Origin of the sequence: Mangrovibacter phragmitis (assembly GCF_040429585.1) — a bacterium.
GTDB classification, from domain to species: Bacteria; Pseudomonadota; Gammaproteobacteria; order Enterobacterales; family Enterobacteriaceae; genus Mangrovibacter; species Mangrovibacter phragmitis.
Map to the genome: position 1 here is coordinate 980418 of NZ_CP134782.1, position 54391 is coordinate 1034808.

Here is a 54391-nt window from a genome sequence, read left to right on the forward strand (position 1 = left end):
TTACGATAATGATTAACGAAACTGAATACCCTGAAGGTAACTTTGAAGGAGCGGAAGTGAATACATCCTCTGGAGCAGTGAATGTTATTATTCAATGATTGAGTTTTTTTAATTAAAGCCGCATTTGCGGCTTTTATGATATATTATTGTATTCTCTATCTGTTAAAAAATCTCCGTTTGTTCATTGTGTTATTCTGGAAACAGCAACTTCGTGACCAAAAAAGTAATTACATGCACAATAAGGCATCTATGCACCGGTGTGGTTACAGAACGTCTGGTCAAGTTACTAAGTTACATCATTACCGAGTTTCTGCCTTAGCATAACGGGTATTCTGTTTGGTGTTTGGTGTTTGGTGTTTGGTGTTTGGTGTTTGGTGTTTGGTGTTTGGTGTTTGGTGTTTGGTGTTTGGTGTTTGGTGTTTGGTGTTTGGTGTTTGGTATTTTCACGTTACCCGGAGGTGTTTCGGGTTAATTTCTGATTAAGATCAATAAGTTGAAGTGGAGGACCGACGATTTTAGGTTGAGATAATACATAATTTTGCTTGTCTTTTTATAACTCCCCAGTCTTTTGTTTCGTGGCGTTTTCACCACTACTTTGGATGCTTCTTATGCCCCCAACCTAAAGTTTACACCTTGAAACATTGCAAAATCTGCAAGATAAGTTTACTGTATGTTTATACAGTTATTCGTTGTGAGAGGGAAGAATGGAAAACGAGTTACTTATTGATCTGATGAAGATACTTCCAGAAGGGGTTATATCGGAACTTGGACAGGGAGTTTTGCCGAGGGATAAGACAAGGGGTAAACACCTTTTGCAGGAAACCAGGAAAAGCGCCGATGAACGGTTTTATTAATCGCGTGAATTTCACTGGAGCAGTTACGAAGAGTATCGCAGTGTGCGTTCCCCTGGCTGTTCCCGCTAAATGTTAACTGCTTCAATATGTCGCTCTGGGGGAAATAGTGTGCAGTTCCGACGCCTTTAATGTAGATGATCAATGGTATGACGTGGTCAGAAGGGCCGATAAAGCAGTTATCTATAGCTTCCCGGCAAATGGAAGATATCTGGTTTATCGAGTAAATGGATTAGTTTCATTGCGCCCATTACTTGAGGATGAAGAAATATTCACTCTCAATGGGTTTATGCAGTTTGCCACCCGTCTGGGGTACCGACTTATCCCACCGTCTGATATTATTATTTCATAGGCCTGAACAACCTATACCTGATGCGCCACGGAGAAAACCATGGCGCTATTACAACTCATCAAACATGCTGCAGGTTACCTGATCCCGGCTTCGCCCGAGACCAGCGAATTTCTGCATTCAAAATGCAAGCTCGGTGCCGTTCTGGTATCTGAGTTTAAACAAGTCCGTAATCCCGCATTCCACCGAAAGTTTTTCGCACTACTCAACCTTGGCTTTGATTACTGGGAACCGACGGGCGGTGCGATTTCGTCAAATGAACGTAAGCTGGTAGCCGGCTACGCAAAATTCCTTTCCAGTTTTGGCGGGAGTGAATCAGCATTGCTGGACGCGGCAGAAGTATACCTGTCCCGCATAGCGGATAAGCGTGCCGGCAGTATTAGTCTGTGCAAATCCTTCGATGCATACCGTGCCTGGGTGATTGTTGAAGCCGGGCACTATATCGCTATCCAGCTACCAGACGGCACACTAAAAAGGCACCCACGCAGTATCTCATTCGCTAATATGGATGAAACCGAATTCTCGCAACTCTACGATGCTGCGCTGGATGTGCTGTGGCGCTGGATATTGTCTGGCACATTCAGCAGCAAAGAAGAAGCTGAGAACACCGCAAACCAGTTACTGAGTTTTGCGGGGTGATGGCAATGAAATATTCCTGGTTCCAGCATACTGAATGCACCACCGAACAGGCCGATGAACTGGTAGCGAAATACCGCGCCCGTGGTATTGCCACCGAGCGAAGCCTGAATCAGAACCTGATTACCTGGACGGTTAGTGTCAGGTTGCCAGAGTCCTCAAAATCCCCGCGTACACCGCGCTCTTTTCAACAAAAAATCTGGAGTTAGCCATGGCCGATTTACGTAAAGCGGCGCGTGGCCGCGAATGCCAGGTACGCATACCCGGTGTGTGTAACCGAAACCCGGAAACCTCCGTTCTGGCGCATATCCGCCTGGCGGGTTTGTGCGGTACCGGAATTAAACCACCGGACCTGATAGCCACTATTGCATGTTCAGCTTGTCACGATGAAATCGACCGCAGGACGCATCACGTTGATGCTGATTATGCAAAAGAATGCGCACTGGAAGGAATGGCAAGAACACAGGTTATCTGGTTGAAAGAGGGGCTGGTGAAATCATGAAAATCTACAACATTGAGCCCATCGGTAAGCCGAGAATGACGCGCTCCGATAAGTGGAAACAGCGCCCGGCAGTAATGCGTTATCGCGCTTTTTGCGACGAAGTTCGTCTGCGCAAGTTAACAATGCCTGAGGCGGGTGCCCATATCACGTTCATCCTCCCCATGCCGCAGAGCTGGAGCAAGAAGAAACGTGATGAATACCGCGGCAAACCACACCAGTCGAAGCCGGACTGCGACAACATGCTTAAAGCCCTGATGGATGCGCTATACGACGATGACGCCCACATATGGGACTGCCGTATTACAAAACTGTGGGGAGATAAGGGGCAAATCATCGTTCAGGAGGTTTCATGTCCGTCGGCCAGCTAAAACAAAAATGGGCACTGCTGCGGCTGTTCCGGCGCCGTGGTTCAGTCCTTATTGACTATCGGATTTTAAAAAACTCAATACGTATCACCGGGAGGGCCAACTAATGAACCAGCAATATCTGCAATACATTCGGGAAGAAATCATGTTGGCCACTGCCGATTTTAGCGGGAGAACGAAAGGCCAGCTGGTGGCGCTGGTGGAGCAGCTGCAGTTCACCAATGACCGCTACCCACGGAAACGCCGCACAGTTATTGACGAGGTGACAGGGGAGACAATCACCCTTACAAATCCGCCTGTACCCGGGAAACAGTCTCATGCCAAAGGGCAGGCAATACCCCAAATCATCCCGGTTGAGTATTCCACGGCAAGCTGGCGCCGGGCGATAGCCAAACTTCAGAATACGGAAAGTGCCTGGGTGAAATGGAGTTACCTGAATGATATGGATTTCAGGTTACAGACCGCTATTGTGCAATACGGCTGGCTGGCGTTTGCAGAGGAAATCCGCGATAAGCGCATAGCCGGCAAGACGAAAGAAAAACTGAAGGCACTTATCTGGCTTGCGGCACAGGATGTAAGAGAAGAACTGGCTGGCCGGGAGGTATACAGGCAAACAGAGCTGGCTGAATTGATGGGGGTTAGCGATAAAAACTGGGGCAACAACTACCGGGGGTACTGGCGCACTATGAGAGGAATATTTTTTACCCTGGACAGGGAAATGTTGCTTTCAGTTGTTCGGGCGCGTTCTCAGCAAAAATTAGCTTTTTCACAACAAATGGTTGCAAAAGTAGATAATATAGGCCATATTTAAGCGTAATTTGATATGTTGCCTAAATTCTAGGGAACATAATTAAGAAACCTCGCCCCGGCGGGGTTTTTTGCTTTTATCAGGGCAGTATCTGCGCTTCTGATATCAAAACACCATTCTTACCTTGCTGGCATGGCGAACCAGAGTTATCTGTGTAATCACACTCAGTAACCGGAAACATTCTCATGCTAAAACAGCAAGATATGACAGAAACTGCCGCCGCAGTCCTTCATTTTTTACCGTCAGATAAATGGACCTGTGTTGATGATATTGCCCGTATAACGGGTATCACTTCGCCACGGTGCCAGTTAATACTGACCCAGTTGTCTATGGCTGGCCTGGTAAAAGAGAACGGGGGAGACGGCGGGAAGTTTACGCGCTGCCAGTAACGGCAGTTTTCCTGCTGTGGAAATGGGCGGCTGGTGGGTGTTAGCGCACCCGACCAGCCATTCGCCTATGCTTGCAGGTCACAAGCGAACCACGGCCCACTGCTTTCGCGCAAAAGCACAGTGAGCCTACCAGAGTTACGCTTTCTGATCTATGAAAAATACTGTAAAAATAAACAGTATTGAGCTGGTCAATGATGACTGCCTTCAATACATCAAAACCCTCCCCGATAATTCCATTGACCTGATTTGTACGGATCCGCCGTATTTTCGGGTAAAACCGGACGGCTGGGACAACCAGTGGAAAGGGGACAGTGATTACCTGGCCTGGCTGGATATGTGCCTCGCTGAGTTCTGGCGGGTGCTGAAACCGGCGGGCAGTATTTACCTGTTCTGCGGGCACCGCCTGGCGGCTGATATCGAGTTGTTAATGCGTAACCGCTTCGACGTGCTGAACCATATCATCTGGGCCAAACCTTCTGGTCGCTGGAACGGCTGCAACAAAGAAAGCCTGCGGGCCTATTTCCCGGCGACTGAGCGCATCTTGTTTGCCGGTCACTACCTTGGCCCCTACAAGCCGAAAGATGATGGCTATGCGGCTAAATGTGACGACACCAAACGGCACGTCATGACGCCGCTGATTGATTACTTCCGCAATGCCCGGGCTTCACTGGGTGTTACGTCAAAACAGATTGTGGCGGCTACGGGTAAAAACATGGCCTCACACTGGTTTGGCGCCAGTCAGTGGCAGTTACCCAACGAAGCGGATTACCTGAAACTACAGGCGCTGTTTTCCGATATCGCCAGGGAGAAGCAGCAACGGCAGGAACTGGAAACACCGCATCATCAGCTGGTGGTTGAGTACCAGGCATTAAGCCGCCGGTATGTGGAATTACTGGAAGAGTACAAAGCCCTGCGGCGCCCGTTCTCGGTTACTGCAGCGGTCCCTTATACCGATGTCTGGACACACAAGCCGGTACAGTTTTACCCGGGCAAACATCCCTGTGAGAAACCGGCGGATATGTTGCGCCAGATAATTGAGGCCAGTAGCAGGTCAGGCGATGTGGTGGCCGATTTCTTTATGGGGTCGGGTTCAACCATCAAGGCGGCGACACGGCTTGGGCGTATCGCCATAGGCGTCGAGAAAGATAAAGTGATATATCAGCAGACGGTTTTGCAATTAAGCCATTTGGTGGAGTAACGTTCTAATCACTTTACCAATAGCTATTTGTTAAGAGAGTGATGCCTCGACCTTCAGTAAAAAGGAGCGCCAGCTTTCTCCCCAGGAGGTTGGCTCAAATTGCCGCTCGGCAAGTGAACTCATGAGCGTGTTTAATTCATTGTCATCGGTGATGAGAAGTAGCTCTGAAATCTGCGCCTTCAGGTTTGTCACCGCAGTGGCATTTTCGTACTCGGTATAACTTTGCATAATTTCTTCGATAGTTTCGCCGAAGCTTTCGAAGTCCTGTCCAAAGAACACACCAATGAGCGTCCGGACTGTTGAGTATTTTTTATTCATTAGTTAACCCATCAATGGATAAGCCGTGAGAAGGTAATAGGGCTTGCTGTTGTAGATTTTCTTCAAAAGGACGATACGAACGGCATAAATATTTTCTTTATTGGCAATCCCCTGACGGAACCCATAGCCGATGACAGCATTAGCATTGTAGGTAATGTCCAGTGTTGCTTCGCTGTTCCTTGCGAAGTTTGCCCAGTGAATTATTTTCAGCCGGTTAGCGCGCAGGCCCGTGCTGATTACTTTCTCTGCCTGCTCCAGAGAGAAGAAAGACGTGGCACTTTGTAATTGTGGGCTGCGGCTGAGTCTTGCTAATAGATCTTCTTCAGACACAGCAACATGTTTTGCAATCGTGTGGCCACCAGCTTTAATTCCTTTAACGGCCTCATGTTCAGCAAGTTTAAATGTCCCCGATCTGACATAGGATATTCGAGGCACATTCATTGCCAACCCGAAAGCGATCGGAACAGCAATATCAACGGTAAGTCCTACCTTCCATGCCGTTTCCTCGTCTGCACCTAACTGAGTGGCAATGCTTTCTGCTAGCTGATAAGTCTCTGTTTTTGTGTCCTTACCTGTAATTGTTTGTTCAATTGCAGTATTTAAAGTATCCATACTGTGGGCACCAACAACAACGCATCCCGCTTTCGTTAGCATGGTTGGCTCCGGAGCAAGGCAAAGTGCCCCGGCACCCACCATTTCAACGGTCCCCATAGCGACACCCAGACCACCCAGAAGTCTGTTCTGGAGAGTTTCTGCCTGGGTGACAGTTTCATCAGACAAAACAGCAGCAAGTTGTACCGGAGACATCAGGACCTGAAATTCATTCTCCATTTAGGTGTTCCTTTGTGTGTTTGCATATGGAGCGATCATAACGTCAGCTGGCTAAGAGTGCGCCTCTGATTATTAGTGTTTTTTAGAGAAAACAGTGCATTGCAGGATAGGAATCATCTGAAAGTGATATCCACTGGTGTTTGAGACAGATTACCTGTTCCACAAGCGTGTGCCTGACTCAGAAAACACACTATTTGGACATGAAAAAGTCAAAGAGAAAGCACTCATTTATATGGGCCTCCATCATGGGGGCCTTTCTATTTTCAGGCCCCGGGTATCAATCTCAGATAACCCGTGAACCATGAAGCCCGGGAGCCCGAATCCTTTCCCCCGCACACAGCACCCCGTTAAATCGGAGGTGAGAGACTATGAAAATGAACGACCAACCCGGAAACATTGTCACGCAGTTCTTCGCGTGGCTTGCTGCGATTGCCGCCGGACTGGGGCTGACCACGCAGGATGTCGTTTACATGATATTTGGCCTGATTGGTGTCGTGATTTCTCTGGCCTCTTATGTAAACGGGCGTATCGATGCCAGGCGGCGCAGAAAGGAAGACGAAAAACGCACCAGCATGATACGCGAATATCTGGAGGAAGAGGGTGATAAGCCATCCTCAGAGCGTCCTGCCGTAGTCAGTGTGGTTGCTGATGCATTAAAGGAGGCCGGTGAATAATGGCTGCTTCTCCTCAACTGCGCTACAAATTCAGCGCCGCTGTTTTGTCGCTGGTACTGGCTGGCGCTCCGGCCTCAGTTATCCTGGACCAGTTCCTGAACGAGAAAGAAGGTAACCACCTTAATGCCTACCAGGACGGTGCCGGTATCTGGACCATTTGCCGTGGCGCCACGCTGGTGGATGGCAAACCGGTAAAAAAAGGGATGACGTTAACCCAGGCCAAATGTGACCAGGTCAATGCCGTGGAGCGTGATAAAGCACTGGCGTGGGTTGAGCGCAATATCCATGTCTCACTTACCGAACCCCAGAAAGCGGGGATCGCCTCGTTTTGCCCGTACAACATTGGCCCGGGAAAGTGTTTTCCGTCCACGTTCTACAAGCGCATCAATACCGGTGACCGTAAAGGTGCCTGTGAAGCCATTCGCTGGTGGATTAAAGATGGCGGGCGTGATTGCCGTATCCGTTCAAATAACTGCTACGGTCAGGTATCGCGGCGGGACCAGGAATCAGCGCTAACGTGCTGGGGGATAGAGTGATGAGCCGGGTTACTTCAGGTGTCTGCATAGTTCTTCTCGGGCTGGTGGCAATTCTTGGCTGGTTTGTGGACCACTATCGCGATAATGCCATCACCTACAAAGGGCAGCGCAATAAAGCGATGTTAAGAGCCAACACATCAGAGGCGATCACTAATAACGTGATCACTACGATGAACATCATCCGCGACATCTCACAGGCTACCCAGAATGCTAAGAACGAACTGGCCCAAAAGGGGGAAACACGCATTGTATACATCAGGCAGGCGCTTGAAGGTGATCCGTGCGCTAACCAGCTTGTTCCTTCTGCCGCTGCTGACAGCCTGCGGGAATACGCAGACAGTCTACGTGCCGGCTCCAGTAGTGCCGATAAGCGCTGACCTTACCGCAGACACGCCAATCCCCGGAATGGCGGTTCCGTTCACATGGCAGGCAAGTCTGGAGTTAAACGCTCAACTCTACACAGCGTTGGGGCAGTGCAATCTGGATAAGGCGGCAATCCGGCAAATAGAGTCATCAAGAGACACTCAATAATGCCACGCAATTTACCTGTTTTTAAGGAGTCGGTGATACGATTCTGATACTACAGGTCGAGATGAGGCAAAGTGAGATAAATGGTTACTGTTAGCGAAGTCTATGATGCAGGCAGCAAGTATTTTAAAGGTGGTAATTTCTTTGTAGAGATACACAGAATTGGCATTCGGTTTGTTCACGAGACTATCGTTGATGGACAAACTAAAACCGAAAGCCATTTTCTACAGCGAAATCTGGATGATATTTCAGTGCCAGAATTGTTAGGCTTTCTTCAGGGCTCAACAGAAGAGCCTAATTACAGCGAAAACTAACCGCCTTCGGGCGGTTTTTATTGCCACGAGAATTGTGTCGTTTCTTGGTTGAAAGTAATAGTGGCGTGGTTCCAATCCTTTCCAGCAAGAATTTTTTCTATGCAATGTGTGGCATAGAGAGCATCTGGTGGTGTGAAAGAGATATCTTCACTTTCGTTAGTTAACTTGTATGAATGTATAGCTGCAATTGCTGTACGCCCTTCACTGTCGACATTACGGAAGCAAGATATATAAGCCTCGTAAAACGTGTCGGGCAAGCCTTCTAACATACTGCCAGTTGCCCACTGTAGAAGTTGCTCAGTAGTGTACTCCACTGACTTTTCGGAAGAAGATTGCTGATTATTAATTAATCGCTTGAATGTCTTGAGAAAAGAAAACATCGTGACTCCTTGTTCAAATTGAAAATGCGGTACTCAATCATAAAGAACTAAACAATAGGAATGGCTTGCGTATGACTATAAAACTAAGCGCAATATCCATGAACCAAATTTAACCATATCCCGATGAAGTAGCGTTGCATCAGGTATTCTTAATGTTCACATGTGGCTTTGATATCACCTACAAAAGCGCTTACGCCGTCTTGGAGGATCTTGTCAGAGTTAGTTCTGTTAATGGTCATAAAGGCTTTAGTGCCATCCGTTGAAAGTTGCCATGTCTGGATAGTAAGTCCTAAGTTTGTAACATAGGTTCCAACCATTGATGTGGGGCTTAAGACTGTGTAAGTCATGAGGCTGTCCGTAACTGATGGGGACTTTTTATCAAAATTAACAACAAATTCCTTTCCTGAAAAACCATCTTTTGTGAAGTCATACGTGTTGTATTCATAAAAACCATAGCCATGAAGGTTAGTCACAACCCAGCATCCCGCATTAGCAATCTCACTGGTTAAGACCATCATTGCACCAATAACCCATTTTATTATCATGCTTCAACTTCCCTATTATTTTTTGAATGCAGTATGTGAACATGGTAATTGGATTTGACCCTTTATATCCATACACATCTCGCGATAAATATTGAACATCCACAAATGTAATCAAAGGGAAACATATGGCAAAACCGGACTGGGGCGAGCTTCAGCAACGGTTCCTGTCCGAACATGCCGTCACCGGCGTATCACCGAAAGAGTGGTGTGAAGCGCAGGGACTGAACTACGCGACTGCCCGCCGATATATCAAAAAACCTCCTGCGCAAAGTGCGCAAAAATCTGCGCAGAAAAAAATGCGCACTGCGCAGGCAGAAAAAAGCGCAGAGCAATTAGTCGAAAGTGAACTGTCTCCCCAGCAAAAGCGTTTTGTTGCCGAATACCTCAAAGACCAGAATGCAACGGCTGCCGCGGAAAGGGCTGGTTACAGCGACCCCAACTATGGCCGGCAACTCGTGGCGAATCCTAACGTTGCGCAGATGATTGCGCAGCAGCAGAAAGCCTCCCTTTTGCGCACGCTTGCCAGTGCTGATGAGGTGCTGGCCCAGATGTGGCAACTTGCTACCTTCGATGCCAATCACCTTTCACAATATCGCCGTGGTGCCTGTCGCTACTGTTGGGGCTTTGGGCACCATTACCAGTGGCGTGATGTGGTTGAGTTTGACGAAGCAAGGGCAAAGGTTGCTGACAAAGAGGGTGCAAAGGAACCGGAAGATGCTGGTGGCTATGGGTATGACCATAACCGTGCGCCAAACCCGGCCTGCCCACGATGTAATGGTGATGGCGAAGGGCGTCCATTCTTCCCTGATACCAGAAGCCTCCCGTCAACAGCCGCCCTGGCGTATTCCGGCGTGAAACTCGGCAAAAGCGGTATTGAAATCACTGCCATCAGCCGTGAGCGAATGTTTGAAGCAGTAATGAAGCGCCTTGGCCTGGCTGACAGTGAGTTCGCACAACGTATCCAGCAGATTGAGATTGAACGCCGGCAACTGGAGGTAGAGAAACTTCGCAAAGAGCTGGCTGGCGATGGTGAAGACGATGAGCCGATACCTGTAGCAATCAATATCAACGTAGTGGATGCGAGAGTGGAAGATGGCGATAAGTCCGACCCTTAACATTCCTCAGTCGCGCTTTCTCGCCATGCCCCATAAATTTCGTGCTTACGTTGCCGGTTTTGGCAGTGGGAAGACCTGGGTGGGCTGCGGTGGTATCTGCAAGGGAATGTGGGAAAACCCCAAAATTAACCAGGGCTACTTCGCGCCGACTTATCCGCAAATCCGCGATATCTTTTATCCCACCGTTGAAGAGGTTGCCTTTGACTGGGGCATGAACGTCAAAATCAACGAGGGCAACAAAGAGGTCCATTTCTACGCCGGACGGCAGTATCGTGGAACGACTATCTGTCGCTCAATGGAAAAGCCGGGCTCAATTGTCGGTTTCAAAATCGGCAACGCGATGGTTGATGAGCTGGATGTAATGCCAGCCGCCAAAGCACAACAGGCCTGGCGGAAAATTATCGCCCGTATGCGTTACAACGTACCAGGCTTGCGAAACGGCATTGATGTCACGACAACCCCAGAAGGGTTTAAGTTTGTGTATCAGCAGTTCGTTAAAGCACTGCGAAACAAGGGAGAGCTTGCCACCCTGTACGGGTTAATTCAGGCCAGTACATTCGATAACGCGAAGAACCTGCCGGCTGATTACATTCCATCACTCCTGAGCACATATCCTGATGAACTGATACAGGCTTACCTGAGAGGCCAGTTTACCAACCTCAATAGCGGGACGATTTACTACACCTTCAACCGGAAACTGAATAACTGTGCTGACGAAGTGCAGGAAAATGACCCGTTATTCATCGGTATGGACTTTAACGTGGGGAAAATGGCGGCGATTGTCCATGTGAAACGTAATGGTCTGCCTCGCGCCGTTCGGGAACTGGTCAAGGTTTACGACACGCCAGCCATGATTAAACGCATACAGGAAGAATTTTGGCGCTATGAGGACGGGCGTTACGTGAAAAACCGGGAGATATATATTTATCCTGATGCCTCAGGCGATTCCCGCAAATCCCAGAACGCCAGCCAGACCGATATTGCCCAGCTTAACGACGCCGGGTTCAGCGTCATTGTTGATGATGCAAACCCACCGGTTAAAGACCGTATCAACTCGATGAACGCGATGTTCTGTAATGCGAATGGTGAGCGTCGTTACCTGGTAAACGTTCAGAATTGCCCGGTTTATACCGAAAGCCTTGAGCAACAAATCTGGGCGGCGAATGGTGAGCCCGATAAAACCGCAGATAACGATCACCCCAATGATGCTGGTGGGTATTTCATTGTGAAAGATTACCCCATCGTGAAACCAGCCTACTCAATTACCATGGATACCACGTTCTGATATGGCAAACACTGATATCACCTGGGTTCGACCAGAACACCGGGCGGCTTGTGCTGCCTGGAAGAAAATACGGGACTTCTGTAAAGGGGCTGATGCCGTTAAACGGGCAGGTAATGCCTATCTGCCTTTTCTCGACCCGACAGACAAGTCCCTGCGTAATCGTAAGCGCAACGAGGATTACCTGAAACGAGCGGTGTTTTATGCCATTACAGGTAATACGAAGATAGGGCTGCTGGGGCTCGCCTTTCGCAAGGATCCTACTTTATCGTCGCCAGAGAAACTGGCTTACCTCCTGAAGAACACCGATGGTGCGGGTACCAGCATTTATCAGCAGTCTCAGCTGGTAACGGAGAACGTGCTTGAAGTCGCCCGGGAAGGGCTCTATGTCGATTACTCTGATGACAGTGGCCAGGCCATCATTCTGCGTTACCAGGCGGAAAACATCATTAACTGGCGTACCCGGCGTATTAATGGGCGCGACCAGTTGGTGCTGGTGGTGCTGCGTGAGTGTGTCGAAAAAGATGATGGCTACGCTTTTGAGGATGAAATCCAGTACCGGGAACTGGCACTTGTTGAAGAGCGTTTTATTTGCCGGGTCTGGCGCCGGAGTGGTGAGTCAACCAGTGGCGCGTATGTTGTCGACAGTGAATACCAGCCTAAACCCAAAGGGAAAGACTTCTGGGATGAAATCCCGTTCACGTTTGTCGGTGCCCAGAATAATGACCCAACCATTGATGATTCACCGTTGTCTGCGCTGGTGGAAATCAACCATGGGCATTACCGCAATAGTGCTGACTATGAAGACAGCGTGTGGTTCTGTGGGCAGGTTCAGCCATACATGACCGGGCTTGATACCAACTGGCGGGACCACCTGGAAAAGAATGGTGTCAAAATTGGTTCCCGTTCGCCGTTGTTGCTGCCAAAGGATGGTTCATTTGGTTATGCCCAGGCACAGCCCAATATGCTGGCTAAAGAGGCGATGGACAGTAAACGTGATTACATGGTCCAGCTTGGTGCCCGGCTAATTGAGCAAAACTCTGCAGCCAAAACAGCCACGCAATCCAGCGGAGAGCAAACAGCATCGACATCTGTGCTGGGGATTTGCGTAGCCAACGTCTCAGAGGCCTATTCGCTTGCTCTTGGTTGGTGTGCCAAATATCTCGGGCTGGTTAGCGAAGACTGCAGTTATACAGTGAACCAGGAGTTTATCGCTAAGGTGGCCGAGTCCGGTATGGTAACGGCGATTGTGAGCGCCTGGCAGTCTGGTGCACTGCGTGACACAGATATGGTCCGGGCGATGCAGAAACTGGACCTCATTGACCCGGCAGACAACCCGGCAGATGTAAGCGACGCATTGCGTAATCAGGCCCCATCACTAATGGGGGGCTGACATGGCAACCCTTAACGAAAATCTCAGGGATGAGTCCATCGCCCATGCCATTTGGGTGACGCGTTATTCCTCCGGTGTGGCTAACCGAATGGTAAAGCTGCTAAACGACACTGATGCCGACCTGTCAGCCCGGCTTCTGGATGCACTGGACCGGTTGCCCGCGGATAGCTTTACCGTTAGTCGTCTGGAAAGCCTGCTGGGGAGCGTGCGAACCCTGAACAGCCAGGCGGTATCAGCCATGCAGTCGTCACTGGAAAACGAGTTGCTGGACTTCGCCGGTCATGAAGCGGGCTATCAACTGAGTCTGTTTGATTCACTTCTGCCAGAAACGGTCCTGGCACAGATACCGTTGCAGAGCATCACGGCTGAAATGGTTTATGCCGCAGCAATGGCACAACCGGTTCAGGGCCGGTTATTAAGTGAGTGGGCATCCAATCTGGAATCTGACCGGCTTACCCGGATTATCAATGCGGTTCGCCGTGGTTACCTGGCGGGAGAAACAGTCGAAACCATTGCCCGCAGTGTTCGTGGTCATGCGAATAAAGGCTACCGGGATGGTGCACTGCAGATGAGCCGGGCAAATGCTACCAGCATCGCGAAAACGGCGGTGAATCACCTTGCAGCCACTGCCCGGAAGAGTTTCACCACCGCTAACGAAGACCTGGTAAAAGGCAAGCAGTGGCTATCCACGCTCGATAATAAAACCAGCCATGACTGCATCATTCGCGACCGGCTGCGATACACCCTGGACGGGAAACCCATCGGGCACAAGGTGCCTTATCTGCAGGGCCCCGGGCGGATCCACTTCTGTTGTCGCTCCACCGAAACCCTGATTCTGAAATCCTGGCAGGAGCTTGGGCTGGACGCCGATGAAATGGATGAGGGAACCCGGGCCAGTATGGACGGGCAGGTAGCCGGGAATACCACCTATAGCGAGTGGCTTTCCCGGCAATCCTTTGAACGCCAGGTGCAGGTTGTTGGTGAGCAACGGGCACGGCTTATCCGCGATGGCGCCATGCGTCCTGATGAATTTTTCACGGATAAAGGCGAGTGGCTGACACTGGCCCAACTGCGCGAACGGGACAGCCAGGCATTTGATATGGCCGGGCTCTGATTTATTCCTTTCTGTACACAGGCTGCCTCCGGGCGGCCTTTTTTATTGGGCAAGGCCCGACACTTCATTCCCAAGGGGAACACTATGCTTTTTCGAAACATGCTCATCAAATACTACGCACCTGCAGGTTCTGAAGGTGGTGACGGCGGCGGTGCTGGTGGCGAGGGTTCACCAGAAATTACGCCGGAGATTGAGCAAATCATCAATGACCGGGTTAATACCGCCGTTACCGGTCTTAAATCCAAAAACAGTGAACTGCTCGGTAAGCTCAAGGAGTCGACCGAATCACTGAAGCAATTCGAAGGGATTGATCCGGAAGCGGTCCGGGGCATCCTGCAGCGTTTTTCCGACGATGAAGAAGCAAAGCTGATTGCCGGCGGAAAGATTGACGAAGTGCTTAACCGTCGCACGGAGCGCTTACGTGCTGACACTGAGAAACAAATCAAGGCCGCGAATGACCGCGCCGACAAGGCCGAGTCGTTCTCCAATAAATTTCGTGACCGCGTGTTGGGTGATGCTATCCGTTCTGCTGCGGCAAAAGCCGGTGCCCTGGCTGAAGCATCCGACGACCTGATCCTGCGTGCCAAAGGCACATTCCAGCTCAACGATGAAGGTGAGGCCGTAGCCGTTGATGCAAATGGCGATGTCCTGTTCGGTAAAGACGGCAAGACCCCCCTGACCCCGCTTGAATGGGCTGAGTCTCTTAAGGAGACGGCTCCGCACCTTTTCCCCCGCGCTGAAGGTACCGGCGCTGGTGGGCACAAGCCGAATGGCGGTGGCAGCCTGAAACGTTCAGAGATGAATGCCAACGATAAGGCGGACTATATCCGCAAGCATGGCCAGCAGGCCTACCTGAAACTACCCAAATAAGGGATTAATCGATGACTACAACCGTTAATACTGACCTGGTTATTTATGATGACCTGGCACAGACCGCATTCCTCGAACGCCGCCAGGATAACCTGGAAGTGTTTAACCAGTCGTCTAATGGCGCAATTCAACTGGACAATGAGCTGATTGAAGGGGACTTCCGTAAGCGTGCTTTCTACCAGGTTGGTGGCAGAATCGAAGCGCGTGATGTGAACTCCACGGACAAAGTTGAAGGCAAAAAGATTGGTGCTGGTGAAGCGGTGTCCGTCAAAGCGCCGTGGAAGTATGGCCCGTATGAAACCACGGAAGAAGCATTCAAACGCCGTGGCCGTGATGTCAGTGAGTTCTCTGAAGTGATTGGCGTCGATGTTGCTGATGCCACGCTGGAAGGTTACGTGAAATATGGCCTGAAAGGGCTGATTGCCGCTATTGGCGCTAACGCGGATATGGTGGTGACGGCTGACATTGCCACTGATGGTAAAAAGACCCTGACGCGTGGCCTGCGCAAGTATGGCGATAAGTTCAACCGGGTTGTGTTGTTCGTTATGCACTCTGCGACGTACTTCGACATCGTGGATGAGGCGATTGCCAACAAAATTTACGAAGAAGCTGGCGTGGTGGTGTATGGCGGCCAACCGGGTACGTTGGGTAAACCGGTGCTGGTAACCGATACCATGGATGCAGAATCCATTCTGGGGCTGGTGGCCGGTGCCGTGACTATCACCGAATCTCAGGCCCCGGGTTTCCGCTCTTATGACGTAAACGACCAGGAGAACCTGGCAATTGGTTACCGTGCTGAAGGCGTGGTGAATATCGAACTGCTGGGTTACAGCTGGGATACGACTGCAGGTGGCAGCAATCCGGACCTGACCAAAATCGGTACCGGTGCGAACTGGAAGAAACACTTCACTAGCAACAAGTCCACGGCGGGTGTGCTGATTAAGCTGGAAGCCGCTTCGGGGGAGTAACACTGTCAGCGGATAAAACATCCGCAACTGCTGACAGCACTGATGCGGTAACCCTCTCTCTCAAATATACCCTGAATGGCGCGGGTGTGGCCGGGGCAACCGTAAACTGGTCTTCAACCGGGGGCACCTTGAGCACCAACAGCTCACAAACCGGCTCGGCTGGTGGGGCGACGGTTAAACTCACATCGGATACAGCAGGCACATTCACGGTAACCGCAACGGTAGATGGTAATGCTGTTGCTAGTGATGACATCACCTTCACGGATGCCGCCTGAAAATAACGGATGGGGCGTAAGCCCCGTTTCCAGGGGGATAAATGATTAATACCGATATTCATTCTGACGGCGCAAACAGTTATGCGAGTGAGGATGACCTGTCTGCTTTTGCTCAACTCAGAGGCATTACCCTCCCGGAAAATACCGTCCCCTTACTGATTATGGCGATGGATTACCTTGAAGGGCTTATCTGGGCTGGTGTCCGGGCGCAACGTCAACAACCGTTGTCATGGCCGCGGAGAAATGTCGTTCTGGATGAATATGAACTTCCGGTCGACTCAGTTCCTAAGCAGGTGGTGACAGCACAATGCATGCTGGCTGTAGAAGCCATTGAGGGGGAGTTGCAGACCAGTGTCCGTGAACCTGAGGTCAAGACAGAGCGGGTAGAAGGGGCCGTTACCATGACATATGCCGTGGCTGATGGGGAATCCTTTACGCCTTCTTTCCCGGCGGTAACAGCCATTCTGGGTGATCTGGCCTGTGGGCGTGGGTTCGCAATTAACACTTATGCGGAGCGGGCCTGATGGCGATTAATTACCAGCGTATGCAAGAACGCTCTACCAGGATGATTCGACAAAACGGTTATGCGTACCCGGTTACACGGAAAGGCTCAGTGACGGTCGTGGCTGGTGTTGAACAGACAACACCGGATACCGCCTTTGATGCCTGGGGCGTCAAAACCGATTATTCCCCCGGTGAAGTGGATGGCACAGTCATTCAGAGCGGGGATATTCAAATCGTTTTTACGGCGGAACAGGCCGTGAAAATTGGCGACCTTGTCGGTGTGGACGGGAAACAATATCGGGTCGTTGAACCTCATCCTGTAAAGCCAGCTGCTGTGGTGATTTGTTATCGATCACAACTGAGGGCCTGATATGAGCGAAAACTCAGCGTTTGAAGTGGCAATAACCGCTTTTGTGAGTAAAGCAAAGGCCAACCAGGAGCAGGTTGCCCGGGCTGTTGGGATAAAAATACTCAACCGCCTGGTGATGATGTCTCCGGTGGGAAACCCGGAATTGTGGGAGGTAAACCGCACTGCAGTGGCGTACAACACCGCTGTTGCAGAGCACAACCAGATACAGATGCAAAACCCGGTGAACCTCACGAAAACCGGTCGATTGAAAAAGAAAGCCCGCGTAAGTGACAGCATGGATATTAAAGCGCCCCCGGGATATACCGGTGGTCGTTTCAGGGGTAACTGGCAGGTCTCTTTCGATGTGCCGGCAACGGGTGAAACCGGGCGCATTGATAAGAGTGGCAACCTGACCATTGCAACGGGAGAAGTTGTACTGTCAGCTTTCAAGGTAGGGATGAAAAATATCTATTTCTGCAACAACGTGCCTTACGCGTATGCATTAGAAATGGGCCATTCATCTCAGGCACCAAATGGCATGGTGCGTATTACCGCTGCTGAATTTCAGCGTTTTTTCAATGAGGCCGTTGGTGAGGTAGACAGATGATCCCCAACATTACTGCAGCACTGGAGTCTGTTCTCGGCTCCTGGGCTGATGGGGAGGGCATTCCTGTCGCCTATGACAATATTGGATTTGACCCGCCTAATGACGCCCTGTACCTGATTTCACATGACATGCCGGCAACACCGTTCAGCATTGACCTTGCTGGCGACGCTGTCGTTTATCCCGGTGTGTATCAGGTAACGGTCGTAGCTCCTGCAGGAACGGGTAAATCTGCCGCCCGCCGTATTGCGGAGCAGGTTTGTGGACTTTTCCCCAAAAATGGGGAGATTGCCGGAGATGGGTTCACAGCCTGGGTTACCTCACCCCCGGCAATATTCCCCGGTATCCCGGACGGTGTTTCATTCAGTATTCCCGTCAGCATTAACTATCGGGCTGATATTCCAGCCTGAACCTTCACACACCGGCATTCGCCGGTTCTCTTCATAATGGAGATTCTTATGCCTGGTTTCGCATTGCCGAACGGCGCTCGCGTATACGTCGGCTCCACACTGGCAACGGCAGTCCCTGTTTCCGCTGTATCAAATGCGGCAGGTGCTGTATTTACCGTTCCATCTGAACATGGGCTCGTGGTTGGTGACGCAGTTTATATCCGTTCTGGCTGGCCGCTGATTGATAACTTGGTTGCACAGGTTACCGCTGTGGATGAAACAGAAGTGACTATTGGCGTTATCGATTCAACGAACCTTAACTTTTTCCCTGCTGGTGGGGGGGTTGGGTCGTTGAGCCAAATTACCGACTGGACGGAAATTCCGCAAATCACAGAAGTCGCGCAGTCGGGTGGTGACCAGCAATACACGCAGGTCCAGTTTCTGGCTGATGACCGCCAGCGCAACCTGGCGACCTATAAGGCAGCTAAAACACAAACGTTCACGCTGGCACATGATTCAACGCTGGCGCTGTATGACGTATTGGCAACTGCTGACCGTGACGGTGTCACACTGCCGCTCAAAATGTACGTGCCTAAAGCGAAAGAAACTCGCTACTGGTCCGGTACACCATCTTTCGACTCACAACCTACGACATCAGTGAATAACGTAGAAACAGTTCAGGCGGCCTTTGCCCTCGATGCACGTGACATGACGTTCTACAAAGATGTTGCTTAATACCCATGGCCCGGAAACGGGCCGTAACCGGATAAATTAAATGGCTACTAAATTTCAGTTGTGCCCCAAGCCCACCTTTAAAGCCAATGTCAGCATCCCGCGACCTGGTGAGGATGATGGCATTTTAACTTTCACGTTTAATCACAAACCGCTTAAAGAGCTTTCCGAGATAGAACAACTGGAAGGGAAAACTGCGGTCGACTTCCTGGCAGAGATTACCGTTGCCTGGGCATTGCCGGATACGTTTTCCCGGGAAAACCTTGAGGTGCTGTTGGATAACTACCCCGGTGCACTTAAAGCCATTATCTCGACTTATTACCGTGAGCTGATGGGAAACCGTGAAAAAAACTGATTGTGGTTGCCTCTGAACTTTACACGTCTGAACCCTCAAATGAGGATCTGGCCGCGTTTGGTTTGTCTCCTGATGATTATGATGACCGGGTAATAGATGTATGGCCCGATATCTGGACGTCATTTAATGTATTTCAGGCAGCAAGTACACAGTGGCGAACCAGCATGGGAGGCGTAACCGGTCTGGATTACAACGTACTCCCCTGGCTAATGAAACTACATGGCGTAGAAGACGAGGCAACCGCATTATCTGATATCCGCATCATGGAGCGGTCTGCGCTCCATGTGATCCACAACTCCTGAGTGCTTGGTTCACAGCGAGCGAGTAACTTCACCAAAAGTTGGCCAGTTAAGCGGTTAGTGTATGCACTGACCAAAGCTACAAAATAGATTCGTTCAAATCCAAGGATTACCAGACACTCTAGGTTGTAATGCGTAATGACATAAGCACTATGTTTTGTCTGAACCAAATTGATCACATCAGTAGCAGCGGAACTAAGTAGAACAATAAGTGTGCCAGCCAGATGGGGCGGTGAGGGAGTGATTGTATAAAACAACTACTGCATGCAGCCAATAAACCTCTTGCAGATGAAACGCGATTTTCTTGCTGGAAGTTGTGTAATAATGAATGGGTTGTCTCGATTCACTTTGGTTAATTGCAAAAAACATTAGATTTTGTGATAAAATAAGAGCACGTTGGAAAAGAATTTTGCATCTCTGCGTGTTCGACTCCGCTAGTTATGGCTTCCTTTGACCCTACGTTGACAGCTTTAGCAGTTTTTTCTGCATATAAATTGATTAGTCATTATATCAAATCGAAAAAAGAAAAACGTACGAAAAAAGAAGGAGACTCTATGAATGAAACCAAAACAAATCAAATAAGTAATTTTATTAAAACAACAGCTTATAATGCATTTTGTGGGGTCATAGGGAACGTCATATACGATTTTGGTAAAGAGATGCCTGCATTATGATGTTAACCCGCTCCGGCGGGTTTTTGCTATCAGGACCACTGTAAGTTACAGTAACTTCATTCCAGAACGTGTTCTTCCTGCTGATGATATAGCTATATCGCTAAAGGGATGAGAGGTTGCAAAGTGAGTCTGAAAGGGCGGCTAATTATTATTGTGATCGGCGCAGTATTGAGCATTCCGACTTCTTTGATTGGGTATCAGTGGATGGGATTTAAGTTTTTAAAACAAGAAGTCGACTGCGTAACTGATGTGAATAACTCTATGCTTAGCTGGCTTCCGAATGTTGAACAGGATTCTGCTGGTCGGAAGTTAGACAATATAAACAATAATCTTAGAACATGCGTGCAAGGGATTGATGCCAGGAAAAGTAGTTTTGACTTTGCTGTGGAGCAGTACAAAAGATACCACTAAATATTATGATAAAGCCTACTTAGGTGGGATTCTTTCGTTAGAACTGTAAACCCTGCAGTGGTGTACTACAACCAATCTATAATGCCTCGCTTCGGCGGGGTTTTTTATTGCCCGGAGAATACTATGTCAGGTGATATCGCCACGCTGTCCCTTCGTGTAAATACCAGTGAACTGGAGAAGGGAAATCAGGAACTGGACAAGTTCCAGGAAACGGCGACGGGCGCAGCTAAAAAAGCAGATGACCTGAACAGTTGTTTCCGGGCTGGTGCCAGTGACCAAAAGCGCAATACAGAAAGCATCAAAGAACAACGCCAAGAACTGCAAAATCTGCTGAATAAAATAAGCCCAGTTAACCGCGCACTGAATGAGCTGGATGATATTCAGGCCAGTCTGTCCAGTTATCGTGGCAAAGGGCTGGTGGATGTTGAGACCTTCAATCGTTATAACGCGATCCTCGATACCACTCGCACCAAACTGGCCGCCGCCATGGAAATGGAAACCGCCGAAGGGCGGGCAAAGGCACAGCAGGCGTTGGAAGCACAAAAAGCCGCTGCAGCAGGGCAGACGTTTATCAACTCCCTTCAGGATCAGGTCAACGTTATAGGTAAAACCCGCTCTGAAATTTTAGCGTTGAAAGCAGCTCAAATGGGCGTTTCTCAGCAGGCAGCGCCGTTTATTGCCCGGTTGCGTGAACAGGAAGAGCAGTTTAAACGCGGGGCATTGAGTGCTGGGCAATACCAGCAGGCAATGCGCTATTTACCAATGCAAATCACTGATGTGGTGACATCGCTGGCATCTGGAATGCCCATATGGATGGTGGCAATCCAGCAAGGTGGCCAGATTAAGGATTCTTTTGGTGGTGTAGGCAATACGTTTAAAGCTTTGAAAAGCATTATTACGCCGACTCGCCTTGCCTTAGGTGGTTTGATAGGTGTCGCAACGTTGCTGGCAACGGCCTACTTCAAAGGCGCAGCAGAGGCTGATGAGTTCAATAAACAACTTATTCTCACCGGGAACTATGCCGGGCAAACGGCTGCTGGTTTGTCATACATGGCCAGAAGTGTTGCTGTAAATACGGGAACAACGACAGCTGCGGCATCCGCTGCAATCGCCGCAGTTCTGGCGACTGGTAATACAGCGTCATCAGAACTTCAAAAAATCAGTGAAACTGCGTTAAGCCTGCAAAAAACAACAGGCCAGGGTGTCGAACAGACGATTGCTCAGTTTCAGGAACTGAAAAAATCACCGGTTGAGGCGGTTACCCGACTGAACGAGCAGTACCACTTCCTGGGTGCCTCTGTATACGAACAGATTGCAGCCCTGGCCGAACAAGGCAAGCAACAGGATGCGGCAAATCTTGCCGAAGAAGCGTATGCGACTGCAATGCAAGACCGGGCAAAGCAGATAACGGAAAATCTGGGGGCTATTCAAACCACCTGGGCAGGTATTAAGAGTATGGCGTCCTCCGCGTGGGATGCCATGCTGGGGATTGGGCGTGAAGACCCGGCAGCAAAACTGCAAAATGCCCGAACGGTACTAAACACCCGGATTGCATCATCCTACGCAAAGGACCAGGCTCTGGGAGATATCCTCGGTGACATGGCCGGCTCACTGCAGGGTGATCTGACTGGGGCACAACAGAAAGCCAGTGATGACAGAATTAAAGCACTCCAGCAAATCAATTCACTCGAGCAGTCGACCTTATCCAATGCCCAGCGCAGGATTAAAGCCGAACAGCAGATAACTGAGTGGAAAAATAAAGGCTATATCTCGGACGAGAAAGCGGCAGCATTAATCAAATCGGTCGGAGATAAGTACAGGGACCCGAAAAAAACAAATAAAGGCGTTACCGTTTCGTCCGGTGACCGTGCGGAAGATTCCTCCAATGCTGAGTTACTGGCATTACGAGCACAGTTAAAGACGCTCCAGAACCATGTCTCGGTAAATGATGTTATTAGCCAGCAACGTAAAGACTTATGGAAAACCGAAGCACAGTTTGAAGTACTTGAGGATGCTGCCGGAAAGCGAAAACTCAGTAAACAGGAGCAATCGCTGTTAGCCAGCAAAAGCCAGGTACTCGCGCTGGCACAACAAAAGGCTATATTGGGTGACCAGATAGCCGCGCAAGAGCAACTCAATAAGCGCATGGATACGGCAAAAAAGTATGTCACGCAAATGGCAGAGAAACAGTCAGCGATGACAACCGGTGCCACCATGAGTGACCGCCTTTCAAGTCGTCAAACCGCGCTTTCACAGTTACGCAGTGGTTGGATAAATGCGGGGGGTGACCTGACTGATGATGGTTACAAACAGGAGTTGAAAGCGGCCACGGACTATTATGATGCCGAAGATAAGCTCCGCAACGACTGGTCTGCTGGTGTCAAAAAAGGGTGGTCTGAATTCGAAGACAGTGCAACAAACGTTTATGCGCAATTTGCTGATGTGTCGAAAAGCGCATTTACAGGGATGGCGACACAGTTAACGGATTTTTTGACCACAGGTAAATCCAATTTCAAGGATTTCCTGGCGACCTTCCTGAAAGGGATTGTTCAGATGATTAGCCAGCTTTTGGTGCTGAAGGCCATTAAATCCTCAATAGGCGGAACGGCTTTCGGCTCTTTTATGGGCTTTTCATCGGGTGGGTATGTGCCTGCTTTTGATTCTGGTGGGTATACAGGGGACGGCGGCAAGTACGAGCCAAAAGGTGTTGTGCATGGAGGAGAGTTTGTTTTCACCAAAGAGGCAACGAAAGCTTTAGGTGTGGGGAACCTGTATTCCCTGATGCGCAGTGTCCAGGGTTATGCCAATGGTGGTTATGTTGGCAAGACTGATACGTCGCATTTGTCTTCAGCTTCTTCCACCGGTGTCAGTGTTTATGCGCCGGTTACTATTGAACAGAGTTCTTCTGGATCGGGTGATGTCAGTTCTTCCGGCACCATGAACACGGCCAGGCAACTGCAGGCGATTATCCAGAGCACTATCACCGACCGTCTGAGGAAGGAAATGTCTCCTGGTGGAATTTTATATAAAAAATGAAATTACGTGCTAAATAAGAAAATTCTCATTTGTGGGTTTTGGGCGAGGTCTAGAATGCTGCTCATATTTCGTATCTGATGGATAACCATATCTAAAAAGGGAAAAAAATGGGTTGGAATAAATCTGCTGCTGTAGATTATCTTGTCAAACACATAGAGCCTCATTCAAAAGGACATTGTGCAAAATATACACGTTTAGCAATAGCGGCTGGTGGCATACAGCTTATACAGACAATGAGTGCGAAAGATTATGGCAGCTCTTTACTGAAAGCGGGGTTTACTGCTTTGCCTCCATCCGCCAAGCCTGAAAAAGGGGACGTCGTTGTAATACAGCCTTATCCGGGTGGACTGCAATATGGACACATGGCTATGTACGACGGGAAAACGTGGTACTCGGATTTCAAACAAAGAGATATGTACCCCGGGCCGGGATACCGTCGAACCCATCCTCCTTATGTTATATACAGGAAAAACTGATGCGGCTTATTCTTTCGTTTTTATTGGCAGTTTACATACCTTTCGCGAGTGCAAATGCCTCTTTAGATGCACAAAAAAGCGTCACGGAATTTTATAAATTTTATCTCGCTGAATATAGTAAACCGACAACTGATGATGTTCTCCATTCGCCCAAAATGAAACAGTGGGTAACGAAAAAACTGCTGGACCGACTTGATGCGATTTCTAACATGTCAGAGGAAGAGTATCTGGAGGCTGATTATTTTACTTATACGCAGGACTATTCTGAAGAGTGGGCCTCACGGTTACGCACCGAACCCGCAGTTACTGACGGGGACAGTGAAAGGGTTGACGTTTGGATCGGTATTCAGGACAACAAGTCATTGCATTTGCAAGTCTGGACTCATAATGAAGATGGCCGCTGGAAGATTTGGCGTGTTATTGACGCAGGTAACCATCAGGAACAGAAACTCTACTAGCTCTCACTAATTTGCATGTGAAAAATAAAAGTCCCGACCCCCTCGGGATTTTTATTTCAATGATATTTGTCGTGTTTCCCCATGCAGTATCCACTCCCGGGTGATTTTCTCAAAAACTAATGGGTTTTCCCCTGGTTAATAATCATATTTTATCTGAGGCTGTATGACCGATATATTCACATGGCAAACGCAGGCTTCACCTTCGGCAACCGAGACCGTAAGCGTTTTAACTGCTCAGTTTGGTGACGGTTACAAGCAGGTTGCAGCTAATGGGATTAATACAGCCTCCGAAACATGGAGTCTGACATGGACAGGAAGAAAATCAGATGTGGCAGATATCCGGGCATTCCTCCGAACGCATGTAGTCGCTTCTTTTTGGTGGACGAATCCATGGGGTGAGAAGAACCTTTATCGCGTCAAAAATGACTCGATTGCGCCACAGTTTATTAGCCATAACGTTGTTGCACTCGCGTTCACCTTTGAACAGGCATTTGCTCCGTAATGACATGATCTCTTTAACCGGTCGCCACTGTGCGGCCTTTTTTATGGGCAAAAGATGAGTTTCACAGCAGATATTCAGTCTCTGGAGCCGGGTGAAAAAATCCAGCTGATAGAAATAGACGGTACCGCATTTGGGCTGGACACCGTGCTTCGTTTCCATGCACATAACATACCGGCGGATGGTTGGGCAGCATTCACTGACGGTAATCTCCCGGCAATTATCTGGCAGGGGTATACCTATGAACCCTATCCCTATGAACTGAAAGGTGTCGAGCTGTCCAGTACCGGGGCGCAACCAACACCAACGTTATCTGTAGGCAATGTGGGGAACTATGTCACGGCACTTTGCCTGCGATATGACGACCTGGTCCAGGCTAAAGTGAAGATCCACACCACACTGGCAAAATACCTTGATGCTGCGAACTGGACAGCTGGCAACGTTAACGCCAGCCCCAATGATGAGCGTGTTCAACTGTTTTATGTGAACACCAAAACGGTTGAAACACGCATACAGGTCGACTTCGAGTTGTGTTCTCCCTTTGATATTCAAAGCCTGCAACTTCCCTCCCGCCAGATAACACCTGTTTGCACCTGGTGTATGCGCGGACTCTACCGCACGGGTACCGGTTGTGACTATGCCGGTACCCGTTATTTCACGAAGGCTGGTGAATCCACTGATAACCCGGCACTCGATGTCTGCGGTGGTCGGCTGGCCGACTGTAAGTTACGTTTTGGTGCTGATCAGGCTCTTCCATTCGGTGGCTTTCCCGCCGCCAACCTGCAGAGTAGTTGATATGAGAGAAAAAGTGATTCAGGCGATCCGGCAGCATGTTGCGGGGGAGTATCCCTGTGAAGCCTGTGGCGTGGTGGTTGAAACCGGTACCGGGCAAATCTATGTGCCATGCAGAAATATTGCCGGAAACCCACTGGAGGCATTTACCCTGGCGCCAGAGGACATGCTGTCAGCAGAGAAGCAGGGCGAGGTGATTATGATTGTTCATTCACACCCTGATGTTACCCGGCTCGTCCCGTCTGAGCTCGACCGTATTCAGTGTGACCACTCAGGCATGGAGTGGGGGATCATGTCATGGCCTGATGGTGACTTTTGTACTTTCTCTCCCCGCACTGAACGAGATTACACCGGTCGCCCCTGGGTGCTGGGGCATGCAGACTGCTGGTCGCTTGTCCGGGATTACTACCAGCGGGAATTTGGCGTGAGTCTGGCAGATTATTCAGTTGATTACGAATGGTGGGCTGACGGCAGCGAAAACCGTTATGACGATAACTGGCAGCAGGAAGGCTTTGTTGAAGTTGCACTCAGTGATATGAAACCCGGCGACCTGATTTTGATGCAGATCCGTGCCCCGGTAACCAACCATGCCGCCATTTACCTTGGTGAGAACATCATCCTGCACCATATGTTCGGGCATCTTTCATCCCGTATTCCATACGGTCAGTACTGGCGGGATCGCACTACCCGGGTTATCCGGCACTGGGAGTTAATTCCTGAGGATTAGTCGTGCAAATATTCCTGATTTGCCAGTGCGACTTTTAACCAGAACTTTTGCTGGCAGTCGTTATTAAAAGTTTTTTGTCGCGGATGGATGTCTTTATCTTCAGGTGCTGTCACTGTCCAGGATATAAAACAGGAATGACACGCTTCCTCACATGAAGGATGTAACTCAGTTTCTTTGTATAAATTTAAAACAATCCCGTCAGGAAACTGCCACCTGACATTTTTGACCATAACTTCGGCCTGCTCGTCAATGGAACAGGATTGATCAATTATCCTCTCATCAGAACTTACGGCGACAGATATGTATTTAGCCAGACTTTCCATTCTAAAAATCTCTTTATTTTGAAGCGTAAGTTGCCAGTACTGAATGTTCACCGACAGAGTGCTCGTAGCCAACAACGATGTAAGGTGACACTTCTTCCTGGCATTAACAATACCTGGAATTATTTCATGCTTAAAACCATCACTCTTAAAGGCCAGTTGGGGAAACTTTTTGGCACCCGGCACCAGTTTCATGTGAATGATTTGCGTGAAGCCTTACGGGCTCTGTGTGCCACGGTGCCCGGGTTTAAAAAGTACCTTTCGAATGCTCACCTGAATGGGGTCCGTTTTGCCTTTTTTAACGGACGGAACAACATCGGCATCGACGAGTTTGATATGACCCGGGGGGCGACAGAATACATCATCATACCTGTTATCGAAGGCGCGAAGAATGGTGGCGTTCTCCAGGTGGTGATTGGCGCGGTGGCTCTGGTCGCGGCGTTCTTTACTGCAGGGGCCTCACTGGCAGCGTGGGGGGCAGCCATGAGTGCCGGGGCATTGACGGCAACCACTGTGTTAACCGGGATTGGTATGAGCATGATGCTGGGCGGGGTGGTTCAGTTGTTGTCACCGCAGGCCAGCTACGGTGTGGGCGCATCTTCCAGTACAGACAACAAACCTAACTACGCTTTTGGCTCTCCGGTTAACACTGTCGCCATGGGCTATCCGGTTCCGCTGTTATACGGAGAGCGGGAGGTCGGTGGTGCAATCGTCAGCGCCGGGATTTTCTCAGAAGACCAGCAATAGCGATTCCAGTGTCTTCAGGCCACCTACGGGTGGCTTTTTTATTGGGTGACATATGCATTTACTGAGTACACAGGCGATTTCAGGGCGAAAAGGGGGCGGAGGCTCTTCCCATACACCGGTTGAACAAGCCGATGACCTGCTTTCAACGGCTTATCTGAAAATGCTGGTGGCCATTTCTGAAGGTGAAATCAAAGGTGACCTTACCGCCCAGGAAATCTACCTCGATGACACGCCACTGGCGTCTGATGATGGTACATATAATTTTGCCGGTGTCAGTTGGGAATACCGCACGGGTACCCAGGACCAGAGTTATATTTCCGGCATGCCCGAGGTGGATAATGAATCCAGCGTTTCGGTTGAGGTAACAACCAGCCAGGCCTGGACACGGTCATTCACTAACCTCAGCCTGGATGCAGTGCGCATCAAGCTCAGCCTGCCGGTGCAGTATCTGTACAAAGACAATGGCGATATGGTTGGTACATCAACTCAGTACGCTGTTGACCTGTCTACTGATGGGGCGGCATATCAGACCGTGGTTAACGGGACATTTGACGGTAAAACCACCTCTGAATATCAGCGTGACCACCGGATTGATTTACCTGCGGCCACCAGTGGATGGTCCATCCGGGTACGGCGTATTACTGCTGATTCAACAAGCTCGAAACTGGTCAATGCCTTCAAAGTTGCCTCCTTTGCCGAAGTGATTGACAGCAAATTGCGCTATCCCAACACCGCGTTGCTGTATATCGAACTGGACTCGAGTCAGTTTAATGGCTCGGTACCCAAAGTGACCTGTAAGGCCAAAGGAAAGCTGATCCGTGTCCCGACAACCTATGACCCGGACACAAGGGAATACAGCGGCACCTGGGCCGGTGATTTCAAATGGGCATATTCCAACAACCCTGCGTGGATTTTCTATGACCTGGTGCTGGATAAAATCTACGGGATGGGCAACCGCGTTGATGCGACGATGGTGGACAAGTGGGAGCTTTACACTATTGCGCAGTACTGCGACGAAAGGGTGGCAGACGGTGCCGGGGGCACGGAACCCCGCTTTACCTGCAACGTGTTTATCCAGAGCCAGCAGGATGCATACAGCGTACTGAGTGACCTGGCGGCGGTATTCAGGGGCATCACTTTCTGGGGTAACGACCAGATTTTCGTAAAAGCCGACGTACCTCAGGATGATGTGGATTTTGTCTATCATGCGTCGAACGTTATCGACGGGCTCTTCACCTATGCGGGGGGAAGTTACAAGAACCGCTATACCTCCTGCCAGGTCTCCTGGTCTGACCCGCAGGATCACTATTCGGACACCATCGAGGGCGTTTACGATTCAGGTCTGGTTCAGCGTTATGGCGTGAATGAAACGCAAATTACTGCCATCGGTTGCACATCCCAGAGTGAGGCTCACCGCCGGGGGCGCTGGGTGCTGTTGTCGAATGCCAAAGACGGCACCATTTCCTTCGGGGTGGGGCTGGATGGCTATATCCCGTTGCCGGCAGAAATCATTGGCGTGGCTGATCCATTCCGTGCGGGGAAACAGAACGGCGGGCGCATCCATGCAGTGAATGGTAAGAGCGTGACGCTGGACAGGGTGGCGGATTACTCTGCCGGTGACCGGCTGGTGGTGAATCTGCCTGATGGAACGGCACAAACCCGGACTATCAGTGATGTCAGCACAGATAAAAAAACGGTAACGGTAGCCACTGAATTCAGTCAGTCTCCGGTTGCCGGTGCGGTGTGGGCCATCGACAGTGATACCCTGGCTATTCAGTATTTCAGGGTAACGTCCATTGCGGCGAATGATGACGGCACATTCACTGTCAGCGGTGTGCAGCATGATCCAGACAAGTACCGTTTCATTGATGATGGGGTACGTATCGAATCGGCTCCGGTGACGGTTACACCCTCCGGTGTTATGGCTGCGCCAGCGAATATCGTTATCTCAGAAACAAGCTACGTTTACCAGGGGGCTTCTGTTTCAACCCTGTCTGTCTCCTGGGATAAAGTGAGTGGTGCCATCAGCTACAACGCGCAATGGCGCAAAGATAATGGCGACTGGATTAATGTCAGCCAGACCTCAGCCACCGGCTTTTCGGTCTCTGGAATTTATGCCGGTGTTTATGATGTGCGGGTTCGCTCCGTCAATGCCGCAGATGTCTCTTCACCCTGGGGATATGCTGATTCGACAACACTTAACGGGAAAGTTGGCCAGCCGGGAACACCGGTCAGCCTGCTTGCCAGTACCAATACGGTCTGGGCTGTTGACCTGACCTGGGCATTTCCTGATGGTTCGGGCGACACGGCATACACCCAACTGCAATATGCCACGACCAGTGATGGTGCAAACCCACTGGATTTGACGCTTGTCGCTTACCCGACTGCAGACTACCAGCATGGCCCGATGCCTGCAGGTGTGACACGCTGGTATCGTGCCCGCCTCATCGACAGGATTGGCAACCGTGGAGAGTGGACCGGGTGGGTGAGAGGGCAGTCCGGTACACTTGCTGATGATTATCTGAATGAAATCGCAGAACAGTTTGTTTCTGCAGACGATGGTAAGGCACTGCTGTCGCAACTGGAAACCAACCCGGAAGCTATTCTGCAGAACGCATTAGCAAACTATGACACGGTCAACCAGCAGTGGGCGCAGTTCGGTGAGAATACGGCAGCCATTATTCAGGCACAGAAAGTGGCGGCTGATGCGAGCAGCGCCGTGGCAGCTCTTGAAACGGATGTGACAGCAAAGTTTGCAGAAACCTCTGCGGCTATCCAGGAAAAGATGACCGCTTACGCTGATGCCTCTGGTGGTTCAGCAATATACACATTAAAAACGGGTATCACTTATGGCGGAGTGAATTACGATGCCGGTCTCTCTGTCGCCGTGACAGTCAACGGGACCGCTGTTGATACCCGTGTGGCCATTAACGCTGACCAGTTTGTCATGATGTCCGGAAGTGGGGACAACGTCTACTCACCGTTCTCTGTTGTGAATGGGCAGGTTTTCCTTTCAAGCGGCTTTATCCAGGACGGGACAATCACTAATGCCATGATTGGTAACTATATCCAGTCAACAAACTTTGTCGCTGGCAGTGCCGGCTGGCGGCTGCAAAAGTCGGGTACTCTGGAAATGTACAGCACAGTCAGTGGCTCCGGAAGTGTGAAACTCACTGGCTCGGGCCTGGCTGTTTATGATGCCTCTGGTGTTGCCCGGGTCAAATGCGGGGATTTGAATAACCTCTAATGGCCTACGGTGTACAGGTGCGAACCGCGGACGGGCGGGATTTGGTGGTGCTTATTACGCCTATGTTCGTACTTGATTTTATTACCACTACCTCTGGCAGCAAAACCTATACCGTCCCGACGGGAAAGACCCTCAAAGTCATGACCGGCACATCACGTTACGCCACCGATGGTGCCGGTACCAGTCAGGCACCCATTGTGGCAATCAACGGCAATACTCTTACCTGGAGTAATGCCAGTACAACTAGAAACATCATTGTTTATGCGGGGTGAGAATGGCCTTTGGAATGGAAATCAGGCAGGCGGATGGAACGCTCTGGATGAGCCCGGAGGTTACGCCACTTAATCTTATTAAGAAAATCAGCCAGACCTTTACGGCGTCTTATCCGTTTACGGCAACGACCATTGCTACGGGGGTACCGTCGGAAAATGCCTGTATGGTTTTCTGTAAGAGCACCAGTGGTGGTGGCGTTGCCTACACAATGGATATTTCTGGGGGGTATTGGGTAATTACTGTCCGTGGCTGTTCAACGGAGAATGGTGGTTCAGGGGGAAGTGTTCCCATTACGTTCTATGTATTCGCGAATATGGTGACAACCCCATCCCGGTATTCGTTGGCGTATTATGATGCCGATGGAGTTATGCGCTGGCATGCGGAAATGCGGCCTCTTGAGGTATTTACTCAAACACCCAGTGGTGTGCCGCCCAGAGGGCAGATAGATATCGGGTTTAATGTCGCTGTCAGCTCCGTTTATTCCGCGAAGCAAATGGTTTTATTTCAGGGAGGGACTCCGCCGCTTTATACCTGGATGGATTTTGTCTACCGGGCATACGGGACGAATGTTAAAGAACTTCCCGTTGCGGCATGGCAGGAAAACAGTGGCAGTGTGTACCAATCTTTTGTTAATGGTGCCATCTACTACATAAAAACGGATAACTACGACTGACTGGGCACTGGTTGGTTTATTTACTTGCTTTATTGATCGGGTGTAACGATCAATCCAGGCTCATTGATCTATCAAAACAATTATACTCGCTCTCTGTCCGGTGGTACTTTTTGTCGGAATATCAACCAAAGGAATGACAATGAGAACAATTATTGTGTTTTTGATGGTGTCATTATTTAGCCCAGTACCGGCTATGGCATCAAATTCCCATGAGCACACTATTAATTATCCCACCAGAGCGTGGCATCTTGACCAGTCTGGTACAGTAAATGTGCTTTACGATATCACACCGCAAGGAAAAGCAGAGAATATCCGAATCATTAAGTCAACGAATCGTGACTTGTTTGATGATGCTGTAAAAGCAGATATTCATAAATGGCGCTTTGAGAAAGGGAAGCCAGAGAAAGATATTGCAGTGACCATCCATTTTCAAAAATAACCGTTTATTTAAGAAAGCCAGCCTTCGGGCTGGCTTTTTTATACCCGTAAAAAGGGGAGATATATGCCAGCAGGCACAATCACATTAACGAATGACAGCAACATAGTCGAAGGTTCAGGCACATCATTTAGTGCTGAGTTTTCTTCCGGTGACATTCTGGCGTCTACCGTAGGAGAGGTCACCTATACATTGTTTATCCAGTCCGTAGACAGTGACACGCAGGTAACGTTGGTTAAGAACTATGATGGCCCAACAGCGACCGGACTTGCCTGGTCAGCAATCCCGCGCAACGTCGCTATTGCGATTCCCGCTCAGATAGCGACGGAAGTTTCAAAGGCGTTACGCGTACTTAACCAGGATAAATCCAACTGGCAGCAGGTGTTTTCTTCCAGTGGAAGTATCACGGTTACATTACCGGACGGTTCGTCATTTTCTGGTCCGTCATGGCATTACATTGCAAGTATGTATGCCAATAAAGCCGATTTAATTGGCGGGGCCGTTGCTGTATCACAAGGTGGTACTGGTGCAACGACAGCATCAGAAGCAAGAATGAGTCTTGGCCTTGGTGATTCTGCAACCCGAAATGTTGGTATTAGTGAAGGGACTGTCGCAGCTGGTGATGATTCACGATTAAACACTATTGATGGTAAATCTGGCGGGATAGTCACTGGCGGTATTTCGCTATCTATGCAAAATTCAACGTACTCGCATCCACTTGTATTGACGTCTCTTGAAAACCAGGAGGGTGTCAGGCTATTAGGCTCCATGGCTACTTTCGGAGATGGAACGAGTCGAACAATTCTAAATGTAGACAGTGTTGGAGGAAGACGATCTACTCTATACGGAACCGGGGGATATATGTGTCAGGCAGGCATTAACGGAACACCGGCTATGGCATCATTTAATGTCAATTGGGATGGTTCAAATGCAGCGCTATGGATTGATTCAACCAGGTTTGATCCACTGTTCAGCATTGCCTCAGATAAACTTCTGAAGAAGGATATTGAATATATTGATGGTAGTTCTTCTCTATTGGAAGTAATGCAATGGAAGCCTGCGTCATTTGTCTATAAGGCTCGTGGAATCATCCCAGAAAGTGAAAAAGTGCTTGGATTCATCGCTAACGATGTTGTCCAGATTAGCCCGGAGGTTGTATCTGGTGATGGTTTACAACCGGGTTATGATGAGAATGATCCTAAGGATTCATACAGGCTTGACCCCATTGCGATGATTGCAAAATTGACTTTTGCGCTCCAGGCACAGCAAAGACAAATAGATGAACTGGTGAAAAAGCTGTCAGCTTGAACATACATATCTCAATACCTGCTCAGGGATTGATTACCCTAATCATGGCCTTTTCTAAGTGGGACAGATTTGGGACAAACAGGCATTTTTACTGGTTTATATGCCTTTCTATACTTTGTCATCATGGGACGTGTGAGCGCAGTAATGACAAGCTATGTTATTGTTTAATCATGTAGTTCTAGGAACTCTTAATCCATCGGTCGCGGGTTCGAATCCCTCACAGCCCACCATTGATTTTCAATGGGTTATAAATACTCCTTCGTTTCCAAAAAATCGCATTGTGACTTTTTTGTGTCCGACTCACTAAAAATCGCATCAATTTTTTTGCGTGTTCAGATAAGTGGTTCTGGGCCCGGAGCGCATAACGGCGAACCATATCGATACTCTCCCATCCTCCCATTTACAGCAAAACGTCAGCCTGTTTTATTCAGCGCGTTTTAGTTAGCCTGAATTGAATTAACGTAGCACCTGGCTTGCAATATTGTTCACAAAATCCGCTGTCATTGCGCGGATGCTCATTCTCTATTGATTCACGGAGTGTTTAACTGTATTTGATATTTATTCTGGAAAGTTGTTGCCCAGGTATCACTGTGAGGACTGGCTATAGTTTTACTTATTGGCACTGTCTTCAGGCACACCAGAAGTGTACCTGGCTGAATGAATCATGATTATGCCCGTGTGAAGATGTGGCGAATGATTTCATCTCTGATGAAAATAACCAAACAAAGAGAGTGTTTATGCAAAATACGCCATCGCTTATTGAAAAGGTGTTCCGGGCTCCCAAGGCTGAGTTGCATGTACATATAGAAGGCACTCTGGAGCCAGAACTGATTTTTAAACTGGCGCAACGGAACCGTATTCCTCTTGCCTGGTCTACAGTGGATGAATTGCGCGAGGCGTATCAGTTCACATCTCTGCAGTCTTTCCTGGATATCTATTATGCTGGTACCAGTGTGCTGCAAACGGAAGACGACTTCTATGAAATGACGTCATCCTATCTCGACAATGCCTGTCAAAATGGTGTCATTCATGCTGAGATCTTTTTTGACCCACAGAGCCATACATCTCGCGGTATTGGTTTTGACGTGTTTATTCCTGGCATGGTCAGAGCCCTTGAAAGCGCCCGTGAAAAAGGGATTTCAACTCAACTGATAATGTGCTTTTTACGCCATTTACCGGAATCAGATGCACTGAAAACCTTTGCAGATTCGCGCGAATGGTTTATCCGCTATCCAGAATGGCTGACTGGTGTTGGCCTTGATTCTTCCGAGAACGGAAATCCACCAGAGAAATTTGCCCGTGTGTTTGCCAGAGCTAAAGCGGCAGGGCTCCGGCGGGTTGCTCATGCTGGTGAAGAAGGGCCTGTCGAGTATATCTGGCAGGCATTGCAACTCCTTGAGAGTGAACGGATTGATCATGGCGTCAGAAGCTTTGACGATCCTGATCTTGTCGCACACCTCAGTGATACCCAGATGCCGCTGACAGTATGCCCTTTGTCTAATGTCAAACTGCGGGTATTCGATAGCATGGGCGAACATAATTTGCGTGAACTTTTACAGGCGGGAGTCAATGTCACCATCAATTCAGACGACCCGGCCTATTTTGGCGGGCACGTTAACGAGAACTATCAATCTATTATCAGCGCACTGCAATTAACAGAAAACGAGTGCTACACGTTACTCCAAAATAGCCTGAAGTCTGCTTTCGTTAACGCACAAACGCGTGACAAGATGCTGATGCAACTGAATGCGTACTGGCATGCAGATGCCTGAATGATGTAACACTCAGGTTGTGATACTCAGGTTGTCATGGCTGGCTCAATAAAAAACCGGCAAAAATTGCCGGTTTTTTCAATACCATGTAAAGAAGTCAGTGCACTGATGCTGACGTGCTTACTGGTGACGTTACTGTTTACAGCAAGTCAAAACGATCCAGGTTCATTACTTTTGTCCAGGCAGAAACAAAGTCCTCGGCAAATTTTTGTTTAGCATCGTTGCTGGCATAAACTTCAGCAAGTGCACGCAGTACAGAGTTAGAACCAAATACCAGGTCGGCACGCGTTGCTGTGAAACGCAGTTCTCCACTGTGGCGGTCAGTGCCTTCATACACTTCTTTGCTCTCATCTGCTGCTTTCCATGCTGTGCGCATATCCAGCAGGTTCACAAAGAAGTCGTTACTCAGCACACCCGGGTTATCGGTAAAGACGCCATGCTTGCTACCGTCAAAGTTAGCACCCAGGACACGCAGGCCACCAACCAGCACAGTCATCTCTGGCGCCGTCAATGTCAGTTGCTGTGCTTTATCGATAAGCAATGATTCCGTGCTGGCTTTTCCGGCTACACGGCGGTAGTTACGAAAACCATCAGCAACAGGTTCCAGCACAGCAAAACCAGCGATGTCGGTTTGATCCTGACGGGCATCAACACGGCCTGGCGTAAAGGGAACGGGCACAGAAACCCCGGCAGCTGCCAGCGATTTCTCGATACCCACTACACCAGCAAGTACAATGACATCAGCCAGCGAGATTTTACCGGATGCCTGTTGAATAGCTTCCAGTTTCGGCAAGACCTGCGCAGGAATAGTGTTAACTTCCCAGCCCTTTTGTGGAGCAAGTGCCAGGCGAGCTCCATTAGCTCCACCTCGTTTATCTCCACCGCGGAAAGTGGATGCTGAAGCCCAGGCAACAGAAACCAGTTCGCTGACAGACAACTCTGATTCTGCTATGGCGTTTTTCACAGCCGTAATATCTGCCATGGTTGGCTTGTGAGTTGCTGCTGGCAGCGGGTCCTGCCAGATCAAATCTTCTGCCGGCACTTCCGGGCCAATATAGCGTGATTTCGGCCCCATATCGCGGTGAGTCAGTTTGAACCATGCACGCGCAAAAGCTTCATTGAATGCTTGTGGATCATTCAAAAAACGGCGGGAGATTTTTTCAAAATCCGGGTCGAAACGTAGGGTTAAATCGGTCACCAACATCGTGGGTTTACGCTTCTTACCTGGTTCAAATGGGTCTGGAATCAGGTCTGGCGCATCTTTTGCTTCAAACTGAATGGCACCTGCCGGGCTGCGCGTCTGTGTCCATTCAAACTTGAAGAGGTTCTCAAAAAAGTAGTTGCTCCACTGAGTTGGCGTTTGGGTCCAGGCGACTTCAAGACCCGAAGTGATGGCATCCGCGCCTGCACCACTGGCATAACTGCTTTGCCACCCAAGCCCCTGGGCTTCTATTGGCGCTGCTTCTGGTTCCGGGCCAACATGTGTTGCCGGGCCTGCGCCATGGGTTTTACCCAGAGTGTGACCGCCAGCAATCAGTGCCACAGTTTCTTCGTCATCCATGCCCATATTGCCAAAAGTCGCACGGATCGCAGGGGCTGCTGAACGTGGATCACCACTCGCATCCGGGCCTTCCGGGTTTACATAAATAAGCCCCATCTCAGTTGCTGCAAGCGGGTTTTTAGCCAGTGCTTCAGGGTGGCGGTGTGCCAGCCAGGTTTTCTCTTCACCCCAGTTGACGTCGAGATCCGGTTCCCATACATCTTCACGACCAGCACCAAAGCCAAATGTACGGAACCCGGCATTTTCGAGTGCGACGTTACCGGCAAGAATAATCAGGTCAGCCCAGGAGATTTTTTGCCCATACTTTTGCTTCACAGGCCACAACAGGCGGCGAGCTTTATCCAGGCTGACGTTATCTGGCCAGGAGTTAAGTGGTGCAAAGCGTTGCTGACCACGCCCCGAACCACCACGGCCATCTTCCATGCGGTAAGTACCGGCACTGTGCCAGGCCATACGAATAAACAGGCCAATATAGCTTCCCCAGTCGGCAGGCCACCAGGATTGAGAATCGGTCAGAACATTTTTGATATCCGCTTTCAGTGCGGAAAAATCCAGCTTTTTAAATTCAGTTCTGTAATTAAAAGCTTCGCCTAACGGATTGGAACGACTGGAATGTTGATTTAACAGGTCTACACGTAGCTGGTCAGGCCACCAGTCCGCATTATGCGTTCCATTACCTGCACTTTGTGTCGCTTCGTTAGAGTGGAAGGGACATTTTGAAACGTTATCGCTTGAATTGCTCATTTCTGGCTCCGTATGCTTCCTGAGGATTGTCTGGTGTTATTCATTCATTCCTGTAGAGGGTGTTCCTAAGCTATCTGTTCCTTTCAATAATAGATAATTGAATCAACCCACGGATTTGATAGTTTTTTCCTTTGTACACAATCTGGCGTTTACCGATAAAAACAACTGTAAGTATAAGGCCATTTTTGCCGCTAAAGCCCGAAACCCGAATTTTTCTGCTTAGCGGATTACTGGTCGCTGAATAGAAACAGACTCGCGCGCATGGTCTAAAAAAGAGGTGATAAAGGGAAACAGTACACAGCTGAATTTGTTAATTGTGAAGCGTGAAGCTCTGAATGTTCAGGTGATGAGAAAGCTCACGTAATAGAGTGACATAGGCGATAAACCCGGGGTCGTCAGGAAACTCTCCCTGGCGTTTTGGGCGGCCCGCGATGATATCTACAATATCGTTAAAGAGGCACTCAATTTTATCCTGGGTAAGTTTTTGTTGGCAGCCAGTACTGAGCGCTACTGATTGAATCCAGCTATCATTGCACACCTGGTTCGAGTCCAGGTTACGCAGTAATTTTTCGGCATGGATGCAATTTTCCACAGCCATTATTGCGTTTTCTACATCCTGCTCACTGGGGTAGGGGGACTGGGTAAATTTTGCCGCCAGGGTGGCATAGCCAATGTTGAGTGTCACGGGTGGAGTACTGAATTCCACCTTGTCAGGGCCAATGGTAAGTGCGTGAGTAGCCATAGATAAACGAGCCTTGATGTCAGGAGGTAATTATTATCATAGTCCTTTGACTGCAAAGAAAAAAGTGCGGCCTGTTATGCCGCACTTGTACCGAGATTAGTGCTTAATGATGTACATATCGCGGGTCAAATAGAATCCAAGCGGAGAAACGGTAAAGCCTCCTACGAAGGGTTTCACCAGTTGGTTTTGAACATAGTAGTAAACAGGGATGGCTGGAATATCATGGGACAGAATATCGCTGGCAGTCTGGTAATCCTGTTTTATTTTGGCGGGTGAGGTGTCTTCACTGGCCTGTTTCAGTGCTTTATCGAAGTCAGGGTTACTGTACCTGGTTGTGTTTTGTGTATCGTTAGTGCGGAAAGTATTAAAGAATGTTGATGGTTCATTGTAATCAGCAAGCCATGTATAACGGACCAGATCAAAATTACCCTGACGCATAGTTTCCAGCATAGTTTTCCATTCCTGGTTACTCATGCTGACATTCGCCCCCAGGTTTTTCTTCCACATTGATGTGGCGGCAATAGCTATGCGCTGGTGATCCTGGGAAGTATTGTAGAGTAAATTGAGTGATAAGGGGTGTTGGGCATTAAACCCGGCTTCAGCAAGTAATTTCTTTGCGGCTGCATTGCGTTTTTCTTGTGACCATGTTGAATAATCAGGTGGTGTAAATTTCATTCCACCAATATTTAACGGCATCAGAGTGTCTGCGGGTTTTTGACCCTGGCCAACAACTTTTTCAGCAATAATTTTTTTGTTCAGTGCCAGGTTAAGTGCTTCACGAACCCGAATATCATTAAACGGTGCTTTGGCAGTATTAAATTTGTAGTAATAAACCCCAAGCAGGTCAGTACTGTGAACCTGGTTGGTATATGTTTTTTTTAGTGACTGATACTGAATCGTGGGAATGGTATCAGTGATATCTATTTCGCCTGTTTTATAGCGATTGATCATTGCTGCCTGATCGGCTATTGGCAAATATGTAACCTGATTAATAACAGTTGCTTTATTATCCCAGTATTTATCATTACGCTCAGCAACCAGTTTTTCATTTACCACCCATTGTGTAGGTTTATAGGCACCACTGGTGACGATATTCTCTGGCTGTGTCCATTTATCCCCATATTTTTCAACATCTGCCTTACTTACTGGAAACAGTGATGGGTGGCCGACAAATTGTAAAAAATAGGAGACAGGTTGCGAAAGTGTTACCTGGACAGTAGTGGCATTAAGTGCTTTTACACCCAGAGCGGATGCTGGCATTTTACCAGCGGCGATAGCTTCGGCATTAAGTATATGCGCGTTAGCGGCGAATGATGCATAAGGTGATGCTGTTTTCGGATCAACCAGACGTTGCCAGCTAAATACAACATCATCGGCAGTGACTGGTTTCCCATTTGACCAAACAATTCCCGGGCGTAAGTGAAATGTCCAAATCGTATTATCTTTATTTTCCCATTTATCAGCCAGATCAGGTACAATTTTTCCCTGTGGGGTAATGTTCACCAACCCACTGAAGCAGTCCAGGATAATGTTAAATGCCTCATTGCTTTCAGCCAGTTGAGGATCTATTGTGGCAGGCTCTGAGCCGTTGTTTCTTACCAGCACTTGCTTACTGGCTAGCGTAACATTAGCAGGGACTGTGGCGGCAAAAGTCTGGCTGACGGGTAAAGCAGCAGCAATTATTGTGTAAAGAGCAAGTTGTTTCTTATTGGTTTGAAACATGACTATCCTCATTATAGTGAGAGCTAAACGCTCATGTTGTGGTTGTTGTTATGAAATCTAATGCAGTTAATTGAGTCAGTTTGTGTTGACCCAATAGCTGATGTTATCAGAGATGATAGTAGGCGTGTAATATGCAAAAAAATGCGACAAACAATAACAAAATATTTAATTCTTATATCTATAAGAAAAATGAATTGTGCAATGCGTGACGAAAGTCATAGCAGAAAAAAGAATACTTATATTATCTGTTTTTCATATCTTTCTGGTATATGAAATTATTGACAGTTTCAAAAGTCTCGATTGCTGAAAAAATAGTTAAATACCGGCCATTGCCAGGGAACCAGTTTTAGTTGCGGAAACTGCTCTGCGAGCATGAAACCAAACCCGGCACCTTCATGTAATTGAATATCTGCGGGGGTTATTTCAAGATTGAGATGGTAGACAAACATTAATTCACGCCCGGTTTCTGATGCCAGTGTAACGGCGAGAGGACGAAACATGTTTTGAGCAGGAACCAGGCCTGTTTCCTCTGCGAGCTCACGGCGGGCGGCATCAAGAGGCGTTTCACCAGTTTCAATCGCACCACCAAATAATGACCAGTGGCCGGGAAAACGAATCGGTTTATGTTCATCCCGAAGTTGCAACACGACGCGCCCTGTTGGATCGGTAAGCAGTAACATCGCTGCCTGTCTCTTCCCCGGGTTGCTAATATCCGTTAGTGCAAAAAATTCTTTAATCACAGGAAATCACCTTTGCAATTTATTTGCTTATGAGCTTACTGCGCCACTTAGTAGTGGCAATGCCTGAACACCATTTTTTTTACCCAACTTACGATTGACGTTGATTTGTAAAGCTGTGCCTTTCAGAGAATCAGACAATTGCCCAGAATATAAAAACGTTATACTGTGGTTATATACAGTGCTATGGCGAATGACAAGGAGTGGATTATGAATGATTCTCCTGGGGTGAGTGTTATCCGTGAAAAAATGGATCTTCTGGGGTTAGCCTCTTTGCGTGAATCACTGGTTGGGGAGGTTCTGAAGGCCGTGCATCCTTCTGCAAGAATTGCGTCATGTGGCAAATTATCACCGGGTTGCTTTTTGACCTGGTTAATCACTTGAGGGGAGGTATCCATTCACACTGTTTCATTAAGACGCTGGAAGGGATCGCTAATAGATATGGCGACAGTGTTGAGACATTTACCTGCATAAAACCATCCCGGTGGAGTAAATACCACCGGGAAAATAACACCTGGCGGTTATGAACTTAACGTACGACCAGTACCGGGCAAGTTGCGTGACGTACTACAACCGCCGCATTTGAACCCAGTAAATATGTCGTCACACTGGGTTTATGGGAGGCAATAACTATCACACTGGCATCAATTTCTTTTGCAAGGTTTAATATTTGATCCTTAGGCGCGCCCCATGTGACATGTTTTTCAATCCGGTCTTCGGGTATTGAAAAACGGGCAATAACATCGTCGAGTTTCTTGCCGGATTCCCCAATGATGTCCTCTTTCTCTGGTAACTCAGCAGAATAAGCCAGACCCAGTGTTGTGTAGTAAGGAAGCGGTGGGATAACCGTCAGAAAATGCACCCGGGCATCTTCTAACTTTGCCAATGTTTCGACGTGAGGAACAACCATTTCAGTTAGTTCAGGCTCCGTAACATCAACGGGCACCAGTATCGTTCGATACATAGACAACCTCCTTTTTGTGTTAATGCATTATGATCCTAGTCTTTATCGCAACAGTCTGGCGAGACGCAGGTACCAAAATTGAGAGAAACAAGTACAAGGTGCATTGGATCAGTGAGCCCCGGAAGCCGGTAATTGTTATAAATTCAGCAAGAATGGATCAATTTGTTAATGTTGAGGAGTATCAATTTCACTCACCGGATAAGATTCTGGTAGCTGTTGGCTGATGGTTGTTTTCTGTCAGAAGCATGTGTAGCAATATCTTGTTATGCCCGGATACGGGTAGCTTCACAGCCACAGGTATCTGAACTAATCTGTTTAGCATATTGGTTATGTTCTGGTACACCAGCCCTGGCTTACCTAGTTTGATATTCAAGCCAGGGGTCACTGTAATGCGTTATTAAACACAAGAAGAGTCTTGATGCTGAAGAAAATAATCTCCGTTGCCGTATCGGGTTGCTTACTGGCAACGTTTGCCGCAGGTGCAGAAGGTACCACCACTGGTTTTACTGCGGCACAACAAGCTGAAATTGGGAAAATCGCTGCAGATTATCTGGTTGCTCACCCTGAGGTTTTGGTGCAGGCAAGCCAGAAACTCCAGGAGCAGCAGCAAGCTGAACAACAGCAAACCATGCTGAAACAGGTATTAGATAACCAGAAATCACTTCTGGACGATAAAAACACGCCAACCATTGGCCCCGCTGATGCTAAAGTTGCGGTGATTGAGTTTTTTGATTACCAGTGTGTGTACTGTAGCCATCTGGCTCCAGAGCTGGAAGCCACGATGAAGAGTAACCCTGGGGTGCGTTATATCTTTAAGGACTGGCCTATTTTCGCCCAGCGCTGGACCAACTCATTAACTGCGGCTGAACGCGGTTTGGCTGTTTGGCAACAGAAGGGGCCTTCTGCGTATATCACTTACCATAATGCGGTGTACAATACCGGTCATTTCGAAGGTGCTCTTACACTCAAAGATATTGATTCTGCAACCCGTGCAGCAGGTGCTCAGGCTGGTATTAAAGCCAAAGATGCTGAAAAAATATTTACTTCTAACAGTGAGCTTGCGCAGGCGATTGGCCTTACCGGGACGCCAGGCCTTATCGTGATGCCAGTTTCAGGTGCTAACCCGCAAAATACCACTGTGCTGCCAGGTGCTGTGCCTGCTGAAGAGTTACAGTCTGCTATTACAAGAGCTATGCACCCTTAATACCGCGACCAGGTTCAGGGCTACCGTGGTCTGGCCTGAACCTGGTTATGTATTCTCACTGAGTCTCTTTCCGTTCAGAAAATTCACCTACACTTGATTAAAGAGTCTGCGTTAAGCAATTTAATTGATGGAATAGTGATTAACGTCTTGTGATGAACGGGGTGTCTGTCAGTGAATGATATAGAGTTATTGTTTTTCAGAACGACCAGTCAAACCGCATTATTTCCCCGTACAGATACCAATAGATTTTAAAATTATCCTTATAAATCAAAGTGGTTCATGGTAAATCATACTTTCTCCTTAGAGACATTTATTAGGCCGAATGATATGCCATTAACCAGACTGCAGGGGATATTTTGTTTCCTGCTGGTGTGAAAGGTAAGGATGAAGTTGGGGTGCCCATGAAAGAAGAGCAAAAGTATGAAACTTTCCCGCTGGCTGGGTTAGATATACGCATCGCAAAAGATTACGATGCATTGATTGTTACCCCCCAATTTCTGGCTACACCAACGGACCCCACTATTCACAGCGACAAAAACTTTTTACTGAGCAAAGAAACTGCACTTGAGTTGATTGAGCTACTGCAAAATGCTGTGAGCATGCTGAATACACCTCCTGATATGAAGCATTGACAGGTGAGAGGCAGAAATCACATTGATTAACTGTGGCTACCAAAACCAGTTTGCTGCAATGGTGTGAATTATCTCGCGTTATTCATTTTTCTGCGCAGGTTTTTCTGTTGCGGGCCGATAATGAAAGTATAGCCACGCTTTGTGGTGAGGTTGAGTTACCTCCTGCCCGGACAATTGCAGGAATGGTGCATTGTTTCAATGAATAACAAGAGGGCAAACCTGATGGATGCTGTTGTCGTATTGCATGAACACCGTATTGGTTTCATTGTGTTGCGTGATGAAGATGGGGGATTTATTGTCGCTGAGTTACAATCCAGTGATGATATTCAACGGGGTGACATCATCAGTGGTGTGTTTGACGTATCACAGACACAAACCTTCACAAATAAAGCGAATGAAGACGAGGTTGACCTGCGCGTACATGGTATGGGAATGACGGAAGAAGAAGCGATTAAATTCATTCAGGACAAAACCGCAAGCTGAGTATTAACCATTCCGGGAAGGCAACTCATGGCCTTCCTGCACTTCTTACCTGTCTGCTTGCTATTCCTTTGAATTTCGTATTCTATTCAGAAGTGTAATACAAAGCTGTATACCAATAACAATGATTCAGATGATAGTCAGGCAGGTGAATAAATGAAAAACGTATTAGTGGCGGGCATTTCTGCAGTGTTGCTGGCTTTCTCGCTGGCAGGCTGTACTGCGCCAACGACCAAAACAGCCGGAAAGGTGGATGCAACCTGTAAAGTGGGTGATCCTATGGTACAAACAACATTGTACTTTGGTCTGAGCCGCTCTGGAGGTCCTGATATCAGCAGCACTGAGTGGCAGCACTTTGTTGATCAGGATGTGACACCGCGCTTTCGTGATGGGTTGACTGTGTTTGATGCTCGCGGGCAGTGGTTGGGCAATGACGGTAAACTGGCAAAAGAAAATAGTAAGGCGTTAATGTTAATTCATGGCAACGACCCGGTTGAAAACCAAAAGATAGAAACCTTGCGTTCTGTATATAAAACCCGGTTTGCACAAGATTCAGTAATGCGTGTAGACGACACGGTATGTGTGGGTTTTTAACGCTAACATGTGGCGGTTTTACTCCGCCACATATCAACAGATTGTCAGGGGATTACAGCACCAGCCCGGCAAAAGCGGCTGACAGCAGGCTCACCAACGTAGCCCCATACACCAGACGTAATCCATAGCGAGAAACAGTATTCCCCTGGCGCTCATCCAGGCCTTTAATTGCACCAGCCACAATGCCAATAGACGCAAAATTGGCAAAAGAGACCAAAAATACCGACAGAATACCTAAGCCTCGCGGTGTCATTCCATGGGCGATTTTTTGTAAATCGATCATGGCGACAAATTCATTGGCCACTAATTTCGTTGCCATGATACTTCCAGCCTGCAGAGCATCCACCTGAGGGATCCCCACGAGCCAGGCTAACGGGTAAAATACAAACCCCAGAAGTTGTTGAAAACTGTAGCCGAAGAGCGTTGAGAACAGTGCGTTAATGGCACTGATAATTGCAATAAAACCAATCAACATAGCCAGGATTATCATTGCAACTTTAAAGCCCGCCAGAATGTATTCCCCAAGCATTTCAAAAAAACTTTGTGACTCATGAAGCTTCTCTAACTGAACTTCTGGATCTTTTCCTGGCTGTGTCGGGTTGATGACAGACAGGATAATAAAGGTACTGAACATATTCAGTATCAGGGCGGCAACAACATAACGTGGTTCAAGCATTGTCATGTACGCCCCTACAATGGATAGCGATACTGTTGACATCGCAGTGGCTGCCATAGTGAACATGCGCTGAGGTGATAATTGAGCCAGTACACCTTTGTAGGCAATAAAGTTTTCAGACTGACCGAGCGTCAGGGAACTGACTGCATTGAACGATTCCAGTTTCCCCATTCCATTAATTTTTGACAGAATTGTCCCGAAGATGCGAATCAGAACAGGAAGAATTCGCCAGTGTTGTAAAATGCCGATCAATGCTGAAATAAAAACAATTGGGCACAACACACCTAAGAAAACAAATGCCATGCCTTGTTTACTCATTCCGCCAAAGACAAAATCGGTTCCCTGGCTTGCGAAATGAAGTAGCGAGTCAAACAGACTGGCAACATGTTTAATAACAATTAGCCCTCCCTCAGCATGCAGGAAAAACCATGCCAGAACAGCTTCTATAACAACTAATTGAAGGATATAACGAATGCGAATTTTCTTGCGTTCGAAACTTGCCAGCCAGGCCAGTGCCAGGATAACAATCAGCGCAAAACAGAAATGAAGTATGGTTAGCATAAATATTTTCAGGCAGGTGAAAAAAAGCTATTAGGCCATAAATTATCACACGGGTAAATCACCACATTTATGTGAAATCAGTATGGAAATTGTACTGCCTGAGTGCTGACTACTGAAGGGAGACCAACAATGGTTTTTGCTACCCATTAACCAGTGGTAGCGCATAATGCATTTACTTTGGCATTTCTGTTGCTGATATGGCAGGCGTGGGCAGGCAGTTTACTGCATTGAAAAACGGTTATTGAGCGCGTAATGGCATTTTTTGATAAAAAAACCCCATCCAGAGTGGATGGGGAAAAATGATTTATCAATAGGGAATGATGCTCTCTGGTTTTCAATGAGAACACAGCAAATGTACTCGCTAATAGTGAACAGAACATGGAGAAATTATGGAATTTATATCCAGGCTTATGAATAAATGTCAAAACCGTATTTGCAGAAAATTCAGGCGGTATGAAAGAAGATAAAAAAAAAGGCCCCATTGCAAGGGGTGGGGCCAAAGTCAACTTATTGATTATGGAATGAGGTTCGGGGGGTATCCCTGAACAAATAAAATCTAGCAGTAAAAAAAGAATTAATAATGGAGGTAATGTGGAATTTGTGTTAAGCGGGGTTTCTGTGCTGTTTTTTGACTGTTAGATAAAATAGTTGTCTGGAAACTTGAAGGATAAGATTGGTTGTTCACCAAAACCATTTATTAAAGCGGTTAGATATTATTCGGGGCAGTCCGTTGCAAACTGTTAATGATGTTGAGACACATTATCAGTAACTGTGTTTTCATATGTATGTAATATAATCATTTTTTGTACAAAAAATATTTACTTTTTACACCAGGAATGCTCTGATCTACGCCGTCAAAAATCAGTGTAAGAGAAAAGGAAATGAGCGCGCTAAAACCTGGTAGTCTGGCCTTGATTATTGGTGCCAGAACTTTGTCTGGTCGAGTAAATATCGGTAAGTCTGTCTGCCTGTTTGAACGTTACTGCCCCGGTGAACGTTTCATTAATCCGGTCAACGGTGTAGATACAGTACTGCCAGCAGATTCAGGGTGCAGTCTGTGGTTGGTTACAGGAGATGTTATCGCGTTCGACAGGCAACCGGGTTTTGCATTTGTGCGTGATGATCACCTGATGCCGCTTGATAGTGACTTTTCATCCAGCGATGTGCTGGAAAGAATGATGGATTAATCGTGTGTCCGTATCTGGTTTCCCCTGCATGAAAGAAAACGGCAGGGCAAGCCAGGAGAGGTTAATCCCACCTGAATGGATCTTTTCAGAATGCTACAACGCTTTTTAAACGACTTTTCCCGCACACAAATTACCCGCTATCATGTATCAATCTTTTTTCTGGCAGACTTATCATAAATTTTTAATCCTGCTGTCAGCCAGTTAGCTTGTTTTCCCCAAAAAAACACCCGTTAATGTGATCGGCTCTGCAATACAGTTGCAGAGTAAATCAACAGGTCGTTTATTGGCTATTTGGGTTCCTGAGTGTCATGTAAAATTACTTAAGTAAGCCATTACTGTGTAATAAGGGTTACCCTATGACTACCTCACTGCCGAAGTCCACACTTCGTATCGCTCTGGTTGGTGATTACAACCATGAATCCGTAGTACATGATGCCATTCATTTAGCGTTAGATGACGCTGCTGCTGTGCTTGGTGTGACGGCAGATTATGACTGGATTGCAACAGAAGAAATAAATTCTGGTGAAGACCTGGTGGGCTATGATGCCATCTGGGTTGTTCCAGGAAGTCCTTATAAAAAGACTGAGGGTGTGTTATTGGCTATTCGCTATGCGCGTGAGCAAGGGATACCATTTCTTGGCACATGTGCAGGGTTCCAGTATGTTCTGATTGAATATGCCCGAAATGTTATGGGAATGTCTGATGCTGCGCATGCTGAGACAGGAACCGGTGGGAATATCATCATCACACCTTTATCCTGCCCCCTTGCAGGGAAATCCGAAGTTGTCTTACTTCACCCGGATACACAAATTGCAAAAGCGTATGGAAAGTCAGAAATTACTGAACACTACAATTGCCTCTATAGTGTCTCAGAAGATTTTATAGCCCGGCTGGCTGGGCAGGATTTGGTCGTCTCCGGAACTAACAAGGAAGGCGAAGCAAGGGTGGTTGAGTTGTCATCCCATCCTTATTTTGTTGCGACACTCTTTCAGCATGAACGCTCATCCCTTGATAAACGCCCATCTCCGTTGGTGCAGGGATTTTTAAAAGCAGTTCGTGTTATTTAGCTGCCATATCTTGTCGTCATGCCCCGAAACGAGTGAATCCGTCTCGGGGCATAATGCTTACTGGTGTGCTTTCCCTGCAACTGTTCCCAGAATAGCCATAACAACACCCAACATAGCGCAACCAAGAACAGGCCATGCCCATGAGTGTGTGAATGTATGGGCATTACCCGCTAAGGGGGGACCAAATGCAGCCAGTAAATAACCAACTGACTGAGCCATGCCAGACAACGAGGCTGCTTCATGAGCCGTTGAGGTTTTCAGGCCAATAAATGACAGCCCGAGGATCATTGTCGCGCCAGACCCAAAGCCAAACAGGCATACCCAAATGGAAGCGGCGGATGGGAAAAACCACAACCCTGCAAGGCTAAATGTGCAAAGTAAAGAAACTCCGGCAGCGATAGCGCGTTGGTCGCGCATCCGGCTTATCACCACGCCAATCAATAATCCAGGTACAGCGCAGGCGAGTTGCATTAACCCATGCAATGAGCCTGCCTGGATTTCGCTGTATCCGGCATCTGTCAGTATGATGGGCAACCAGCCAATCACCACATAGTAAATAAGCGAGTTGATACCTAAAAAGAGGGTAATGAACCAGGCGAGTGAACTGGACCAGATTCGTGGAGCAGAATTTGTGGTTTGCCGTACGTGGGTGGTCTGGGTACCTTTACCAACCTGATCCCACCACATCGCAAGTGCCAGTATCGGAAAAATCATCAGGCAGACTAATGCGCCCTGCCAGCCAAAACGGATAGCCAGTGGCACCATTGCTGCCGAGCCCAAACCGGCAGCGACGCCCATCGTCAGAGAATAAGCGCCGGTAAGGCGGGGAATACTCCCGGGAAAATCTCGTTTTATCAGCCCGGGTAGCAGTACATTTCCCACAGCAATACCGGCACCAATCAATACCGTTCCCACGTAGAGCCCCCAAAGGTTGCCACTGGAGCGCAGCAAAATGCCGGCGCAGATAATCAACAATGCGGTAACCAGACTTCGTTCCGGGCCAAAGTAGCGAGAAAAGCGGGCCACCAGTGGTGAGATGATGGCAAATGCGAACAGAGGCAAGGTGGTCAGTATCCCGGTTTGAGTGGCAGATAATGCAAACTGGTTGCTGACTTGATCCAGCAGTGGAGCAAGGCCGGTAAAAGAAGCACGAAGTGTGGCTGCAATCAGCAATATGCCGGCAATCATACGCCAGGGGGCGATTAAGCGAAGTGCGGTAGTCATTGTTTCTCCTCATTTACCGACATGATACGCCGTAAAGCGGTATGATGAATTAAGCTAAAATGACATTTTATCGCTGTAATCGGACAAAATAATGGCGCGAGACCTTGCACTCAGTGGCTTCATTCCGGATGAGAATCATGATCCGGCTGTCGCATTTTTTATTGAAACGGAAGATGATAAAGACCAGTTTTTTCCGTTACATAAACACCGTAAAGGGCAACTAATCCTGGTCCTGCATGGCGGCGTTTCATGCGAAGTTGAACAGGGGATGTGGATTGTTCCGCCAGGTTATGCGGTATGGATACCGGGTAATACGATGCACAGTAACCGGGCTATGGCGCGCGCAAGGCTGTGTTTTCTGTTTCTTGAAATGGGAGAAATTCCGATGCCAGAGCAATGTTGCACTCTTCAGGTTTCTCCTCTTGTAAGAGCATTAGTTTTGTCTCTGGCTGAAAAAGGGCTGTCAAGATATGCGCGGGAACGCACGGCCCGCCTGGTGGCGGTTTTGCGTGATGAACTACCTGAATTGCCGGTTGCTCCTCTGCGGCTCCCTTCCTCCGGGCATCCTAAAATTTGTCAGATGGCAAGATTCATGGCCGATAACCCGGGAAGCCGCCGAACTTTGTCTGAATGGGCAAAACACCTGGCAATGAGTGAGCGAAACTTATCACGGTTCATTTTGCGCGAGACAGGAATGACGTGGCGCCACTGGCGACAGCAGTTGATAGTGATTATGGCAGTACGTTATTTAATTGCAGGGCAGAGTGTTCAGGTGGTGTCACGCACTCTTGGTTATGAATCAACCACGGCTTTTATTAATATATTTCGCCAGGTGTTGGGCACTACGCCAGGACGCTATCTTGATCAACAAATGGGTGACACAGATAAATCTGCCTGAACCTTGCGGCGACAAAAGAGTTCAACGGGTAAAGTTCACCAGTTGCGGGCGGGCAATGCGCAAGTAATCTTCGGTATTGAGAATAATAGATTTTTCCAGGCGACCCGCATTGAAGGCAATTTCTTGCTGCTGGAGAAATAACCCCGGGTCTGCAATCAGGGTAAGCTCCGGGTGAAAACTGAAAGGTGGAATGGCGCCAAAAACGCACTGAGTAAGTGTTGCTACTTCCAACGGGCTTGCCAGTGATGCTTTTAGCCCGCCAAAATGGTGCGCGATTTTACTCAGGTCGGCCTGTTGTGCTGCACTCAGGATAGCCAGCACATGGTGTTTAACACTGTTTCCCTTCACTTTACACACCAGCGCCTTGGCACCTTGTTCCAGCCGGGTTCCCCGAACCACAGAAACGGCTTCACACTTGCCAACGGGTTCATGCTCCATAATGCGAAAACGTGCCTCTTCATGAGTCAGTAAAGATACAAGCTGGTGGTAGATATCCTGATTAATTTCGTGCTCGGTCATACCGCTATCTCACAAGCTGCTGGATTATCCAGTGTATACCGCACACTGTTCTTTGCCACTGTTTTGCTGTTGTTTTGTTAAGGAATGGGAATATAACCAGATCTCGCTTTTCGCGGCATGTGCGCTTGTTGAGGCAACATACGTCATTGTCAGTGTGTCGCGAACAGTTTCAGGAGTCAGTATGAGTATTGAATTAAATTGGCAAAAAAAATTGCCATCGCTTGTTGGATTATACTTTGTGGCAATAAAGTTGGGGCCAGTTGCTGGTGTTTATGATTTTGCACAATGGAATGGCACTGAATGGGAATTACAGACAGAGGGTGAGGTGATGGGTTATGTTGATATACAGGAATTTAAAAATTCACTTGATATTAAATGGCCTGGGGAGCTGGTCAGAGTTAATAGTGGACAAAAACCATCAAAAGATAATTCTGAACTGTGGTCCGAATATTAAATATTTGCCAGATTAAGCAGATCATGACCCCAGCAAGGAACGGTGACACCAATAGCAGAAAATCAGCCAGAAAAGAGTTCTTAACTGGCTGATTGTAAAAGACTAGCTGCTCATTTCAGCTGCTTGCTTATGGAACAGCTCTCTGAATACCGGGTAAATATCATCCTGGTCACGAATATGCTGCATGGAGAAATTTTCGAACATTGACTGCAAATGTTCATATTCCCGCCATAACGTTTGGTGCGCTCGCCGTGTTATTTCGATATAACAATAGTAACGCACCACAGGCAGTAAGCGTTTAGCCAGAATTTCGTGGCAAAGAGGCGAATCATCAGCCCAGTTATCGCCATCGGATGCCTGTGCGGCATAGATGTTCCATTGGGCCGGGTCATAACGTTCTTTGACCACTTCATCCATCAGCTTTAACGCACTGGAAACGATGGTTCCTCCGGTTTCCTGTGAGTAGAAAAACTCATGTTCATCCACTTCTTTGGCCTGGGTATGGTGGCGAATATACACCACCTCCACATTCTTGTATGTTCTGCTCAGGAACAGATAAAGCAGAATGTAGAAGCGCTTAGCCATATCCTTGGTTGCCTGATCCATTGAGCCAGACACATCCATTAAGCAAAACATGACCGCCTGGCTGGACGGTTCCGGGCGTTTCTCAAAGTTTTTGTAGCGTAAATCGAATGTGTCAATAAAAGGCACCCGGGCAATTTTTTCACGCAATTCTGCAATTTCTTTGCGCAGCCGTTCCTCTTCCAGCAGTTGTACCGGTTCGGTGTGCTCTACTGTATCCAGTGCGGCCTCCAGCTCCCGCAATTGCCTGCGTTTACCGGCACTCATTGCTGTGCGGCGGGCGAGTGAATTTTGTAGTGAACGAACCACACTAATGTTGGCTGGCACACCATTGGCCGTATACCCGGAGCGGTGTGTTTTGAACTCATTTAACTGCCGTTGCTGATTTTTCTTCAGGTTTGGCAGCGCCAAATCTTCAAAGAGCAGATCCAGATATTCATCTTTGGATATCTGAAACACAAACTCGTCCTGGCCTTCGCCATCATTGCTGGCCTGGCCTTCCCCACTCCCTGAACCGCCACCGCCCTGAGGGCGTTCTATACGGTCTTTCTCAACAAAATGGTCATTACCGGGATGGACACGCTGGCGCATCCCGCCACGCCCCTGATGGAACATTGGCTCATTAATGTCATCGACAGGTATGGAAACCGATTCGCCGCTCTCCACGTCGGTTACCGAACGCTTATTAATGGCCTCGGAAATCGACTGTTTGATTTGCGCTTTATAACGGCGCAAAAAGCGCTGGCGGTTAACCGTGCTTTTATTTTTACCGTTAAGACGCCGGTCAATAAAATAGGCCATATTTCCCCCAAACTTCATGCCAAAGCGCAGATTCACCACTGCATATTGTGCAGTGTACAGGCGCTGTGCCTTGCCAGCGCCTGTTATGGTTATGAGGACTTCCGTACACGCAGATACCATTCACATAACAAACGAACCTGTTTACGTGTGTAACCTTTTTCCATCATTCGATCGACAAAGTCATCGTGTTTTTTCTGCTCGTCGGTTGAGGTTTTGGCATTGAACGAAATAACAGGTAACAACTCCTCAGTGTTCGAGAACATTTTTTTCTCAATCACTGTGCGCAGTTTCTCGTAACTGGTCCAGTTCGGGTTACGTCCACTGTTATTCGCTCTGGCACGTAAGACGAAATTGACTATCTCGTTACGAAAATCTTTCGGGTTGCTGATACCAGCTGGTTTTTCAATTTTTTCCAGTTCAGCATTGAGTGCTTCACGGTCAAACAACTGGCCAGTATCCGGATCACGGTACTCCTGGTCCTGAATCCAAAAATCTGCGTATGTAACATAACGGTCAAAGATATTCTGCCCATATTCAGAATAGGATTCGAGGTAGGCTGTCTGAATCTCTTTGCCAATAAACTCTGCATATTTGGGGATCAGGTAGCCTTTCAGGAATTCAAGATACCGTTCAGCCTGCTCCTGTGGAAATTGCTCACGCTCAATTTGCTGTTCCAGTACATAGAACAAATGTACCGGGTTTGCGGCAACTTCTGCGTGGTCAAAGTTAAATACGCGGGATAAGATCTTGAAGGCGAAACGTGTCGAAAGCCCGTTCATCCCTTCATCCACACCCGCGTAGTCCCGGTATTCCTGATAGGACTTCGCTTTCGGGTCAGTATCTTTGAGGCTTTCACCATCATAAACCCGCATTTTCGAATACATACTGGAATTTTCCGGCTCTTTCAGGCGCGAAAGGATAGAGAAACGCGCCAGTGTTTCCAGGGTACCAGGAGCGCAAGGTGCGTGGGTCAGTTCACTGTGGTTGAGCAGTTTCTCATAGATCTTAATTTCTTCAGAAATCCGCAGGCAATAAGGCACTTTGACGATATAAACACGGTCAAGGAATGCTTCATTGTTTTTGTTATTACGGAACTGCACCCATTCAGATTCGTTCGAGTGGGCAAGGATAATGCCATTAAAGGGCAGAGCAGAAATCCCTTCAGTACCGTTGTAGTTGCCTTCCTGAGTTGCTGTCAACAATGGATGCAGCACCTTTATGGGTGCTTTGAACATTTCTACAAACTCCATGATTCCCTGGTTCGCACGGCACAGTGCACCAGAATAACCATAGGCGTCAGGATCATTTTGAGCATAATGTTCAAGTTTACGGATATCCACTTTACCGACCAGGGCGGAAATATCCTGGTTGTTTTCATCACCTGGCTCAGTCTTGGCAATCGCCAACTGTTCGAGGATGGATGGCCAGACTTTGACCACCTTAAATTTGGTGATATCACCACCAAATTCATGCAGGCGTTTAGCAGCCCAGGGTGACATAATTGTGCCCAGGTAGCGTTTAGGAATACCGTATTCTTTCTCGAGTATTTCACCATCTTCCTGTGGGTTGAATAAGCAGAAAGGATGGTCATTGACCGGACTGCGCTCACCATTGGCACTCAGGACATAGATGGGAACACGCTGCATCAATGACTTCAGGCGTTCAGCCAGTGAAGATTTGCCGCCACCTACTGGCCCCAACAGATAAAGAATCTGTTTCT

General features: G+C 48.2%; 66 protein-coding genes and 1 pseudogene (2 of these 67 only partly in view). 51 read left to right on the forward strand and 16 right to left on the reverse strand.

What is annotated here, in order from left to right; genetic code table 11:
* From MPHASIOC01_RS04625 to MPHASIOC01_RS04670, 10 genes are all read left to right on the forward strand, one after another.
* On the forward strand, positions 1-98 hold the 3' portion of the coding sequence (locus MPHASIOC01_RS04625; RefSeq protein WP_353614063.1) for a hypothetical protein. The gene continues 166 nt to the left of window position 1, outside the view; the window shows 98 of its 264 coding nt (coding positions 167-264); the start codon falls outside the window, past its left edge; it ends in the stop codon at positions 96-98.
* A gap of 862 nt (positions 99-960) precedes the next feature.
* Complete coding sequence (locus MPHASIOC01_RS04630) at positions 961-1203, forward strand: hypothetical protein (RefSeq protein ID WP_235234477.1); 243 nt, start codon at positions 961-963, stop codon at positions 1201-1203.
* 39 nt (positions 1204-1242) lie between these two features.
* Positions 1243-1839 carry a DUF1367 family protein gene (locus MPHASIOC01_RS04635; RefSeq protein ID WP_353614064.1) on the forward strand — a complete coding sequence of 199 codons (597 nt, stop codon included), beginning with the start codon at positions 1243-1245 and terminating at the stop codon, positions 1837-1839.
* Positions 1839-2045: a hypothetical protein gene (locus MPHASIOC01_RS04640; RefSeq protein ID WP_353614065.1), complete on the forward strand. Its 207-nt coding sequence runs from the start codon at positions 1839-1841 to the stop codon at positions 2043-2045. Before MPHASIOC01_RS04635 ends, MPHASIOC01_RS04640 begins: the two co-directional genes overlap by 1 nt.
* Positions 2046-2047: 2 nt before the next feature.
* A complete protein-coding gene (locus MPHASIOC01_RS04645; protein ID WP_353614066.1) occupies positions 2048-2338 on the forward strand; it encodes a DUF1364 domain-containing protein in 291 nt (96 codons plus the stop codon).
* The gene (locus MPHASIOC01_RS04650) at positions 2335-2706 is read left to right on the forward strand and encodes a RusA family crossover junction endodeoxyribonuclease (RefSeq protein ID WP_353614067.1); all 372 of its coding nucleotides are present in this window, start codon (positions 2335-2337) and stop codon (positions 2704-2706) included. Before MPHASIOC01_RS04645 ends, MPHASIOC01_RS04650 begins: the two co-directional genes overlap by 4 nt.
* Positions 2688-2810 carry a YlcG family protein gene (locus tag MPHASIOC01_RS04655; RefSeq protein ID WP_353614068.1) on the forward strand — a complete coding sequence of 41 codons (123 nt, stop codon included), beginning with the start codon at positions 2688-2690 and terminating at the stop codon, positions 2808-2810. The genes MPHASIOC01_RS04650 and MPHASIOC01_RS04655 overlap by 19 nt, the downstream gene beginning before the upstream one ends.
* On the forward strand, positions 2810-3514 hold the full coding sequence (locus tag MPHASIOC01_RS04660; RefSeq protein WP_353614069.1) for a bacteriophage antitermination protein Q: 705 nt from the start codon (positions 2810-2812) through the stop codon (positions 3512-3514). The genes MPHASIOC01_RS04655 and MPHASIOC01_RS04660 overlap by 1 nt, the downstream gene beginning before the upstream one ends.
* A 182-nt stretch (positions 3515-3696) precedes the next feature.
* The gene (locus tag MPHASIOC01_RS04665) at positions 3697-3900 is read left to right on the forward strand and encodes a hypothetical protein (protein WP_353614070.1); all 204 of its coding nucleotides are present in this window, start codon (positions 3697-3699) and stop codon (positions 3898-3900) included.
* 151 nt (positions 3901-4051) lie between these two features.
* The gene (locus MPHASIOC01_RS04670; RefSeq protein ID WP_353614071.1) at positions 4052-5098 is read left to right on the forward strand and encodes a site-specific DNA-methyltransferase; all 1047 of its coding nucleotides are present in this window, start codon (positions 4052-4054) and stop codon (positions 5096-5098) included.
* 30 nt (positions 5099-5128) lie between these two features.
* On the opposite strand, the gene MPHASIOC01_RS04675 is transcribed toward MPHASIOC01_RS04670, so the two are convergent.
* Positions 5129-5416 carry a contact-dependent growth inhibition system immunity protein gene (locus MPHASIOC01_RS04675; RefSeq protein WP_353614072.1) on the reverse strand — a complete coding sequence of 96 codons (288 nt, stop codon included), beginning with the start codon at positions 5414-5416 and terminating at the stop codon, positions 5129-5131.
* A 3-nt stretch (positions 5417-5419) separates the two neighbouring features.
* Positions 5420-6247, reverse strand: coding sequence for an RNase A-like domain-containing protein (locus tag MPHASIOC01_RS04680; protein ID WP_353614073.1), 828 nt, complete (start codon positions 6245-6247; stop codon positions 5420-5422).
* A gap of 368 nt (positions 6248-6615) precedes the next feature.
* Between MPHASIOC01_RS04680 and MPHASIOC01_RS04685 the strand changes: the two genes are divergently transcribed.
* The 4 genes from MPHASIOC01_RS04685 to MPHASIOC01_RS04700 all read left to right on the forward strand — a co-directional run bounded on the left by MPHASIOC01_RS04685 (position 6616) and on the right by MPHASIOC01_RS04700 (position 8299).
* Positions 6616-6921, forward strand: coding sequence for a hypothetical protein (locus tag MPHASIOC01_RS04685; RefSeq protein ID WP_353614074.1), 306 nt, complete (start codon positions 6616-6618; stop codon positions 6919-6921).
* Complete coding sequence (locus MPHASIOC01_RS04690) at positions 6921-7457, forward strand: lysozyme (RefSeq protein ID WP_353614075.1); 537 nt, start codon at positions 6921-6923, stop codon at positions 7455-7457. Before MPHASIOC01_RS04685 ends, MPHASIOC01_RS04690 begins: the two co-directional genes overlap by 1 nt.
* Positions 7457-7834 carry a DUF2570 domain-containing protein gene (locus MPHASIOC01_RS04695; protein WP_353614076.1) on the forward strand — a complete coding sequence of 126 codons (378 nt, stop codon included), beginning with the start codon at positions 7457-7459 and terminating at the stop codon, positions 7832-7834. The genes MPHASIOC01_RS04690 and MPHASIOC01_RS04695 overlap by 1 nt, the downstream gene beginning before the upstream one ends.
* 234 nt (positions 7835-8068) lie before the next feature.
* Positions 8069-8299: a hypothetical protein gene (locus MPHASIOC01_RS04700; protein ID WP_353614077.1), complete on the forward strand. Its 231-nt coding sequence runs from the start codon at positions 8069-8071 to the stop codon at positions 8297-8299.
* Between the two features lie 17 nt (positions 8300-8316).
* On the opposite strand, the gene MPHASIOC01_RS04705 is transcribed toward MPHASIOC01_RS04700, so the two are convergent.
* Together MPHASIOC01_RS04705 and MPHASIOC01_RS04710 are read right to left on the reverse strand one after the other, a co-directional pair.
* Positions 8317-8679, reverse strand: coding sequence for a hypothetical protein (locus MPHASIOC01_RS04705; protein WP_353614078.1), 363 nt, complete (start codon positions 8677-8679; stop codon positions 8317-8319).
* A 149-nt stretch (positions 8680-8828) separates the two neighbouring features.
* On the reverse strand, positions 8829-9224 hold the full coding sequence (locus MPHASIOC01_RS04710) for a hypothetical protein (protein ID WP_353614079.1): 396 nt from the start codon (positions 9222-9224) through the stop codon (positions 8829-8831).
* A gap of 125 nt (positions 9225-9349) precedes the next feature.
* On the opposite strand from MPHASIOC01_RS04710, the gene MPHASIOC01_RS04715 reads away from it, so the two are divergent.
* From MPHASIOC01_RS04715 to MPHASIOC01_RS04815, 21 genes are all read left to right on the forward strand, one after another.
* Positions 9350-10339, forward strand: coding sequence for a terminase small subunit (locus MPHASIOC01_RS04715; RefSeq protein WP_353614080.1), 990 nt, complete (start codon positions 9350-9352; stop codon positions 10337-10339).
* Positions 10317-11624, forward strand: a complete 1308-nt coding sequence (locus MPHASIOC01_RS04720; RefSeq protein ID WP_353614081.1) for a terminase large subunit domain-containing protein — start codon at positions 10317-10319, stop codon at positions 11622-11624. Before MPHASIOC01_RS04715 ends, MPHASIOC01_RS04720 begins: the two co-directional genes overlap by 23 nt.
* Before the next feature lies 1 nt (position 11625).
* Positions 11626-13014, forward strand: coding sequence for a DUF4055 domain-containing protein (locus MPHASIOC01_RS04725; protein ID WP_353614082.1), 1389 nt, complete (start codon positions 11626-11628; stop codon positions 13012-13014).
* Position 13015: 1 nt separating this feature from the next.
* Complete coding sequence (locus MPHASIOC01_RS04730) at positions 13016-14128, forward strand: hypothetical protein (protein ID WP_353614083.1); 1113 nt, start codon at positions 13016-13018, stop codon at positions 14126-14128.
* Positions 14129-14212: 84 nt separating this feature from the next.
* On the forward strand, positions 14213-14998 hold the full coding sequence (locus MPHASIOC01_RS04735; RefSeq protein ID WP_353614084.1) for a hypothetical protein: 786 nt from the start codon (positions 14213-14215) through the stop codon (positions 14996-14998).
* Between the two features lie 11 nt (positions 14999-15009).
* Positions 15010-15966: a major capsid protein gene (locus MPHASIOC01_RS04740; protein WP_353614085.1), complete on the forward strand. Its 957-nt coding sequence runs from the start codon at positions 15010-15012 to the stop codon at positions 15964-15966.
* A 2-nt stretch (positions 15967-15968) separates the two neighbouring features.
* Complete coding sequence (locus MPHASIOC01_RS04745) at positions 15969-16241, forward strand: Ig-like domain-containing protein (protein ID WP_353614897.1); 273 nt, start codon at positions 15969-15971, stop codon at positions 16239-16241.
* 41 nt (positions 16242-16282) lie between these two features.
* Entirely contained in the window at positions 16283-16765 is a 483-nt protein-coding gene (locus MPHASIOC01_RS04750; protein WP_353614086.1) for a DnaT-like ssDNA-binding protein, read from the forward strand.
* On the forward strand, positions 16765-17115 hold the full coding sequence (locus MPHASIOC01_RS04755) for a hypothetical protein (protein WP_353614087.1): 351 nt from the start codon (positions 16765-16767) through the stop codon (positions 17113-17115). The genes MPHASIOC01_RS04750 and MPHASIOC01_RS04755 overlap by 1 nt, the downstream gene beginning before the upstream one ends.
* Before the next feature lies 1 nt (position 17116).
* Positions 17117-17701, forward strand: coding sequence for a hypothetical protein (locus MPHASIOC01_RS04760; RefSeq protein WP_353614088.1), 585 nt, complete (start codon positions 17117-17119; stop codon positions 17699-17701).
* Positions 17698-18108, forward strand: coding sequence for a phage tail terminator-like protein (locus tag MPHASIOC01_RS04765; protein ID WP_353614089.1), 411 nt, complete (start codon positions 17698-17700; stop codon positions 18106-18108). The genes MPHASIOC01_RS04760 and MPHASIOC01_RS04765 overlap by 4 nt, the downstream gene beginning before the upstream one ends.
* Before the next feature lie 48 nt (positions 18109-18156).
* Positions 18157-18822, forward strand: a complete 666-nt coding sequence (locus MPHASIOC01_RS04770; RefSeq protein WP_353614090.1) for a phage tail protein — start codon at positions 18157-18159, stop codon at positions 18820-18822.
* Between the two features lie 40 nt (positions 18823-18862).
* A complete protein-coding gene (locus MPHASIOC01_RS04775; RefSeq protein WP_353614091.1) occupies positions 18863-19174 on the forward strand; it encodes a phage tail assembly chaperone in 312 nt (103 codons plus the stop codon).
* 2 nt (positions 19175-19176) lie between these two features.
* Positions 19177-19476, forward strand: coding sequence for a DUF1799 domain-containing protein (locus MPHASIOC01_RS04780; RefSeq protein WP_353614092.1), 300 nt, complete (start codon positions 19177-19179; stop codon positions 19474-19476).
* Positions 19477-20270: 794 nt separating this feature from the next.
* The gene (locus MPHASIOC01_RS04785) at positions 20271-20558 is read left to right on the forward strand and encodes a hypothetical protein (RefSeq protein ID WP_353614093.1); all 288 of its coding nucleotides are present in this window, start codon (positions 20271-20273) and stop codon (positions 20556-20558) included.
* A 123-nt stretch (positions 20559-20681) separates the two neighbouring features.
* The gene (locus tag MPHASIOC01_RS04790; RefSeq protein WP_353614094.1) at positions 20682-23594 is read left to right on the forward strand and encodes a phage tail tape measure protein; all 2913 of its coding nucleotides are present in this window, start codon (positions 20682-20684) and stop codon (positions 23592-23594) included.
* Positions 23595-23701: 107 nt separating this feature from the next.
* Complete coding sequence (locus MPHASIOC01_RS04795; RefSeq protein ID WP_353614095.1) at positions 23702-24070, forward strand: hypothetical protein; 369 nt, start codon at positions 23702-23704, stop codon at positions 24068-24070.
* The gene (locus MPHASIOC01_RS04800; protein WP_353614096.1) at positions 24070-24528 is read left to right on the forward strand and encodes a DUF3828 domain-containing protein; all 459 of its coding nucleotides are present in this window, start codon (positions 24070-24072) and stop codon (positions 24526-24528) included. Before MPHASIOC01_RS04795 ends, MPHASIOC01_RS04800 begins: the two co-directional genes overlap by 1 nt.
* A gap of 163 nt (positions 24529-24691) precedes the next feature.
* Positions 24692-25030: a phage tail protein gene (locus tag MPHASIOC01_RS04805; protein ID WP_353614097.1), complete on the forward strand. Its 339-nt coding sequence runs from the start codon at positions 24692-24694 to the stop codon at positions 25028-25030.
* A 54-nt stretch (positions 25031-25084) separates the two neighbouring features.
* Positions 25085-25822 (forward strand): phage minor tail protein L, encoded by a 738-nt coding sequence (locus MPHASIOC01_RS04810; RefSeq protein ID WP_353614098.1) that lies wholly within the window; start codon positions 25085-25087, stop codon positions 25820-25822.
* A 1-nt stretch (position 25823) separates the two neighbouring features.
* Complete coding sequence (locus MPHASIOC01_RS04815) at positions 25824-26546, forward strand: C40 family peptidase (protein WP_353614099.1); 723 nt, start codon at positions 25824-25826, stop codon at positions 26544-26546.
* On the opposite strand, the gene MPHASIOC01_RS04820 is transcribed toward MPHASIOC01_RS04815, so the two are convergent.
* A complete protein-coding gene (locus MPHASIOC01_RS04820) occupies positions 26543-26869 on the reverse strand; it encodes a hypothetical protein (protein ID WP_353614100.1) in 327 nt (108 codons plus the stop codon). The genes MPHASIOC01_RS04815 and MPHASIOC01_RS04820 overlap by 4 nt on opposite strands.
* A gap of 126 nt (positions 26870-26995) precedes the next feature.
* Here MPHASIOC01_RS04820 and MPHASIOC01_RS04825 point away from each other — a divergent pair, with 126 nt between their 5' ends.
* The 6 genes from MPHASIOC01_RS04825 (at position 26996) to MPHASIOC01_RS04850 (ending at position 33550) form a co-directional block, all read left to right on the forward strand.
* The gene (locus MPHASIOC01_RS04825) at positions 26996-27613 is read left to right on the forward strand and encodes a tail assembly protein (protein ID WP_353614101.1); all 618 of its coding nucleotides are present in this window, start codon (positions 26996-26998) and stop codon (positions 27611-27613) included.
* Positions 27614-27665: 52 nt separating this feature from the next.
* The gene (locus MPHASIOC01_RS04830) at positions 27666-30860 is read left to right on the forward strand and encodes a host specificity protein J (protein ID WP_353614102.1); all 3195 of its coding nucleotides are present in this window, start codon (positions 27666-27668) and stop codon (positions 30858-30860) included.
* A gap of 17 nt (positions 30861-30877) precedes the next feature.
* Positions 30878-31132, forward strand: coding sequence for a hypothetical protein (locus tag MPHASIOC01_RS04835; RefSeq protein WP_353614103.1), 255 nt, complete (start codon positions 30878-30880; stop codon positions 31130-31132).
* A gap of 2 nt (positions 31133-31134) precedes the next feature.
* On the forward strand, positions 31135-31806 hold the full coding sequence (locus tag MPHASIOC01_RS04840; protein ID WP_353614104.1) for a hypothetical protein: 672 nt from the start codon (positions 31135-31137) through the stop codon (positions 31804-31806).
* Positions 31807-31945: 139 nt separating this feature from the next.
* Positions 31946-32245, forward strand: a complete 300-nt coding sequence (locus MPHASIOC01_RS04845; RefSeq protein WP_353614105.1) for a TonB family protein — start codon at positions 31946-31948, stop codon at positions 32243-32245.
* Positions 32246-32308: 63 nt separating this feature from the next.
* Positions 32309-33550, forward strand: coding sequence for a tail fiber domain-containing protein (locus MPHASIOC01_RS04850; RefSeq protein ID WP_353614106.1), 1242 nt, complete (start codon positions 32309-32311; stop codon positions 33548-33550).
* Positions 33551-33795: 245 nt separating this feature from the next.
* On the opposite strand, the pseudogene MPHASIOC01_RS04855 reads toward MPHASIOC01_RS04850, so the two are convergent.
* Positions 33796-33950 (reverse strand): annotated as a pseudogene (locus MPHASIOC01_RS04855) (integrase); the annotation flags it as partial.
* Positions 33951-34287: 337 nt separating this feature from the next.
* On the opposite strand from MPHASIOC01_RS04855, the gene MPHASIOC01_RS04860 reads away from it, so the two are divergent.
* Complete coding sequence (locus MPHASIOC01_RS04860) at positions 34288-35322, forward strand: adenosine deaminase (RefSeq protein ID WP_064595797.1); 1035 nt, start codon at positions 34288-34290, stop codon at positions 35320-35322.
* A 139-nt stretch (positions 35323-35461) separates the two neighbouring features.
* On the opposite strand, the gene katG is transcribed toward MPHASIOC01_RS04860, so the two are convergent.
* The 4 genes from katG to MPHASIOC01_RS04880 all read right to left on the reverse strand — a co-directional run bounded on the left by katG (position 35462) and on the right by MPHASIOC01_RS04880 (position 40831).
* Positions 35462-37627, reverse strand: coding sequence for a catalase/peroxidase HPI (katG, locus tag MPHASIOC01_RS04865; RefSeq protein WP_064595795.1), 2166 nt, complete (start codon positions 37625-37627; stop codon positions 35462-35464).
* Positions 37628-37937: 310 nt separating this feature from the next.
* Positions 37938-38369, reverse strand: coding sequence for a hypothetical protein (locus MPHASIOC01_RS04870; protein ID WP_353614107.1), 432 nt, complete (start codon positions 38367-38369; stop codon positions 37938-37940).
* A 96-nt stretch (positions 38370-38465) separates the two neighbouring features.
* Complete coding sequence (locus MPHASIOC01_RS04875) at positions 38466-40091, reverse strand: ABC transporter substrate-binding protein (RefSeq protein ID WP_064595791.1); 1626 nt, start codon at positions 40089-40091, stop codon at positions 38466-38468.
* Between the two features lie 287 nt (positions 40092-40378).
* Positions 40379-40831 (reverse strand): NUDIX domain-containing protein, encoded by a 453-nt coding sequence (locus MPHASIOC01_RS04880; protein ID WP_353614108.1) that lies wholly within the window; start codon positions 40829-40831, stop codon positions 40379-40381.
* Positions 40832-41038: 207 nt separating this feature from the next.
* On the opposite strand from MPHASIOC01_RS04880, the gene MPHASIOC01_RS04885 reads away from it, so the two are divergent.
* Positions 41039-41212, forward strand: a complete 174-nt coding sequence (locus MPHASIOC01_RS04885; RefSeq protein WP_353614109.1) for a hypothetical protein — start codon at positions 41039-41041, stop codon at positions 41210-41212.
* 145 nt (positions 41213-41357) lie between these two features.
* Here MPHASIOC01_RS04885 and uspF read toward each other — a convergent pair whose 3' ends face one another.
* Entirely contained in the window at positions 41358-41792 is a 435-nt protein-coding gene (uspF, locus tag MPHASIOC01_RS04890) for a universal stress protein UspF (protein ID WP_064595787.1), read from the reverse strand.
* A 418-nt stretch (positions 41793-42210) separates the two neighbouring features.
* Between uspF and MPHASIOC01_RS04895 the strand changes: the two genes are divergently transcribed.
* From MPHASIOC01_RS04895 to MPHASIOC01_RS04910, 4 genes are all read left to right on the forward strand, one after another.
* Positions 42211-42996 (forward strand): DsbA family protein, encoded by a 786-nt coding sequence (locus MPHASIOC01_RS04895; RefSeq protein WP_064595785.1) that lies wholly within the window; start codon positions 42211-42213, stop codon positions 42994-42996.
* Positions 42997-43397: 401 nt separating this feature from the next.
* A complete protein-coding gene (locus tag MPHASIOC01_RS04900) occupies positions 43398-43628 on the forward strand; it encodes a hypothetical protein (protein ID WP_156519007.1) in 231 nt (76 codons plus the stop codon).
* 198 nt (positions 43629-43826) lie between these two features.
* Entirely contained in the window at positions 43827-44111 is a 285-nt protein-coding gene (locus MPHASIOC01_RS04905; RefSeq protein WP_082917829.1) for a hypothetical protein, read from the forward strand.
* Between the two features lie 153 nt (positions 44112-44264).
* A complete protein-coding gene (locus MPHASIOC01_RS04910) occupies positions 44265-44702 on the forward strand; it encodes a DUF3574 domain-containing protein (protein WP_064595781.1) in 438 nt (145 codons plus the stop codon).
* Between the two features lie 52 nt (positions 44703-44754).
* On the opposite strand, the gene MPHASIOC01_RS04915 is transcribed toward MPHASIOC01_RS04910, so the two are convergent.
* Positions 44755-45939 (reverse strand): NupC/NupG family nucleoside CNT transporter, encoded by a 1185-nt coding sequence (locus MPHASIOC01_RS04915; RefSeq protein ID WP_064595779.1) that lies wholly within the window; start codon positions 45937-45939, stop codon positions 44755-44757.
* 881 nt (positions 45940-46820) lie between these two features.
* On the opposite strand from MPHASIOC01_RS04915, the gene MPHASIOC01_RS04920 reads away from it, so the two are divergent.
* Positions 46821-47126 (forward strand): hypothetical protein, encoded by a 306-nt coding sequence (locus tag MPHASIOC01_RS04920; protein ID WP_064595777.1) that lies wholly within the window; start codon positions 46821-46823, stop codon positions 47124-47126.
* A gap of 356 nt (positions 47127-47482) precedes the next feature.
* On the forward strand, positions 47483-48193 hold the full coding sequence (locus MPHASIOC01_RS04925) for a CTP synthase (RefSeq protein ID WP_064595775.1): 711 nt from the start codon (positions 47483-47485) through the stop codon (positions 48191-48193).
* 57 nt (positions 48194-48250) lie between these two features.
* Here the strand turns inward: MPHASIOC01_RS04925 and MPHASIOC01_RS04930 are convergent, their stop codons facing one another.
* Positions 48251-49417: an MFS transporter gene (locus MPHASIOC01_RS04930; protein WP_064595773.1), complete on the reverse strand. Its 1167-nt coding sequence runs from the start codon at positions 49415-49417 to the stop codon at positions 48251-48253.
* A 91-nt stretch (positions 49418-49508) separates the two neighbouring features.
* On the opposite strand from MPHASIOC01_RS04930, the gene MPHASIOC01_RS04935 reads away from it, so the two are divergent.
* Positions 49509-50315 (forward strand): helix-turn-helix domain-containing protein, encoded by an 807-nt coding sequence (locus MPHASIOC01_RS04935; RefSeq protein WP_064595771.1) that lies wholly within the window; start codon positions 49509-49511, stop codon positions 50313-50315.
* Positions 50316-50336: 21 nt separating this feature from the next.
* Here the strand turns inward: MPHASIOC01_RS04935 and MPHASIOC01_RS04940 are convergent, their stop codons facing one another.
* A complete protein-coding gene (locus MPHASIOC01_RS04940) occupies positions 50337-50834 on the reverse strand; it encodes a YbaK/prolyl-tRNA synthetase associated domain-containing protein (protein ID WP_064595770.1) in 498 nt (165 codons plus the stop codon).
* A 181-nt stretch (positions 50835-51015) separates the two neighbouring features.
* Here MPHASIOC01_RS04940 and MPHASIOC01_RS04945 point away from each other — a divergent pair, with 181 nt between their 5' ends.
* The gene (locus tag MPHASIOC01_RS04945) at positions 51016-51288 is read left to right on the forward strand and encodes a hypothetical protein (protein WP_353614110.1); all 273 of its coding nucleotides are present in this window, start codon (positions 51016-51018) and stop codon (positions 51286-51288) included.
* A gap of 102 nt (positions 51289-51390) precedes the next feature.
* On the opposite strand, the gene MPHASIOC01_RS04950 is transcribed toward MPHASIOC01_RS04945, so the two are convergent.
* Together MPHASIOC01_RS04950 and yeaG are read right to left on the reverse strand one after the other, a co-directional pair.
* A complete protein-coding gene (locus MPHASIOC01_RS04950; RefSeq protein ID WP_064595825.1) occupies positions 51391-52689 on the reverse strand; it encodes a YeaH/YhbH family protein in 1299 nt (432 codons plus the stop codon).
* A gap of 71 nt (positions 52690-52760) precedes the next feature.
* On the reverse strand, positions 52761-54391 hold the 3' portion of the coding sequence (yeaG, locus tag MPHASIOC01_RS04955; RefSeq protein ID WP_064595768.1) for a protein kinase YeaG. Its footprint extends 304 nt past the window's final position; the window shows 1631 of its 1935 coding nt (coding positions 305-1935); the start codon falls outside the window, past its right edge — the gene reads right to left on this strand; its stop codon occupies positions 52761-52763.

Excerpts from the sequence above, each read along its gene's own strand:
- MPHASIOC01_RS04740 (WP_353614085.1), top strand. The coding sequence starts at position 15,010 with ATGACTACAACCGTTAATACTGACCTGGTTATTTATGATGACCTGGCA.
- MPHASIOC01_RS04910 (WP_064595781.1), top strand. The coding sequence starts at position 44,265 with ATGAAAAACGTATTAGTGGCGGGCATTTCTGCAGTGTTGCTGGCTTTC.
- MPHASIOC01_RS04665 (WP_353614070.1), top strand. The coding sequence starts at position 3,697 with ATGCTAAAACAGCAAGATATGACAGAAACTGCCGCCGCAGTCCTTCAT.
- uspF (WP_064595787.1), bottom strand. The coding sequence starts at position 41,792 with ATGTATCGAACGATACTGGTGCCCGTTGATGTTACGGAGCCTGAACTA.
- MPHASIOC01_RS04925 (WP_064595775.1), top strand. The coding sequence starts at position 47,483 with ATGACTACCTCACTGCCGAAGTCCACACTTCGTATCGCTCTGGTTGGT.
- MPHASIOC01_RS04755 (WP_353614087.1), top strand. The coding sequence starts at position 16,765 with ATGGCGATTAATTACCAGCGTATGCAAGAACGCTCTACCAGGATGATT.
- MPHASIOC01_RS04680 (WP_353614073.1), bottom strand. The coding sequence starts at position 6,247 with ATGGAGAATGAATTTCAGGTCCTGATGTCTCCGGTACAACTTGCTGCT.
- MPHASIOC01_RS04770 (WP_353614090.1), top strand. The coding sequence starts at position 18,157 with ATGCCTGGTTTCGCATTGCCGAACGGCGCTCGCGTATACGTCGGCTCC.
- MPHASIOC01_RS04700 (WP_353614077.1), top strand. The coding sequence starts at position 8,069 with ATGGTTACTGTTAGCGAAGTCTATGATGCAGGCAGCAAGTATTTTAAA.
- MPHASIOC01_RS04905 (WP_082917829.1), top strand. The coding sequence starts at position 43,827 with ATGAATAACAAGAGGGCAAACCTGATGGATGCTGTTGTCGTATTGCAT.
- MPHASIOC01_RS04875 (WP_064595791.1), bottom strand. The coding sequence starts at position 40,091 with ATGTTTCAAACCAATAAGAAACAACTTGCTCTTTACACAATAATTGCT.
- MPHASIOC01_RS04730 (WP_353614083.1), top strand. The coding sequence starts at position 13,016 with ATGGCAACCCTTAACGAAAATCTCAGGGATGAGTCCATCGCCCATGCC.
- MPHASIOC01_RS04655 (WP_353614068.1), top strand. The coding sequence starts at position 2,688 with ATGTCCGTCGGCCAGCTAAAACAAAAATGGGCACTGCTGCGGCTGTTC.
- MPHASIOC01_RS04790 (WP_353614094.1), top strand. The coding sequence starts at position 20,682 with ATGTCAGGTGATATCGCCACGCTGTCCCTTCGTGTAAATACCAGTGAA.
- MPHASIOC01_RS04895 (WP_064595785.1), top strand. The coding sequence starts at position 42,211 with ATGCTGAAGAAAATAATCTCCGTTGCCGTATCGGGTTGCTTACTGGCA.
- MPHASIOC01_RS04920 (WP_064595777.1), top strand. The coding sequence starts at position 46,821 with ATGAGCGCGCTAAAACCTGGTAGTCTGGCCTTGATTATTGGTGCCAGA.
- MPHASIOC01_RS04930 (WP_064595773.1), bottom strand. The coding sequence starts at position 49,417 with ATGACTACCGCACTTCGCTTAATCGCCCCCTGGCGTATGATTGCCGGC.
- MPHASIOC01_RS04830 (WP_353614102.1), top strand. The coding sequence starts at position 27,666 with ATGCATTTACTGAGTACACAGGCGATTTCAGGGCGAAAAGGGGGCGGA.
- MPHASIOC01_RS04915 (WP_064595779.1), bottom strand. The coding sequence starts at position 45,939 with ATGCTAACCATACTTCATTTCTGTTTTGCGCTGATTGTTATCCTGGCA.
- MPHASIOC01_RS04775 (WP_353614091.1), top strand. The coding sequence starts at position 18,863 with ATGGCTACTAAATTTCAGTTGTGCCCCAAGCCCACCTTTAAAGCCAAT.
- MPHASIOC01_RS04870 (WP_353614107.1), bottom strand. The coding sequence starts at position 38,369 with ATGGCTACTCACGCACTTACCATTGGCCCTGACAAGGTGGAATTCAGT.
- MPHASIOC01_RS04640 (WP_353614065.1), top strand. The coding sequence starts at position 1,839 with ATGGCAATGAAATATTCCTGGTTCCAGCATACTGAATGCACCACCGAA.
- MPHASIOC01_RS04750 (WP_353614086.1), top strand. The coding sequence starts at position 16,283 with ATGATTAATACCGATATTCATTCTGACGGCGCAAACAGTTATGCGAGT.
- MPHASIOC01_RS04900 (WP_156519007.1), top strand. The coding sequence starts at position 43,398 with ATGAAAGAAGAGCAAAAGTATGAAACTTTCCCGCTGGCTGGGTTAGAT.
- MPHASIOC01_RS04645 (WP_353614066.1), top strand. The coding sequence starts at position 2,048 with ATGGCCGATTTACGTAAAGCGGCGCGTGGCCGCGAATGCCAGGTACGC.
- MPHASIOC01_RS04725 (WP_353614082.1), top strand. The coding sequence starts at position 11,626 with ATGGCAAACACTGATATCACCTGGGTTCGACCAGAACACCGGGCGGCT.
- MPHASIOC01_RS04670 (WP_353614071.1), top strand. The coding sequence starts at position 4,052 with ATGAAAAATACTGTAAAAATAAACAGTATTGAGCTGGTCAATGATGAC.
- MPHASIOC01_RS04795 (WP_353614095.1), top strand. The coding sequence starts at position 23,702 with ATGGGTTGGAATAAATCTGCTGCTGTAGATTATCTTGTCAAACACATA.
- MPHASIOC01_RS04720 (WP_353614081.1), top strand. The coding sequence starts at position 10,317 with ATGGCGATAAGTCCGACCCTTAACATTCCTCAGTCGCGCTTTCTCGCC.
- MPHASIOC01_RS04635 (WP_353614064.1), top strand. The coding sequence starts at position 1,243 with ATGGCGCTATTACAACTCATCAAACATGCTGCAGGTTACCTGATCCCG.
- MPHASIOC01_RS04765 (WP_353614089.1), top strand. The coding sequence starts at position 17,698 with ATGATCCCCAACATTACTGCAGCACTGGAGTCTGTTCTCGGCTCCTGG.
- MPHASIOC01_RS04840 (WP_353614104.1), top strand. The coding sequence starts at position 31,135 with ATGGCCTTTGGAATGGAAATCAGGCAGGCGGATGGAACGCTCTGGATG.
- MPHASIOC01_RS04760 (WP_353614088.1), top strand. The coding sequence starts at position 17,117 with ATGAGCGAAAACTCAGCGTTTGAAGTGGCAATAACCGCTTTTGTGAGT.
- MPHASIOC01_RS04845 (WP_353614105.1), top strand. The coding sequence starts at position 31,946 with ATGAGAACAATTATTGTGTTTTTGATGGTGTCATTATTTAGCCCAGTA.
- MPHASIOC01_RS04950 (WP_064595825.1), bottom strand. The coding sequence starts at position 52,689 with ATGAAGTTTGGGGGAAATATGGCCTATTTTATTGACCGGCGTCTTAAC.
- MPHASIOC01_RS04805 (WP_353614097.1), top strand. The coding sequence starts at position 24,692 with ATGACCGATATATTCACATGGCAAACGCAGGCTTCACCTTCGGCAACC.
- MPHASIOC01_RS04935 (WP_064595771.1), top strand. The coding sequence starts at position 49,509 with ATGGCGCGAGACCTTGCACTCAGTGGCTTCATTCCGGATGAGAATCAT.
- MPHASIOC01_RS04690 (WP_353614075.1), top strand. The coding sequence starts at position 6,921 with ATGGCTGCTTCTCCTCAACTGCGCTACAAATTCAGCGCCGCTGTTTTG.
- MPHASIOC01_RS04815 (WP_353614099.1), top strand. The coding sequence starts at position 25,824 with ATGAGAGAAAAAGTGATTCAGGCGATCCGGCAGCATGTTGCGGGGGAG.
- MPHASIOC01_RS04660 (WP_353614069.1), top strand. The coding sequence starts at position 2,810 with ATGAACCAGCAATATCTGCAATACATTCGGGAAGAAATCATGTTGGCC.
- MPHASIOC01_RS04850 (WP_353614106.1), top strand. The coding sequence starts at position 32,309 with ATGCCAGCAGGCACAATCACATTAACGAATGACAGCAACATAGTCGAA.
- MPHASIOC01_RS04800 (WP_353614096.1), top strand. The coding sequence starts at position 24,070 with ATGCGGCTTATTCTTTCGTTTTTATTGGCAGTTTACATACCTTTCGCG.
- MPHASIOC01_RS04810 (WP_353614098.1), top strand. The coding sequence starts at position 25,085 with ATGAGTTTCACAGCAGATATTCAGTCTCTGGAGCCGGGTGAAAAAATC.
- MPHASIOC01_RS04825 (WP_353614101.1), top strand. The coding sequence starts at position 26,996 with ATGCTTAAAACCATCACTCTTAAAGGCCAGTTGGGGAAACTTTTTGGC.
- MPHASIOC01_RS04715 (WP_353614080.1), top strand. The coding sequence starts at position 9,350 with ATGGCAAAACCGGACTGGGGCGAGCTTCAGCAACGGTTCCTGTCCGAA.
- katG (WP_064595795.1), bottom strand. The coding sequence starts at position 37,627 with ATGAGCAATTCAAGCGATAACGTTTCAAAATGTCCCTTCCACTCTAAC.
- MPHASIOC01_RS04705 (WP_353614078.1), bottom strand. The coding sequence starts at position 8,679 with ATGTTTTCTTTTCTCAAGACATTCAAGCGATTAATTAATAATCAGCAA.
- MPHASIOC01_RS04735 (WP_353614084.1), top strand. The coding sequence starts at position 14,213 with ATGCTTTTTCGAAACATGCTCATCAAATACTACGCACCTGCAGGTTCT.
- MPHASIOC01_RS04940 (WP_064595770.1), bottom strand. The coding sequence starts at position 50,834 with ATGACCGAGCACGAAATTAATCAGGATATCTACCACCAGCTTGTATCT.
- MPHASIOC01_RS04675 (WP_353614072.1), bottom strand. The coding sequence starts at position 5,416 with ATGAATAAAAAATACTCAACAGTCCGGACGCTCATTGGTGTGTTCTTT.
- MPHASIOC01_RS04945 (WP_353614110.1), top strand. The coding sequence starts at position 51,016 with ATGAGTATTGAATTAAATTGGCAAAAAAAATTGCCATCGCTTGTTGGA.
- MPHASIOC01_RS04820 (WP_353614100.1), bottom strand. The coding sequence starts at position 26,869 with ATGGAAAGTCTGGCTAAATACATATCTGTCGCCGTAAGTTCTGATGAG.
- MPHASIOC01_RS04885 (WP_353614109.1), top strand. The coding sequence starts at position 41,039 with ATGAATGATTCTCCTGGGGTGAGTGTTATCCGTGAAAAAATGGATCTT.
- MPHASIOC01_RS04860 (WP_064595797.1), top strand. The coding sequence starts at position 34,288 with ATGCAAAATACGCCATCGCTTATTGAAAAGGTGTTCCGGGCTCCCAAG.
- MPHASIOC01_RS04710 (WP_353614079.1), bottom strand. The coding sequence starts at position 9,224 with ATGATAATAAAATGGGTTATTGGTGCAATGATGGTCTTAACCAGTGAG.
- MPHASIOC01_RS04650 (WP_353614067.1), top strand. The coding sequence starts at position 2,335 with ATGAAAATCTACAACATTGAGCCCATCGGTAAGCCGAGAATGACGCGC.
- MPHASIOC01_RS04685 (WP_353614074.1), top strand. The coding sequence starts at position 6,616 with ATGAAAATGAACGACCAACCCGGAAACATTGTCACGCAGTTCTTCGCG.
- MPHASIOC01_RS04695 (WP_353614076.1), top strand. The coding sequence starts at position 7,457 with ATGAGCCGGGTTACTTCAGGTGTCTGCATAGTTCTTCTCGGGCTGGTG.